Annotated in this window: 53 protein-coding genes and 1 riboswitch (2 of these 54 running past the window's edge); of the genes, 23 read left to right on the forward strand and 30 right to left on the reverse strand. The window is 72.4% G+C overall.

Annotated features, from left to right (window positions below; genetic code table 11):
* Together OG965_RS13240 and OG965_RS13245 are read left to right on the forward strand one after the other, a co-directional pair.
* Positions 1-975: the 3' portion of a DUF58 domain-containing protein gene (locus tag OG965_RS13240; RefSeq protein WP_371652244.1), read on the forward strand. The gene continues 432 nt to the left of window position 1, outside the view; only the last 975 of its 1,407 coding nucleotides appear in the window; its start codon lies off the left edge, out of view; it ends in the stop codon at positions 973-975.
* Complete coding sequence (locus tag OG965_RS13245) at positions 972-3,371, forward strand: DUF3488 and DUF4129 domain-containing transglutaminase family protein (protein WP_371652245.1); 2,400 nt, start codon at positions 972-974, stop codon at positions 3,369-3,371. The genes OG965_RS13240 and OG965_RS13245 overlap by 4 nt, the downstream gene beginning before the upstream one ends.
* A gap of 452 nt (positions 3,372-3,823) precedes the next feature.
* Here the strand turns inward: OG965_RS13245 and OG965_RS13250 are convergent, their stop codons facing one another.
* The 3 genes from OG965_RS13250 to OG965_RS13260 form a co-directional block, all read right to left on the reverse strand.
* A complete protein-coding gene (locus tag OG965_RS13250; protein ID WP_371652246.1) occupies positions 3,824-4,216 on the reverse strand; it encodes a DUF3040 domain-containing protein in 393 nt (130 codons plus the stop codon).
* Positions 4,217-4,558: 342 nt separating this feature from the next.
* Positions 4,559-5,317: a class I SAM-dependent methyltransferase gene (locus OG965_RS13255; protein WP_371652247.1), complete on the reverse strand. Its 759-nt coding sequence runs from the start codon at positions 5,315-5,317 to the stop codon at positions 4,559-4,561.
* Between the two features lie 157 nt (positions 5,318-5,474).
* Complete coding sequence (locus tag OG965_RS13260; RefSeq protein WP_190088759.1) at positions 5,475-6,002, reverse strand: SAV_6107 family HEPN domain-containing protein; 528 nt, start codon at positions 6,000-6,002, stop codon at positions 5,475-5,477.
* Positions 6,003-6,178: 176 nt separating this feature from the next.
* Between OG965_RS13260 and OG965_RS13265 the strand changes: the two genes are divergently transcribed.
* The 5 genes from OG965_RS13265 to OG965_RS13285 all read left to right on the forward strand — a co-directional run bounded on the left by OG965_RS13265 (position 6,179) and on the right by OG965_RS13285 (position 12,165).
* On the forward strand, positions 6,179-6,937 hold the full coding sequence (locus OG965_RS13265; protein ID WP_371652248.1) for an ATP-binding cassette domain-containing protein: 759 nt from the start codon (positions 6,179-6,181) through the stop codon (positions 6,935-6,937).
* The gene (locus tag OG965_RS13270; RefSeq protein ID WP_371652249.1) at positions 6,909-8,993 is read left to right on the forward strand and encodes a YhgE/Pip family protein; all 2,085 of its coding nucleotides are present in this window, start codon (positions 6,909-6,911) and stop codon (positions 8,991-8,993) included. The genes OG965_RS13265 and OG965_RS13270 overlap by 29 nt, the downstream gene beginning before the upstream one ends.
* Before the next feature lie 28 nt (positions 8,994-9,021).
* The gene (locus OG965_RS13275) at positions 9,022-9,627 is read left to right on the forward strand and encodes a TetR/AcrR family transcriptional regulator (protein WP_371652250.1); all 606 of its coding nucleotides are present in this window, start codon (positions 9,022-9,024) and stop codon (positions 9,625-9,627) included.
* Positions 9,628-9,978: 351 nt separating this feature from the next.
* Positions 9,979-10,596, forward strand: a complete 618-nt coding sequence (locus OG965_RS13280; RefSeq protein ID WP_371652251.1) for a DUF4126 domain-containing protein — start codon at positions 9,979-9,981, stop codon at positions 10,594-10,596.
* 54 nt (positions 10,597-10,650) lie between these two features.
* Entirely contained in the window at positions 10,651-12,165 is a 1,515-nt protein-coding gene (locus OG965_RS13285) for a phytoene desaturase family protein (protein WP_371652252.1), read from the forward strand.
* A 48-nt stretch (positions 12,166-12,213) separates the two neighbouring features.
* On the opposite strand, the gene OG965_RS13290 is transcribed toward OG965_RS13285, so the two are convergent.
* The 5 genes from OG965_RS13290 to OG965_RS13310 form a co-directional block, all read right to left on the reverse strand.
* A complete protein-coding gene (locus tag OG965_RS13290; RefSeq protein WP_371652253.1) occupies positions 12,214-13,089 on the reverse strand; it encodes a hypothetical protein in 876 nt (291 codons plus the stop codon).
* Positions 13,090-13,158: 69 nt separating this feature from the next.
* Positions 13,159-14,076 carry a methylenetetrahydrofolate reductase [NAD(P)H] gene (gene metF / locus OG965_RS13295; RefSeq protein WP_371652254.1) on the reverse strand — a complete coding sequence of 306 codons (918 nt, stop codon included), beginning with the start codon at positions 14,074-14,076 and terminating at the stop codon, positions 13,159-13,161.
* A 96-nt stretch (positions 14,077-14,172) separates the two neighbouring features.
* A complete protein-coding gene (gene thiE, locus OG965_RS13300) occupies positions 14,173-14,829 on the reverse strand; it encodes a thiamine phosphate synthase (RefSeq protein WP_371652255.1) in 657 nt (218 codons plus the stop codon).
* A 72-nt stretch (positions 14,830-14,901) separates the two neighbouring features.
* Positions 14,902-15,267, reverse strand: coding sequence for an Rv2175c family DNA-binding protein (locus OG965_RS13305; protein ID WP_371652256.1), 366 nt, complete (start codon positions 15,265-15,267; stop codon positions 14,902-14,904).
* Between the two features lie 43 nt (positions 15,268-15,310).
* Positions 15,311-16,474, reverse strand: a complete 1,164-nt coding sequence (locus OG965_RS13310) for an NAD(P)/FAD-dependent oxidoreductase (protein WP_371656932.1) — start codon at positions 16,472-16,474, stop codon at positions 15,311-15,313.
* Positions 16,475-16,594: 120 nt separating this feature from the next.
* Positions 16,595-16,708, forward strand: a riboswitch (TPP riboswitch).
* On the opposite strand from OG965_RS13310, the gene thiO reads away from it, so the two are divergent.
* From thiO to OG965_RS13340, 6 genes are all read left to right on the forward strand, one after another.
* Entirely contained in the window at positions 16,706-17,902 is a 1,197-nt protein-coding gene (gene thiO / locus OG965_RS13315; RefSeq protein ID WP_371652257.1) for a glycine oxidase ThiO, read from the forward strand. (Overlaps the previous riboswitch by 3 nt.)
* Positions 17,899-18,114: a sulfur carrier protein ThiS gene (gene thiS / locus OG965_RS13320; protein ID WP_371652258.1), complete on the forward strand. Its 216-nt coding sequence runs from the start codon at positions 17,899-17,901 to the stop codon at positions 18,112-18,114. The genes thiO and thiS overlap by 4 nt, the downstream gene beginning before the upstream one ends.
* Before the next feature lie 3 nt (positions 18,115-18,117).
* Positions 18,118-18,912 (forward strand): thiazole synthase, encoded by a 795-nt coding sequence (locus tag OG965_RS13325; RefSeq protein WP_371652259.1) that lies wholly within the window; start codon positions 18,118-18,120, stop codon positions 18,910-18,912.
* Positions 18,913-19,112: 200 nt separating this feature from the next.
* Positions 19,113-21,089 (forward strand): Stk1 family PASTA domain-containing Ser/Thr kinase, encoded by a 1,977-nt coding sequence (gene pknB, locus OG965_RS13330; protein WP_371652260.1) that lies wholly within the window; start codon positions 19,113-19,115, stop codon positions 21,087-21,089.
* Between the two features lie 8 nt (positions 21,090-21,097).
* On the forward strand, positions 21,098-21,949 hold the full coding sequence (locus OG965_RS13335) for a deoxyribonuclease IV (RefSeq protein ID WP_371652261.1): 852 nt from the start codon (positions 21,098-21,100) through the stop codon (positions 21,947-21,949).
* A gap of 83 nt (positions 21,950-22,032) precedes the next feature.
* Positions 22,033-22,527, forward strand: a complete 495-nt coding sequence (locus OG965_RS13340; RefSeq protein ID WP_371652262.1) for a DUF4396 domain-containing protein — start codon at positions 22,033-22,035, stop codon at positions 22,525-22,527.
* 21 nt (positions 22,528-22,548) lie between these two features.
* On the opposite strand, the gene OG965_RS13345 is transcribed toward OG965_RS13340, so the two are convergent.
* Positions 22,549-23,181, reverse strand: coding sequence for a sulfite oxidase-like oxidoreductase (locus OG965_RS13345; RefSeq protein ID WP_371652263.1), 633 nt, complete (start codon positions 23,179-23,181; stop codon positions 22,549-22,551).
* A 154-nt stretch (positions 23,182-23,335) separates the two neighbouring features.
* Here OG965_RS13345 and bfr point away from each other — a divergent pair, with 154 nt between their 5' ends.
* Positions 23,336-23,815 carry a bacterioferritin gene (bfr, locus tag OG965_RS13350; RefSeq protein ID WP_190088743.1) on the forward strand — a complete coding sequence of 160 codons (480 nt, stop codon included), beginning with the start codon at positions 23,336-23,338 and terminating at the stop codon, positions 23,813-23,815.
* 32 nt (positions 23,816-23,847) lie between these two features.
* Here bfr and OG965_RS13355 read toward each other — a convergent pair whose 3' ends face one another.
* Both OG965_RS13355 and OG965_RS13360 read right to left on the reverse strand, forming a co-directional pair.
* Positions 23,848-24,096 (reverse strand): bacterioferritin-associated ferredoxin, encoded by a 249-nt coding sequence (locus tag OG965_RS13355; protein ID WP_067158222.1) that lies wholly within the window; start codon positions 24,094-24,096, stop codon positions 23,848-23,850.
* 146 nt (positions 24,097-24,242) lie between these two features.
* The gene (locus OG965_RS13360; protein WP_371652264.1) at positions 24,243-25,580 is read right to left on the reverse strand and encodes a class II 3-deoxy-7-phosphoheptulonate synthase; all 1,338 of its coding nucleotides are present in this window, start codon (positions 25,578-25,580) and stop codon (positions 24,243-24,245) included.
* A gap of 153 nt (positions 25,581-25,733) precedes the next feature.
* Here OG965_RS13360 and OG965_RS13365 point away from each other — a divergent pair, with 153 nt between their 5' ends.
* The 3 genes from OG965_RS13365 (at position 25,734) to OG965_RS13375 (ending at position 30,723) form a co-directional block, all read left to right on the forward strand.
* Positions 25,734-28,559 (forward strand): N-acetylmuramoyl-L-alanine amidase, encoded by a 2,826-nt coding sequence (locus tag OG965_RS13365; RefSeq protein WP_371652265.1) that lies wholly within the window; start codon positions 25,734-25,736, stop codon positions 28,557-28,559.
* Positions 28,560-28,681: 122 nt separating this feature from the next.
* A complete protein-coding gene (locus tag OG965_RS13370) occupies positions 28,682-28,738 on the forward strand; it encodes a trp operon leader peptide (protein WP_101392327.1) in 57 nt (18 codons plus the stop codon).
* 98 nt (positions 28,739-28,836) lie between these two features.
* Positions 28,837-30,723: an anthranilate synthase family protein gene (locus tag OG965_RS13375; protein ID WP_371652266.1), complete on the forward strand. Its 1,887-nt coding sequence runs from the start codon at positions 28,837-28,839 to the stop codon at positions 30,721-30,723.
* 273 nt (positions 30,724-30,996) lie between these two features.
* Here OG965_RS13375 and OG965_RS13380 read toward each other — a convergent pair whose 3' ends face one another.
* The 5 genes from OG965_RS13380 to OG965_RS13400 all read right to left on the reverse strand — a co-directional run bounded on the left by OG965_RS13380 (position 30,997) and on the right by OG965_RS13400 (position 35,974).
* Complete coding sequence (locus OG965_RS13380) at positions 30,997-31,998, reverse strand: 2-hydroxyacid dehydrogenase (protein ID WP_371652267.1); 1,002 nt, start codon at positions 31,996-31,998, stop codon at positions 30,997-30,999.
* 91 nt (positions 31,999-32,089) lie between these two features.
* Positions 32,090-33,118 (reverse strand): 6-phosphofructokinase, encoded by a 1,029-nt coding sequence (locus tag OG965_RS13385; protein ID WP_371652268.1) that lies wholly within the window; start codon positions 33,116-33,118, stop codon positions 32,090-32,092.
* 177 nt (positions 33,119-33,295) lie between these two features.
* Entirely contained in the window at positions 33,296-33,967 is a 672-nt protein-coding gene (locus OG965_RS13390) for a response regulator (protein ID WP_371652269.1), read from the reverse strand.
* Between the two features lie 2 nt (positions 33,968-33,969).
* A complete protein-coding gene (gene macS, locus OG965_RS13395; protein WP_371652270.1) occupies positions 33,970-35,169 on the reverse strand; it encodes a MacS family sensor histidine kinase in 1,200 nt (399 codons plus the stop codon).
* Positions 35,170-35,194: 25 nt separating this feature from the next.
* A complete protein-coding gene (locus tag OG965_RS13400; protein ID WP_371652271.1) occupies positions 35,195-35,974 on the reverse strand; it encodes a 1-acyl-sn-glycerol-3-phosphate acyltransferase in 780 nt (259 codons plus the stop codon).
* Positions 35,975-36,128: 154 nt separating this feature from the next.
* On the opposite strand from OG965_RS13400, the gene OG965_RS13405 reads away from it, so the two are divergent.
* Both OG965_RS13405 and OG965_RS13410 read left to right on the forward strand, forming a co-directional pair.
* Positions 36,129-36,908, forward strand: coding sequence for an alpha/beta hydrolase (locus OG965_RS13405; RefSeq protein ID WP_371652272.1), 780 nt, complete (start codon positions 36,129-36,131; stop codon positions 36,906-36,908).
* Positions 36,901-37,455, forward strand: coding sequence for a hypothetical protein (locus tag OG965_RS13410; protein ID WP_371652273.1), 555 nt, complete (start codon positions 36,901-36,903; stop codon positions 37,453-37,455). Before OG965_RS13405 ends, OG965_RS13410 begins: the two co-directional genes overlap by 8 nt.
* 266 nt (positions 37,456-37,721) lie before the next feature.
* On the opposite strand, the gene OG965_RS13415 is transcribed toward OG965_RS13410, so the two are convergent.
* From OG965_RS13415 to OG965_RS13440, 6 genes are all read right to left on the reverse strand, one after another.
* Positions 37,722-38,477 (reverse strand): endonuclease/exonuclease/phosphatase family protein, encoded by a 756-nt coding sequence (locus OG965_RS13415; RefSeq protein ID WP_371656933.1) that lies wholly within the window; start codon positions 38,475-38,477, stop codon positions 37,722-37,724.
* 98 nt (positions 38,478-38,575) lie between these two features.
* Positions 38,576-39,517, reverse strand: coding sequence for an ROK family glucokinase (locus OG965_RS13420; protein WP_371652274.1), 942 nt, complete (start codon positions 39,515-39,517; stop codon positions 38,576-38,578).
* Positions 39,518-39,583: 66 nt separating this feature from the next.
* The gene (locus OG965_RS13425) at positions 39,584-40,072 is read right to left on the reverse strand and encodes a DUF5304 domain-containing protein (RefSeq protein ID WP_371652275.1); all 489 of its coding nucleotides are present in this window, start codon (positions 40,070-40,072) and stop codon (positions 39,584-39,586) included.
* A gap of 66 nt (positions 40,073-40,138) precedes the next feature.
* The gene (locus OG965_RS13430) at positions 40,139-41,326 is read right to left on the reverse strand and encodes an ArsA family ATPase (RefSeq protein ID WP_371652276.1); all 1,188 of its coding nucleotides are present in this window, start codon (positions 41,324-41,326) and stop codon (positions 40,139-40,141) included.
* A 1-nt stretch (position 41,327) separates the two neighbouring features.
* On the reverse strand, positions 41,328-41,798 hold the full coding sequence (locus OG965_RS13435; protein WP_371652277.1) for an SRPBCC family protein: 471 nt from the start codon (positions 41,796-41,798) through the stop codon (positions 41,328-41,330).
* A gap of 93 nt (positions 41,799-41,891) precedes the next feature.
* The gene (locus OG965_RS13440; protein ID WP_371652278.1) at positions 41,892-42,653 is read right to left on the reverse strand and encodes a metallophosphoesterase; all 762 of its coding nucleotides are present in this window, start codon (positions 42,651-42,653) and stop codon (positions 41,892-41,894) included.
* A 270-nt stretch (positions 42,654-42,923) separates the two neighbouring features.
* Between OG965_RS13440 and OG965_RS13445 the strand changes: the two genes are divergently transcribed.
* On the forward strand, positions 42,924-44,720 hold the full coding sequence (locus OG965_RS13445) for a long-chain fatty acid--CoA ligase (protein ID WP_371652279.1): 1,797 nt from the start codon (positions 42,924-42,926) through the stop codon (positions 44,718-44,720).
* A 13-nt stretch (positions 44,721-44,733) separates the two neighbouring features.
* On the opposite strand, the gene OG965_RS13450 is transcribed toward OG965_RS13445, so the two are convergent.
* Both OG965_RS13450 and OG965_RS13455 read right to left on the reverse strand, forming a co-directional pair.
* The gene (locus tag OG965_RS13450; protein WP_371652280.1) at positions 44,734-46,353 is read right to left on the reverse strand and encodes a GMC oxidoreductase; all 1,620 of its coding nucleotides are present in this window, start codon (positions 46,351-46,353) and stop codon (positions 44,734-44,736) included.
* Between the two features lie 269 nt (positions 46,354-46,622).
* Positions 46,623-47,765 (reverse strand): glycosyltransferase family 4 protein, encoded by a 1,143-nt coding sequence (locus OG965_RS13455; protein ID WP_371652281.1) that lies wholly within the window; start codon positions 47,763-47,765, stop codon positions 46,623-46,625.
* Positions 47,766-47,872: 107 nt separating this feature from the next.
* Here OG965_RS13455 and OG965_RS13460 point away from each other — a divergent pair, with 107 nt between their 5' ends.
* Complete coding sequence (locus OG965_RS13460; protein WP_371652282.1) at positions 47,873-49,108, forward strand: glycosyltransferase 87 family protein; 1,236 nt, start codon at positions 47,873-47,875, stop codon at positions 49,106-49,108.
* Here the strand turns inward: OG965_RS13460 and OG965_RS13465 are convergent.
* Positions 49,066-50,409 (reverse strand): MATE family efflux transporter, encoded by a 1,344-nt coding sequence (locus tag OG965_RS13465; protein WP_371652283.1) that lies wholly within the window; start codon positions 50,407-50,409, stop codon positions 49,066-49,068. The two genes, OG965_RS13460 and OG965_RS13465, sit on opposite strands and share 43 nt — an antisense overlap.
* A 75-nt stretch (positions 50,410-50,484) precedes the next feature.
* On the opposite strand from OG965_RS13465, the gene OG965_RS13470 reads away from it, so the two are divergent.
* A complete protein-coding gene (locus tag OG965_RS13470; RefSeq protein WP_371652284.1) occupies positions 50,485-51,009 on the forward strand; it encodes a PadR family transcriptional regulator in 525 nt (174 codons plus the stop codon).
* Between the two features lie 15 nt (positions 51,010-51,024).
* On the opposite strand, the gene OG965_RS13475 is transcribed toward OG965_RS13470, so the two are convergent.
* The 5 genes from OG965_RS13475 to OG965_RS13495 form a co-directional block, all read right to left on the reverse strand.
* Positions 51,025-52,254 carry a hypothetical protein gene (locus OG965_RS13475; protein WP_371652285.1) on the reverse strand — a complete coding sequence of 410 codons (1,230 nt, stop codon included), beginning with the start codon at positions 52,252-52,254 and terminating at the stop codon, positions 51,025-51,027.
* Positions 52,255-52,270: 16 nt separating this feature from the next.
* Complete coding sequence (locus tag OG965_RS13480; protein ID WP_371652286.1) at positions 52,271-53,287, reverse strand: NlpC/P60 family protein; 1,017 nt, start codon at positions 53,285-53,287, stop codon at positions 52,271-52,273.
* Positions 53,288-53,551: 264 nt separating this feature from the next.
* Entirely contained in the window at positions 53,552-54,577 is a 1,026-nt protein-coding gene (locus OG965_RS13485) for an NlpC/P60 family protein (protein WP_371652287.1), read from the reverse strand.
* A gap of 257 nt (positions 54,578-54,834) precedes the next feature.
* On the reverse strand, positions 54,835-56,196 hold the full coding sequence (locus OG965_RS13490) for an NYN domain-containing protein (protein ID WP_371652288.1): 1,362 nt from the start codon (positions 56,194-56,196) through the stop codon (positions 54,835-54,837).
* Between the two features lie 42 nt (positions 56,197-56,238).
* Positions 56,239-56,484 (reverse strand): hypothetical protein, encoded by a 246-nt coding sequence (locus OG965_RS13495; protein WP_067158271.1) that lies wholly within the window; start codon positions 56,482-56,484, stop codon positions 56,239-56,241.
* 199 nt (positions 56,485-56,683) lie between these two features.
* Here OG965_RS13495 and OG965_RS13500 point away from each other — a divergent pair, with 199 nt between their 5' ends.
* Positions 56,684-56,762: the start of a rhomboid family intramembrane serine protease gene (locus tag OG965_RS13500; RefSeq protein ID WP_371652289.1), read on the forward strand. The gene runs 656 nt beyond the window's last position; only the first 79 of its 735 coding nucleotides appear in the window; its start codon is at positions 56,684-56,686; its stop codon lies off the right edge, out of view.

A 56,762-nucleotide genomic window follows, 5' to 3' on the forward strand; every position in this document is an offset into this window, starting at 1 on the left:
GTCCGGTCCGACCTGCGCGGACGCTATCCGCTCGGCCCGCTCCAGCTGCGCCTGACCGACCCGTTCGGGATGTGCGAGCTGACGCGCGCGTTCAGCGCCTACGACACCCTCACGGTCATACCGCGCACCGAGCCACTGCCTCCCGTACGGCTCTCCGGCGAGGCCGCCGGATACGGCGACGGCCGCCAGCGCTCGCTGGCGCTCGCCGGTGAGGACGACGTGATCCCGCGCCTGTACCGGCACGGCGACGACCTGCGCCGGGTGCACTGGCGCTCCACCGCGCGCTACGGCGAGCTGATGGTGCGCCGCGAGGAGCAGCCGCAGCGGGCCCGGTGCACGGTGCTCCTCGACACCCGGGACATCGCGTACGCGGGCGCGGGCCCCGACTCGGCCTTCGAGTGGGCCGTCTCGGGCGCGGCCTCGGCGCTGGTGCACATGCTGGAGCGCGGCTATTCGGTGCGGCTGCTGACCGACACCGGCAGCTCGGTGCCGGGCGAGGGAGCGGGCGGGTTCGCCGGATCCACCCAGGACTCCTCGGACTCGGCGGGGCTGATGATGGACACCCTCGCGGTCGTGGACCACTCCGACGGCGGCGGGCTCTCGCGCGCGTACGACGTGCTGCGCGGCGGGAACGAAGGGCTGCTCGTCGGGTTCTTCGGGGACCTCGACGAGGAGCAGGCCGCGGTCGCGGCGAAGATGCGGCGGCGCAGCGGCGCGGCGGTCGCCTTCGTCCTGGACAGCGACCTGTGGACGCACGGCTCGCCACCGCCCGGGGGCCACGGCCCGGCCGAGCGGTCGCTGCGGCTGCTGCGCGAGGCCGGGTGGACGGCGCTCGCCGTGCCGCCGGGCGCACCTCTCGCGGACCTGTGGCGGCAGGCGGGTCAGGAACGGATGGGCACGGGGGCCGCTTCGGGCGGCGCCTCGTGGACGACGGGAACATCGGGGATACCGGGAATGTCAGGGGCGTGGTCATGAGCGGGCGCGGACGGCTGGCGCTGTGCGCCTTCGCCGCCACGGTGATGGCGTCGTGCTCCCTGCTGCCGCTCGTCAACCGGGCGACCTGGATCGTGCAGGCCGCGTTCCTGCTCGCCCTCCAGGCCGGGGTGGGCGCGCTCGCCCGCCGGGTTCCGCTGGCGCGGCCGCTGACGGTGCTGGTGCAGGCCGTGGTGACGCTGGTCCTGCTGACCCTGGTGTTCGCCCGGGAACAGGCCCTTGCCGGGCTGCTGCCGGGCCCTGAGGCCTTCGAGCAGCTCTCCCAGCTGCTCACACAGGGGGCCGACGACGTCGGGCGGTACACGATCCCGGCGCCCGCCACCGACGGCATCCGGCTGATGGTCGTCGGCGGCACGCTGGTGATCGGGCTCGCGGTGGACGCACTGGCCGTGACCTTCCGCAGCGCCGCCCCGGCCGGGCTGCCGCTGCTCGCGCTGTACTCGGTGGCCGCGGGGCTCTCGAACGGCGGGGCGAGCTGGCTGTGGTTCCTCCTGGCGGCCGCCGGCTATCTGCTGCTCCTGCTCGCCGAGGGCCGTGACCGGCTCTCCCAGTGGGGGCGGATGTTCGGCGGGGCGGCCCGGTCCGATCGGCCGCAGACCCCGTTCGAGTCGGATGGCGGCCCGCTCGCGCCGGTCCGCACCGGCCGCCGGATCGGGGCGCTCGCCCTCGGCATCGCCCTGGTGATCCCGGCCGCGCTGCCCGCCATGGGCACCGGGCTGCTCGGCGGCTCCGGCGGCGGCAGCGGCGAGGGCGGCGGAGGCGGCACGATCTCAGCGGTCAACCCGCTGGTCTCGCTCCAGAACAGCCTCAACCAGCCCGAGGACCGCGAGGTCCTTCGCTACCGCACCAACGCACAGGACACCCAGGACCTGTATCTGCGGATCGTGGCCCTCGACCAGTTCGACGGGGCGTCCTGGAAGTCGTCCGAGCGCAAGATCAAGGACGTGCCGGACGTACTGCCGCAGCCCGACGGGCTGAGCCCGGCTGTCGGCACCGCCGAGATCAGGACCAGCGTCTCGGCCGCCGGCTGGTACACCCAGAACTGGCTGCCGATGCCCTACCCGGCGACCAAGGTCGACATCGGCGGGCACTGGCGCTTCGAGCCGGTCGGCCGGACCCTCGTCGGCGACCGGGGGCAGACCACCCAGGGCGCGCAGTACCAGGTCAGCAGCCTCCAGGTGCGGCCGACCGCGGCCCAGCTGGCCGCCGCGCAGTCCTCTCCCCCGGCGCTCGTGCAGGAGTACACGAAGGTCCCGCAGTCCCTGCCGCGCATCGTGAACACGACGGCCCGCCGCGTCACCAAGGGCGCGACCACCGACTACCAGCGGGCCGTCATGCTCCAGGACTGGTTCGCGGTGCGGGGCGGGTTCACGTACGACACCCAGGTGGAGTCCGGCAGCGGTACGGAGGCGATCGCCCGCTTCCTCAAGGACAAGCAGGGCTTCTGCGTCCACTTCTCCTTCACGATGGCCGCGATGGCCCGGACCCTGGGCATACCGGCCCGGGTGGCGGTGGGCTTCACTCCCGGCGAGCCGCGCCCGGACGGGACGATGTCGGTGGGACTGCGGGACGCGCACGCGTGGCCCGAGCTGTACTTCGAGGGTGTGGGCTGGACCCGGTTCGAGCCGACCCCCTCGCGCGGTTCCGCCCCGGAGTACACCCGGCCGGACACCCCGTCGGGCTCCCCCACCAACCCGGTGAAGCCCTCCGAGGGCCCCTCGACGCGGCCCTCGGCGGCGCCGACCCCGTCGTCCTCCTGCCCGGCGCAATTGCGCAAGCAGAACGAGTGCGGCGCGGTGGCCCCGGCGACCCCCACGGGCGGCGACGACGGCGGGACCCCGCTGGCCACGGTGGCCGCGGTGTCCCTGGGCGTGCTCGCGGCGCTGGCGCTGCCGCTGCTGCCCTGGCTGTGGCGGGTCCGGGTACGGTCGCGGCGGCTCGCCCGGGCCGGGCACCCGGACGCCGATCCGGTCACCGCCACGCTGGCCGTGTGGCGGGAGGTCATCGACACGGCCTGGGACCACGGCATCGTCCCGGACGACTCACTGACCCCGCGCAAGGCGGCGGCCCGCATGGTGCGGCTCGGCCGTCTGGACGGCGCGGCGGCGGAGTCGGTGCACCGGGCGGCGAGCGCGGTGGAGCAGGTGCTGTACGCCCCGAGCCCACAGCGGCCCACGGGCCTCACGGAGGCGGCCCACGAGATCCGCACGGGCCTGCGCGCGGCACTCCCCACCTGGCCCCGCCTCCGCGCCGACCTGGCCCCCCGCTCGGCCGTAAGGGTGGCGTGGACGGCGACGGCGAAGTGGGACGCCCTGACGTCGCGTACGGCGAACCGCCTGAAGACGCTGGTACGGAGGCCGACGCGGGGGTCTGCGTGAGGTCCTGACAGGACGGGAGCGGGGCCCCGACGGGCCGAGCGAAATCCGGCTCCGCAGGCCCGGTCCGGCCAGGCGTCGGGCCGGTTTCCCTCCAGGCGTCGGGCCGGTCTCCCTTCAAGCGCCGGGCGGGCACATATCCAGCCCGTCCGGCGTTTGAGGACGAGCGAAGGCCGCAGGCCGAGGCGACGGGCCGCACGGCGGGACAACCGCGATCGGTGGCCAACGGGGGCGATCAATCAGCCTGTCCGGCGTTTGAGGACAAGTGATGGCCGCAGGCCGAGGCGACGGGCCGCACGGGAAGGCGGCCTCAATCGGGGCCGGGCCTGGGCCGGTCGATCAGCCCGTCCGGCGCGTGAGGACGAGCAAGGCCGCAGGCCGAGCGGTACGACTGAGGGGCGACCACCGTCGATGGTCACCCCTCGGCCACGTCCAAACGTGCAGGCCCGCCGGGCCTAGCGACCGCCTTCGTCGCGGCGCCGCTGCCAGCGCTGCTCGATGCGGTCCATCATCGACCGCTTCGGTGCGCGCGCGGCAGGCCGCGCCGCCGCACCACCGCCCGCCGGCTGCTCACCGCGCCGTGGCGCCTTGCGCCAGCCGGTGACCGCGAGCACGGCACAGCCGAGCATGATGAGGAACCCGACCACGCTGATCCAGATCCCCTGCCCGATACCAATCATGAGGAGCGCGATACCCACCAGGAAGCCAGCGACCGCCTGGTAGACCCGTCGTCGGGTATACGTACGCAGCCCGCTTCCCTCAAGCGCTGTCGCGAACTTGGGATCTTCGGCGTACAGCGCTCGCTCCATCTGCTCGAGCATGCGCTGCTCGTGCTCCGAGAGCGGCACGGAGTCCTCCTACTCGTCGGTCGCGGGGGGCGACCGGATGCGGCCCCTTCAGGATAGGCAGGGAATCGCCCCCGTGAAACCCGCCCTCTACGCCAATTCGCCAATCCGAGCCGCCACGGCGGCTCGCCCGGTGGGGAGTGGATTCCCCATCGAGCGACCCGCCATGCCGGACCTTGTACCCCGATCATACGGGGCGAAGCCGCCGATCGGGGGGCCTGTGGCGTACTCCATGCCGCTACGCCGTCCGGGACAGCGTCGCTGATCAGCGCGGGGACGGCCGGGCGTGGGACCGGGGGCGGTCCCACCGGGCGCACCGGGGCCGCCCGAGCGGCCGGACGGGAGTCAGGCGCGCTTCTCGCCCAGGACGTGCAGCTGCGTCGCCACGGAGTGGAACGCGGGCAGTTCGGCGGCCGCCGCCTCCAGCTTGAGCAGGGCGTCCAGGGCGCCCGGCTCGGTGTCCACGAGGACCCCGGGGACCAGGTCCGCGAAGACCCGTACGCCGTGCACCGCACCCACCTCCGCGCCGGTCGCGGCGACCAGCGCGGTGAGCTGCTCGGCCGTGAACCGCCGGGGCACCGGGTCGCCGTCGCCCCAGCGCCCGGCCGGGTCGCCCAGGGCCCGGCGGGCCTCGGTGAAGTGCCCGGCGAGCGCGCGGGCGAGCACGGCTCCGCCGAGCCCGGCGGCCAGCAGGCTCAGCGCGCCCTCGGAGCGCAGCGCGTCGACCGCGTTGCGCACGCCCTCGGCCGGGTCCTCGACGTACTCCAGGACGCCGTGGCAGAGGACCGCGTCGTAGCCGCCGCGCTCGACCACGTCGAACAGGCCGAGCACGTCGCCCTGGACGCCGTGGACCCGGTCGGCCACCTCGGCCTCGGCGGCCCGGCGCTCCAGGGCGAACAGCGCGTTCGGGCTGGGGTCGACCACGGTGACCCGGTGGCCGAGGCGGGCGAGGGGCACCGCGAAGTTGCCCGAGCCGCCGCCGGTGTCCAGGACGTCCAGCGCCTCGCGCCCGGTCGCCTTGACCCGGCGGTCGAGGGCGTCCTTGAGGACCTCCCAGACCACGGCGGTACGGAGAGAGGCGCGGGGGCGCATGGGGTCCGGCACGGCAGTTGACTCCTCGGCGCGGCGCCGCCGCGGGACGGCGGGGCAAAGAACGGTGAAGGCCCGTCCACCCTATTGCCTCGCGGGCCCGCCCCGGCTCATCCCCGCACCTCACCGCACCTCCGTCACCGCACCCCCGTCCCCGCGCGGGCCCCGCGCCTCACCCCGCGTCCGGCTCCCGGGTCCTCGGCTGGGGCAGTACGGGCTGGAGGACGAGGAGGCGCTCGACCAGGCGCAGGAACATCGCGGCGTCGCGGATCAGGTCGTCGGCGTCGCGGCCGGTGGCCGCGCCCTGGATGCCCGCCTCGGCGCGGGCCCGGCGGGTGGCGCCGGAGGCGAACAGCGCGCTCCACTCGGTCAGTTCGGGTGCTATCTCGGGGAGCACCTCCCAAGCGCTCCGGATCCGCTGCCGCCTGCGCGGGGCGGTCTCGGGGCGGCCCCGGGCGGCGAGCACGGCGGCCGCGGTGCGCAGGGCGGCGAGGTGCGCCGTCGCGTACCGCTCGTTGGGGGTGTCGAGCACGGCGGCCTCGTCCAGACCGCTGCGGGCCTGGGCGAGCAGGTCGAGGGCGGCGGGTGGCGCACCGTCCCGGCGCAGCACCGGGTGGATGTCGCTCGCGGCACCGTTCAGTGAGGGGGCAGGGCCGGTGGGGCGGCGCCGGTGAGCGGCTGCCGCGCGATGGCTGGCCATGACGAACCTCCTGTCGTCGTGTGACGGCGCTGTGGCCGTATGTGTCCATCGTGAGGGGCCCCACTGACAATCGGCCGTCGCCCGCCCCTCGGCCGCCCTTGACCTGCTCCTTTGTCCCGTACGCAGGTTCGGGCTATCTTTTGTACTGACCAGTCAGTTCAAAGAATGGGGGGAACGTGGACAGCCCGCACGGGGCAGGCGTCACCGCCGAGGGCTTCGGGCTCAAGGGGCCACGGGGCTGGGTCTTCCGGGACGTGCGGCTCGACGCCGCGCCCGGCTCGCTCGTCGCCGTCGAGGGCCCGTCCGGCTCCGGGCGCACCTGTCTGCTGCTCGCGCTCACCGGCCGGATGAAGCCCACCGAGGGCCGTGCCGAGGTCGGCGGCGAGCGGCTGCCGCGCCGGATGGCCGCCGTCCGCCGGTTCAGCGCGCTCGGCCCGGTCCCGGGGGTCAGCGACCTCGACCCCGCCCTGACCGTCGCCGAGCACCTGCGCGAACGGGCGCTGCTCCAGCGCCGCTTCGACGGGTCCGTACGCGCCCTGCTGCGCACGCCCGCCGAGCGCCGCACCACCGCCAGGGCGGCGATCGACCACGCGCTGAAGGCCGCGGGCCTCGACCTCGACACGCTGCCGAAGGGCGAGCGCACCTCCGTACGCGATCTGGAGCGGCTTGAGGCGCTGCGCCTTTCCGTGGCGCTGGGCCTGATGGGCCGGCCCCGGCTGCTCGGCGTCGACGACACCGACCTGAAGCTCTCCGACGCCGAACGCGTCGAGGCCTGGGCGCTGCTGCGGTCGATCGCGGACGCCGGTACGACGGTGATCGCGGTCTGCAGCCAGGCACCCGGGGAAGCCGACATCACCGTACGGAGTACGGAAAGCAAGCACGCTGAGCACGAGGAGGGGGCGGGGGATGCGTTCGCCACGACTGGCCGCGCTTGAGCTGAAGCGGTTCGGCAGGGGGAAGCTGCCGCGCGCCGCGCTGGTGGCGCTCCTGCTGCTGCCGCTGCTGTACGGCGCGCTCTACCTGTGGTCGTTCTGGGACCCGTACGGGCGGCTCGACCGGGTGCCGGTCGCGCTGGTCAACGAGGACAAGGGCGCCACCGCCGGCGGCCAGCGGATCGCGGCCGGTGACGGCATCGCCGAGCGGCTGCGCCAGAGCAAGACGTTCGACTGGCGCGAGGTGAGCGACGAAGAGGCGCGCAAGGGCGTCGAGGACGGCACGTACTACCTCTCCCTGACGATGCCCGCGGACTTCAGCCGGCGGATCGCGTCGAGCTCCGGGGACTCCCCCGAGACGGGCGCCCTCCAGGTGCGCACCAACGACGCCAACAACTACATCGTGGGGTCCATCTCCCGCACGGTCTTCTCCGAGGTGCGCTCGGCGGCCTCCGCCAAGGCCTCCCGCTCCTTCCTGGACAAGATCTTCATCTCGTTCTCCGACCTCCACGACGCCACCGAGAAGGCGGCCAAGGGCGCCGCCGACCTCAAGGGCGGGCTCGGCAAGGCGAAGAAGGGCTCCAAGGACCTCGCCGACGGGCTGACCGACGCCAAGACGGGCAGCGGCAAGCTGGCGGGCGGCATCAAGAAGCTCAACACCGGCTCCGCCGACCTGGAGGACGGCGCCCGCCAGGTCGCCGCGGGCACCCAGACCCTGGCCAACAAGGTCAACACGGCGGCGGACGAGGCGCGTCCGTTCCTCAAGGAGAACGCCAAAGCCATCGGGGACACGGCCAAGCTGGTCGACGACTCGGTGGGACCGGTGCGCGACCACCTGGCCGACGTGATCAAGGCGGCGCCCGCCGCCGCGACCGGCGCCCGCAAGGCGTCCAACGACCTCAACACGGTCTACGCCTCGCTGTGCCCGTCCTCCGCGACGCCCGGCCCGGCCTGCCCGGAGCTGAAGCGCGCCAAGAAGGCGGCGGCCACCGCGGCCACCCTCGCCGAGGACCTCAACACGGTGGTCCAGGACCAGAACAGCGACTTCAAGACGCTCGACAAGAACCTCGCCGAGCTCCAGAAGCAGGCGCGCCGGCTCGCCAAGAACGCGCCGACGCTCGCCAAGGACCTCGACAAGGCCGTCGGTGACGTCAACGCCCTCAACAAGGGCGCCAAGGAGGTCGCCAAGGGCGCGGGCGCCCTGCACACCGGCCTGGCCTCGGCCAAGACGGGCGCGGGCGACCTCGACACGGGTGTCGGCAAGCTCAAGAAGGGCGCGGGCACGCTCGACGGCGGTCTGCTCAAGCTCTCCGGCGGCTCCGCCGAACTGGCGGGCGGTCTGCACGACGGCGTCGGCAAGATCCCCGACTACGACAAGCAGGAGCGCGACAAGCGCACCGACGTGATGGCCGACCCGGTCAAGCTCGCCTCGCAGGCGCTGCACAAGGCGCCCAACTACGGCACCGGCTTCGCCCCGTACTTCATCCCGCTCTCCCTCTGGGTGGGCGCGATGGTCGCGTACATGCTGATCCAGCCGCTCAACCGGCGGGCGCTCGCGGCGGGCGCCTCGGCCTGGCGGATCGCGCTGGCGGGCTGGCTGCCGGTGGCGGCGGTCGGGGTGCTCCAGGTGGGCGCGCTGATGTCCGTGCTGCACTTCGCGCTCGGCCTGGAGATGGAGCGCTCCGCCGGGACCATCGGCTTCCTCGCGCTCGTCACGTGCTGCTTCGCGGCGATCGTGCAGTGGCTCAACGCCCGTTTCGGGGCGGCCGGGCGGATCCTGGTGCTCGCGTTCCTGATGCTCCAGCTGACCTCGGCGGGCGGCACCTACCCGGTGCAGACGAGCCCGGCGTTCTTCAACACGATCCATCCGTACCTGCCGATGAGTTACGTGGTCGACGGGCTGCGGCGGCTGATCACGGGCGGCGGGCTCGGGCCGGTGTGGCAGGGGTGCGCGGTGCTGGTGGCCTTCACGGTGGGCGCACTGGCGCTGACCGCCCTGTCGGCCAGAAAGAAGCAGGTCTGGACTTTGGACCGCCTCCACCCCGAGCTGAGTCTCTAGGAGCGCCGGACCTGTGAGAATCGACCGTATGGAGAGCAGCACCAGACGGCAGGCGACCCGGCAGAAGCTCTATGAGGCGGCGGTGACCCTCATCGCCGAGCAAGGTTTCTCGGCGACCACCGTCGACGAGATCGCGGAGCGGGCCGGTGTCGCCAAGGGCACCGTCTACTACAACTTCAAGAGCAAGACCGAGCTGTTCGAGGAGCTACTGCGGCACGGCGTGGGGCTGCTCACGGCCTCGCTCCAGGAAGCCGCCGACGTCACCCACGCGCGCGGTGGCAGCAGGGTCGAGGCGCTGGACGCGATGGTCCGGGCGGGCCTGGAGTTCATCCACCGGTATCCGGCCTTCACCCAGCTGTACGTGGCGGAGCTGTGGCGGACCAACCGGGCCTGGCAGTCCACCCTGATGGTGGTGCGCCAGGAGGCGGTCGCCGTCGTCGAGACGGTGCTGCGCGAGGCCGTCGCGGAGGGCGAGCTGAGCGAAGAGATCGACATCCCGCTCACGGCGGCCGCGCTGGTCGGGATGGTCCTGGTGGCCGCGCTCGACTGGCAGGCCTTCCAGAGCGAGCGCTCCCTCGACGAGGTGCACGCGGCCCTCTCGCGGCTGCTGCACGGGAGGGTCAGCGGACGCTGACGCCGTCCACGCGCGCGTGAAAGCAGCGGAAACACCGGTGCGGCGAGGCCCGAATCCCCCCTGGGCCTCGCCGCACCGGCGTATTTCCTCGGAACACGTCCCCCGTACGTCGCTCTGGGCACTTCAGTACCCCCGTACCCCCCGTGCCCCGTTCGTCAGGGGAGCCGCGCCGTTCCGCCGCCCCGTGTCGGCGGTACGGACGCGCCTGCCCCCTCCGTGCCCTCCACTCTTCCGTCCACGCAGGTGGGACCCCATCCGCGCAATTACTCATCTCATGTTCTAAGTACGGATACTCAGGCGTCCGTGCTCAACCCCAGTGCCAGGAAGTCGGAACTGGTTACGATCACGTCCGTGTCCGTACTCCCCCTGGTGTTCACCAGCGGCTGGGCCAGCGGGGTCAACGCGTACGCGGTGGTCCTGCTGCTCGGCATCTTCGGCGCGACCGGGGTCACCGACGAGGTGCCCGACGCGCTCCAGCGCCCCGACGTCCTGATCGTCGCGGGGGTGCTCTTCCTCTGCGAGGCCGTGGCCGACAAGATCCCGTACGTCGACTCGGTCTGGGACACCGTGCACACGGTGATCCGGCCGGTCGCGGGCGCCGTGGTGGGCGCGCTGCTGGCCGGGCAGAGCGGGTCGCTGCCGGATCTGGCGGCGGGCGCGATCGGCGGCTCGACGGCGCTGACGAGCCATCTGGTGAAGGCCGGGACGCGGATGGCGGTGAACACCTCGCCCGAGCCGTTCAGCAACATCGCGCTCAGCACGGCCGAGGACCTGGGCGTCGCCGGGATCATGAGTTTCGCGATCTTCCACCCGGTCGCCGCGGCCGTGATCGCGGGCACGCTGCTGGTGCTCGGCGTGGTGATACTGGTCTTCCTCTGGAGCCGGATCCGCCGCTTCCGGCGCCGCCGCGCCCAGCGCCGCGAGGAGAAGCGGCTGGCCGCGGCCCGGGAGCCGGGCCCGCCGGAGTGAGCCCCCGCGGCCCGGGCACCGGCGTTGTCAGTGGCGGCCGATAAAGTCGCAGGCATGGCACGGATTGCGGTGATCGGCGCCGGGATGGGCGCCATGGCGGCTGCCGCCCGGCTGGCCGTGGCAGGCCACCGGGTGACGGTGTACGAGCGCGCGTCGACGTACGGCGGGGCGCTGGGGCGGTTCGAGCGGGACGGGTTCGCGTTCGACACCGGCCCGGCTCTGCTGCGCCTGCCCGCCGTCTACCGGGACCTGTTCCTCAAGACCGGCAAGGAGCCCCTGGAGGACCGGGTCGAGCTCACGCCGACCGACCCCGCCGCCCGCCATCTCTTCGCCGACGGCACGGACGTCTCGCTGCCCAACGCCTCGCGCGCGGGCGTCGTGTCGGCGCTCGACGGGGCGCTCGGCGCGGGCGAGGGCGAGAAGTGGGGCGACTTCCTGGGCCGCGCGCGGGACGCCTGGGACCGCTCGCGGCGCCCGCTCCTGGAGGAGCCGCTCTGGCCCGACTGGCAGGTCCTGGCCCGCGACCCGTATCCGGCGCCCAAGCAGCGCCGTCTGCTGCGCTCCCCCCGGCAGGCGTCCACGCTCGCGGAGGTCGGCGCCTGGGAGCTGGGCGACCCCCGGCTCGCCGCGCTCCTGACGAGCTACGCACTGGCGGAGGGCCTGGACCCGCGCACGGCCCCCGCGAGCGCAAGCCTGCTGCCGTACCTGGAACAGAGCTTCGGGAGTTGGTACGTGCGCGGCGGCATGCGGGAGCTGGCGCGCGCGGTGTACGAGCGGTGTCTGGCGCGACGGGTCGCCTTCGTCTTCGACGCCGAGGTCACCGGGATCGTGGAGAAGGACGGCCGCGCGGCGGGCGTGGAGCTCGCCGGAGGCGAGGTGGCGGAGGCGGACCATGTGGTCCTCGCCGCCCAGCCCCGCCCCGGGTCGGGCCCGCTGCGCGGGCGCGAGCCGTGGCAGGACGGCGATGTGCGGCCGGGCGCGGCCCAGGCCCCCGGGCGGTTCACGGTGCTGCTCGCCCTGCGCGGCGAGCGCCCGGCCGACGCGGTGCACCGCACGGTGGTCCACTCCCCCGACCCGGCGGCGGAGGCGGAGGCGGTCTTCACCACCCGCCACCCGGCGATACGGCCGACGGTCACGGTGCTGCGCCCCGACGACCCGGCGACCCGGCCGGACGACGCCCACGAGGCCGTCACGCTGACCGCGACGGCGCCCCCGCAGGGCCCGTTCGACTGGACCGACGAGCAGGCCCGCGAGCGGTACGCGGACACGCTGGTGGAGGTGGCCGGGGCGGCGGTGCCGGGGCTGCGGGAGCGAATCCTGTGGCGCGTGGTGCGCACGCCCGCGGACACGGAGGCCGAGACCGGCGCGGAGGGCGGCTCGGTCCCGGCGCCCTCGCTGGCCGGGGCCGGTGCCACTCGGCTGCACCCGGGCAACCGGACGCGCCTGCCGGGCCTGTATCTGGCGGGTGGCTGGGCCCACCCCGGCGGTGGGCTCGCGCACGCCGGGATGTCCGGATCGCTGGTCAGCGGTCTGATCGTGGAGGGCGACGGCTTCCGCGGCTCGCAGTGAGCCGATGGTCGGCGGGCCGGCGGGGTCGCCGACCGGGCCGACGATCACTCAATAGCGGTACGGCTGCTGCTCGTTGAGGTAACCGTTTCCGGTGCCGCCGCCCGTCCCGTTGCCGTACTCGCCGCTCTGCGGGTACGGCGCGGGCTGCTCCTCGCCGTACGGCTGGGGCTCGCCGTCGCGCTGCTGCGGCACCCAGACCCCGCCGGGCGGGGTGTCCATGCCGTACTGCTGGGCGTAGGGGTCGGCGTAGCCCTGCTGGGGGGCGGTGTAACTGTCGTGGGTGCCGTAGCCCTGGGTGGTGCCGCTGCCGATGTACGGGTCGGAGTAGGCGGCGTACTGCTGCTGCCCGGTGTCCGTGCCGTAGCCGTACTGGCCCGCGTACGGGTCGGGGTACTGCTGCTGTCCGGCGTCGTATCCGCCGTACTGCTGCTGGGCTCCGGCGTAGGCGTTCTCGCTGTAGACGCCGTACTGGCCGGTGTCGTCGGGCAGCGGCTGCGGCTCGTAGACGGACTCCCGTACGGCGCTCGCCGCGTCGGCGGCTTCGTCCATCGGGGCGCCCTGCGGGGCGTCGGCCTCGCCGTCGGCCTCGTACTGGAAACCGGAGACCTGGAGCACCGGGTCCTGGAGCGGGGCCGCGCCGCCCGAGCGGCGACGGCGGCTGGCGCCCGGCCTGCCGCCGACGGCCCAGCCGGTGGAGAAGCCCCGGCGGAAGGAGAGCGTGACGTACGTCTGGCCGAGCGCGAAGGCCAGCGCGCCCAGGATGATCACGAACACCGACGGCAGGAGGACGCCCAGGACCACGCCCATGAAGCCGGTGAAGGCCAGCAGCCGCCAGCGCAGCCGCGCCTTGTACTGCAGGAGCACTTCGCCGAGCAGCCAGAGCGCGACGACGCCGAACGCGATGTAGAGGACCGCCCAGCCCATGTACGCCCCTCTCCCAACGGCCGCCGCCCCCTTGGCGGGACGGCCGGCCGGTACACCAGATGCGACTGATCAGGGCTGCTGGTGCAGCCCCAGATTCTCGTAGATTTCGAGCGTCGCCGTGGAGTTGTTGAGGGTAATGAAGTGCAACCCGGGTACGCCATCGGCGAGCAGCCGCGCGCAGAACTCCGTGGCGAACTCGATGCCAATGGAGCGTACAGCGGCCGGGTCGTCCTTGACGGCGAGGATCCGCTCTTTCAGCTCGGGCGGGAACTCGGCGTTGCTGAGCTGGGGCAGCCGTTCCAGCTGCTTCACGCTGGTCACCGGCATGACCTCGGGGATGATCGGGGTCTCGCAGCCGGCCTCGGCGACCTTGTCGCGCAGCCGCAGATAGCTCTCCGGCTGAAAGAACATCTGGGTGATCGCGTAATCCGCGCCGGCCCGGCACTTGTCGACGAAGTGCCGTACGTCGGCGTCCCATTCGGTGGAGCGCGGGTGCATCTCCGGGAAGGCGGCGACGCCGACGCAGAAGTCGCCGGACTCCTTGATGAGCCGCACCAGGTCGGCCGCGTAGGTGACGCCCTCGGGGTGCCTGACCCAGTCGCCCATCGGGTCGCCCGGCGGGTCCCCGCGCACCGCGAGGATGTTGCGGATGTCGGCGTCCGCGTACTGCCCGACCATGTTGCGCAGCTCCGCCACCGAGTGGCCGACCGCCGTGAGGTGGGCCACCGGGGTCAGGGTGGAGTCGGCCGCGATCTGCTCGGTGGCCTTGACCGTGCCCGAGCGGGTGGAGCCGCCCGCGCCGTAGGTGACGGAGACGAAGCTCGGAGCCACCGCCTCCACCCGGCGCAGCGCGTTCCAGAGGTTCCGCTCGCCCTTCTCCGTCTTGGGCGCCCAGAACTCGAACGAGTATGTCGTCTCACCGGACGCCAGCATCTCGCGCACGGTACGCGCGCGATGTGTCCTGGTGGAAGCAGTGCCAAGGGCCATACTGGCAGGTTAGCCAGGCCTTGGCGGTCCCCCAACAAGGGAGGGGTAAATTGTCCACATTGCCGGACTCTTGTCCACCCCTCGGACAAAAGACCTCTAGCGGGCCACCGCGCGTTCACGCACCCGCTTCGCCAGGTTCGCCGTCGCCTCGGCGGGGTCGTCCGCCTCGGTGATCGCACGGACCACCACGATCCGCTCGGCGCCCGCGTCCAGAACCTCGTCGAGGTTGGCCGCGTCGATGCCGCCGATGGCGAACCAGGGGCGCTCGGTGGCGAGCGAGGCCGTGTAACGCACCAGGTCGAGGCCCGGGGCGTGGCGGGCCGGCTTGGTCGGGGTGGGCCAGCAGGGGCCCGTGCAGAAGTAGTCCACGCCCGGCTCGAAGGCGGCCGCGAAGGCCTCCGCGTCGGCGTGCGTGGAGCGGCCGGTCAGGACCTCGTCGCCGAGGATCGCGCGGGCGGCCGGGACCGGCAGGTCGCCCTGGCCCAGGTGCAGCACGTCGGCGCCCGCCGCGTGGGCCACGTCGGCCCGGTCGTTGACCGCGAGCAGCTTGCCGTGCCGGCGGCAGGCGTCGGCGAAGACGGCCAGGTGCTCCAGCTCCTCGGCGGCCTCCATGCCCTTGTCCCGCAGCTGGACGATGTCCACGCCCGAGGACAGCACGGCGTCCAGGAACGCGGGCAGGTCGCCCTGGCGCCTGCGCGCGTCCGTGCAGAGGTAGAGCCGGGCGTCGGCGAGCTGCTCACGGGCCGTGGGCATGAAGTCCCCCGTTGTGTGCGGTGCTGGCGCGGACCGGTCCCCCGGCCCGCGCCCCACCTGTTGGCGATCGGGTCAGACGGCGAGCGCCTGGGCGCGACGCTTCACCTCCGTCCCGCGATTCTCGCTCAGGGCCTGCGCGGGGGTGCCGGGCAGGGTCGGGTCGGAGGTGAAGAGCCACTCCAGCATCTCTTCGTCGGAGTAGCCGTCGTCCCGCAGGAGCGTGAGGGTGCCGGCGAGGCCCTTCACGACCTTGTCGCCGTCGATGAAGGAGGCGGGCACCTGCAGCGTCCGGTTCTCACCGCGGCGTACGGCGATGAGCTGGCCCTCCTTGACCAGCTGCCGCACCCGCGTCACCTCGACATCGAGCATCTCCGCGATGTCGGGAAGGTGGAGCCAGGCGGGGACGAGTGCATCGGTTTTTGCGTCAATCTCGGTCACGGGACAAGCGTGCCATCCCGGACTGACACTCGGTAGCCGGAGGTCAGCCGACTGCGGCCTTGAGGGGGACGGACGGGTCGGCCGCACGGACCGGATCCAGCGTCGCACCTGCCTCGATGAGCTTGCGGCCCTGCGCCAGATCGCGCGGTCGGCCGACGGCCAGGAGGGCGACGAGCCGCCCCTCGCGCAGCCAGCAGACCGTCCACGCGGCGCCTTCCGGGTCGCCGCGCCACAGCAGCCGGTCGGCGCCGCCGTGGTGGCCGACGTACTGCACGAACCTGCCGAACTGCTCGGACCAGAAGTACGGCACCGGGTCGTACGGCCGGACCGCCTCGCCGACGATGTCCGCCGCCACCGTGCGCGGCCCCTGCAGCGCGTTGTCCCAGTGGTGGATGAGCAGCCGCTCTCCGTACCTTCCCGAAGGGAAGGAGGCGCAGTCCCCGACCGCGTAGACGTCGGGCAGCGAGGTGCGCAGCCGGTCGTCGGCCGTGACCGCGCCCTCCGCACCCCGCTCGATGCCGGTTCCCGCCAGCCAGTCGGTGGTGGGCCGGGCGCCGATGCCGACGACGACCGCGTCGGCCGGGAGCCGGCGGCCGTCCGCCAGGACGACGGCTCCGGGTTCGACGGCCGCCACGCGCGCGTGGGTGAGCAGTTCGGCGCCGCTCTCCGCGTACCAGCCGGCCATCGGCTCGGTGACCTCGGCGGGCAGCGCGCCCGCCAGCGGGCGGTCGGCGGCCTCCACGACGGTGACCGCGCACCCCGCCTCGCGCGCGGCCGTGGCGAACTCGGCCCCGATCCAGCCCGCCCCGACGACCACGACGCGGCGCTGGGCGCTCAGTACCGCGCGCAGCCGCCCGGCGTCGTCGAGGGTGCGCAGCAGATGGACGTCGGGAAGGCCCTCGATGCCGGGCAGCGTGATCGGCTCCGCGCCGGAGGCGATCACCAGCGCGTCGTACGGGACGGGCCCGGACGCGGTGTCGATCTCGTGCTCACGCGCGCGTACGTCCGTGACGGTCTCGCCCAGGCGCAGCTCGACTCCGAGGCCCTCGAAGTCCACCTCGAAGGCTGAACCCTCGGCCTTGCCGAGCAGCACCGCCTTGGAGAGCGGTGGCCGGTCGTACGGCTGGTGGGGCTCGGCGCCGATGAGGGTGATCCGGCCGGGAAAGCCCTGTTCGCGCAGGGCCACGGCGGTCTGGACCCCGGCCATGCCCGCGCCGACGACCACCACGTGGCGCTGTTCGGAATGCGTCTGCTTTTCGCTCACCCGATCACCATAAACATCTGACAGTTCGTCAGGAAACCGGTCAGGCGTTAGCCTGACGCACGTACAAGCACTCGCGGGAGCCCGGACGCACCGGGCTGAGAGGGAGGCTGCAGCGGCCTCCGACCGTACGAACCTGATCCGGGTCATGCCGGCGAAGGGAGGGGCTGGACGCCCATGCAGTCATCCCAAAACGGGGCAATTCCCCACGGGTCGGACGTACTGGTGGTGGGGGGCGGCATCATCGGCCTCGTCACGGCCTGGCGGGCGGCGCAGCGCGGTATGCGCACCGCGCTCGCCGACCCCGCGCCCGGCGGCGGCGCCGCCCAGGTCGCGGCGGGCATGCTCGCCGCCGTCACCGAGCTCCACTACGGCGAGGAGACCCTGCTCGGCCTCAACCTGGCCTCCGCCAGGCGCTACCCGGACTTCGTGGCCGAGCTGGAGCAGGCGAGCGGCCTCGGCACCGGCTACCGCGCCTGCGGCACCCTCGCGGTGGCCCTGGACGCCGACGACCGTGCCCATCTGCGCGAGCTGCACGCGCTCCAGCAGCGCTCGGGGCTCGACTCCCAGTGGCTGACCGGGCGCGAGTGCCGCCGCCTCGAACCGATGCTGGCGCCCGGGGTGCGCGGCGGACTGCGGGTCGACGGCGACCACCAGATCGACCCGCGCCGCCTCACCAGGGCCCTGCTCACGGCGTGCGAGCGGGCCGGGGTGGTGTTCCACCGCGCCTGGGCCGAACGGCTCTCGGTGGTCCGCGAGCGGGCCGCGGGGGCCGTCCTGGCCGACGGCACCGAGCTCGCCGCCGACCAGGTCGTCCTCGCGGGCGGCAGCCTCAGCGGACGGCTCGCCGGGGTCCCGGAGGAGCTGCGGCCGCCGGTGCGCCCGGTCAAGGGCCAGGTGCTGCGGCTGACCGTGCCGCCCGCGTACGCGCCGTTCCTGTCCCGCACGGTCCGCGCGGTGGTCCGCGGCAGCCACGTCTACCTGGTGCCGCGCGCCGACGGCGAGCTCGTCGTCGGCGCCACCAGCGAGGAGCTGGGCTGGGACACCACGGTCACCGCGGGCGGCGTCTACGAGCTGCTGCGCGACGCGCACGAGCTGGTGCCCGGCATCACCGAACTGCCGCTGACCGAGACCCGCGCGGGGCTGCGCCCCGGCTCCCCCGACAACGCGCCGCTGCTCGGCCCGACCGCCCTGCCCGGCCTGCACCTGGCCACCGGCCACTACCGCAACGGGGTGCTGCTCACCCCCGTCACCGGCGACGCGCTGGCGCACGCGCTGGCCACCGGCGAACTGCCCGACGAGGCGCGCCCCTTCACCCCCCGCCGTTTCACCTCCGCCCCGGTGGAGTCCGTACCGCAGGAGCTGACCGCATGACCGTCTCCCCGACGACCGTCTCCGTCAACGGCGAGGCGCGCGACCTCGCCGCCGGCACCACACTGGACGTACTCGTCGCCACCCTGACCCCGGCACCCGCGGGCGTCGCCGCCGCCGTCAACGAGGCGGTCGTACCGCGCAGCGAATGGCCGCGCACCACGCTCGGCGACGGCGACCGCGTCGAGGTCCTGACCGCCGTCCAGGGAGGCTGAGCCATGGCCGACGACCTGTTCACCCTCGGCGGTACGACCTTCACCTCGCGGCTGATCATGGGCACCGGCGGGGCGCCGAGCCTCGACATCCTGGAGCGCTCGCTCGCCGCCTCCGGCACCGAGCTGACGACCGTCGCGATGCGCCGCCTCGACCCGACGGTGCAGGGCTCGGTCCTGTCCGTCCTGGAGAAGCTGAACATCAGCGTGCTGCCGAACACGGCGGGCTGCTTCACCGCCGGGGAGGCCGTACTGACCGCCCGCCTCGCGCGCGAGGCGCTCGGCACGGACTGGGTCAAGCTGGAGGTGGTCGCCGACGAGCGCACCCTGCTGCCCGATCCGATCGAGCTCCTGGACGCGGCGGAAGTGCTGGTCGACGACGGTTTCACGGTGCTGCCGTACACCAACGACGACCCGGTGCTCGCCCGGAAGCTGGAGGACGTGGGATGCGCGGCGATCATGCCGCTCGGCTCCCCCATCGGCTCCGGGCTCGGCATCCGCAACCCGCACAACTTCGAGCTGATCGTGGACCGCGCCACCGTCCCGGTCGTCCTCGACGCGGGTGCGGGCACCGCCTCCGACGCGGCGCTCGCGATGGAGCTGGGGTGCTCGGCGGTGATGCTCGCCTCGGCCGTCACGCGCGCGCAGGAGCCGGTCCTGATGGCGGAGGCGATGCGGCACGCGGTGGAGGCGGGCCGCCTGGCGTACCGGGCGGGCCGCATCCCCCGCCGCCACTTCGCGGAGGCGTCGTCGCCGGTGGAGGGCCGCGCCGCGCTGGACCCGGAACGCCCGGCGTTCTAGACGCAGGTGGGTCGGCTGCGAGCCCCGCGCCCCTCAGGGGCCCGCAGGGCCCTTCCAGGGGCCCGGGGAACTGCGCGACCAGCCACAGACGGCCCGCACCCGACCGACAAGGCACCCGCACGTCACAGCTCGGCTTCAGTCCCGCCCCGGGATCACCCGGGGCGGGAAGGGTGTCCGTGACCGCTCGTAGACTCTGCTGCGTGGATACGACCCTTCAGGACCCCCTCGTCGGGCAGGTGCTCGACGGCCGCTACCGCGTCGAGGCGCGCATCGCCGTCGGCGGTATGGCCACGGTCTACCGGGCCGTCGACACCCGGCTCGACCGGGTGCTCGCCCTCAAGGTGATGCATCCGGCGCTCGCCGCCGACGCCTCGTTCGTGGAGCGGTTCATCCGCGAGGCCAAGTCCGTCGCCCGGCTCGCCCACCCCAATGTGGTCGGCATGTTCGACCAGGGCACCGACGGCCAGTACGTCTACCTGGCGATGGAGTACGTGGCGGGCTGCACCCTGCGCGACGTGCTGCGCGAGCGCGGCGCCCTGCAGCCCCGGGCCGCCCTCGACATCCTGGAGCCGGTGCTCGCCGCCCTCGGCGCCGCGCACCGCGCCGGTTTCGTCCACCGGGACATGAAGCCGGAGAACGTGCTGATAGGGGACGACGGCCGGGTCAAGGTCGCCGACTTCGGCCTGGTCCGGGCGGTGGACGCGGTCACCAGCACCACCGGCAGCGTCCTCGGCACCGTCTCGTACCTCGCCCCCGAGCAGATCGAGCAGGGCACCGCCGACACCCGCGCGGACGTCTACGCGTGCGGTGTCGTGCTGTACGAGATGCTGACCGGCGCCAAGCCGCACTCCGGTGAGAACGCCGCCCAGATCCTCTACGCCCACCTCCACGAGGGCGTGCCCGCGCCGTCCGCCGCCGTGCCCGGCCTCGCCGTCGAGCTGGACGAGCTGGTGGCGTCGGCCACCGCCCGCGACCCGCAAGCGCGGCCGTACGACGCGGTGGGCCTGCTGGCGCAGACCCGCGAGGCCCGTGCCGCGCTCGGCGACGAGCAGCTGGACGCGGTGCCCCCGCAGGCCACGCCCGCGGCCGGGGCCTCCGGCTCCGAGGACCGTACGAGCGTCATACCGCGCGCGGTGGCGACCCCGGCCCGGGGCAGCGCGCCCACGGCGGGCGCCACCCCGCTCCCGGCCGAGCAGGACGCGGTCGACCGCACCAGTCGGCTGACCATGCCGCCGCCCGGGCCCGCCCCGGCACGCGCGCGTGGCGGGCGACCCCGCTTCGTCCTGAACGGGCGGCGCGGCCTGATCGCGGTGGTCGCCGCCGTCCTGCTGGCCCTGGGGGTCGGCGCCGGGGTCTGGTACATCAACTCCGGCCAGTTCACGCACGTCCCCGCCGTCATCGGGCAGAGCGAGAGCGCCGCCAAGAAGCGGCTCACCGACGCGGGCCTCGCGGTGAAGAAGGTCGACCGCCGCTACAGCGACACCGTCAAGCGCGGCACCGTGATCGAGACGGACCCGGAGACGGGCGCGCGCGTGCGCGGCAACGCCTCGGTGACCGTCGTGGTCTCGCGCGGCCCGGAGATGGTCAAGGTCCCGGACGTCAGCGGCAAGCCGCTGGCCGACGCCAAGAAGGCGCTGGCCGGCGCCGGGCTGACGCCGGGCGCGGTCACCGAGGAGTTCAACGAGGACACCGACCAGGGCTCGGTCGTCAGCACCGACCCGGCCGCGGGCGCCCCGCGCCGCGCGGACACCGCCGTCGCCCTCGTCGTCAGCAAGGGCGCCCCGATCGAGACCCCCGGGGTCGTCGGGGACTCGGTGGAGGACGCCACCTCGGCCCTGAAGGACGCGGGTCTTGAGGTGCGGATCGCGCCCGAGCAGGTCAACTCGCCGCAGGAGGCGGGCAGCATCGCCGCCCAGTCCGCGGCCGAGGGCTCCCGCCTCGCCAAGGGCGACACGGTCACGCTCACCGTCTCCAAGGGCCCGCGGATGATCACCGTGCCCAAGGTGACCGGCAAGAAGGCCGACGACGCCAAGAAGGAGCTGGAGAAGGCGGGCTTCAAGGTCGACGTCGACCGCGGCTTCCCGTTCCTCAGCGACGAGATCGCCGGCCAGTCCGTCAAGGCCGGCGACCAGGCGCCGGAAGGCTCCACCATCACCATCAAGACCAAGGGACTCTGATCCACCCCATGCGCAACCCCATCGGCGGTCACATTCCCGTGGCCGGCGGCCTCGCCACGACCGGCCTCGCCTACGCGCGCGAACTCGGCGCCGAGACCGTCCAGGTCTTCGTCGCCAACCCGCGCGGCTGGGCCACCCCCACCGGCAACCCGGCCCAGGACGAGAAGTTCCGGGCCGAGTGCGCGGCCGAGGGCATCTCCGCGTACGTCCACGCCCCGTATCTGATCAACTTCGGCTCGCACACCGAGGCGACCGCCGAGAAGTCGGTGGAGTCGCTGCGGCACTCGCTGCGCCGGGGCCGGGAGATCGGCGCGCTCGGCGTGGTCGTGCACACCGGCTCCGCGACCGGCGGCCGGCCGCGCGCCGAGGCGCTGGCGCAGGTACGGGAGCGGCTGCTGCCGCTGCTCGACGAGCTGACGCACGACGACGACCCGTTCCTGCTCCTGGAGTCGACGGCCGGGCAGGGCGCCTCGCTGTGCTCGCGGACCTGGGACTTCGGCCCGTACTTCGAGGCGCTGGACGCCCACCCCAAGCTCGGCGTCTGCCTGGACACCTGCCACATACACGCGGCCGGGCACGATCTGGCCGGGCCCGGCGGGGCGGCGCAGACCCTGGACCTGCTGGTGGAGACCGTCGGCGAGGGGCGACTGAAGCTGATCCACGCCAACGACTCCAAGGAGGGAGTGGGCTCGCACCTGGACCGGCACATGAACATCGGCGCCGGTCACATAGGCGCGGAGCCGTTCCGCGAACTGCTCGCGCACCCGGCGACCGACGGCGTACCGCTGATCATCGAGACGCCCGGCGGGAAGGAGGGGCAGGCGGCGGACATCGCGCTGCTGAAGTCCCTGCGGCCCTGATCCTCCCCTTGAGGGAATACCCCCTGGGGGTATACCGTTCTTGTCATCGACAGGAACGGTCATCCGGCGTTGGGGGCACAGCCATGCAGCACGAGGCGCACACGCACACCGAGCACGAGCACCACGAGCACGGCGGCGGCAAGGTCAGCTGGTCCATGGCCGCCCAGGCCACCCTGCACTGCCTCACCGGGTGCGCCATCGGCGAGATCCTCGGGATGGTCGTGGGCACCGCGCTCGGCTGGGGCAACATGCCGACGATGGTCCTGGCCATCGTCCTGGCCTTCTTCTTCGGCTACTCGCTCACCCTGCGCGGCATCCTGCGGGCCGGGGTGGACTTCCGTACCGCCTTCAAGGTCGCGCTCGCCGCGGACACCCTCTCCATCGCCGTCATGGAGCTGATCGACAACGGGGTGATCGCGCTCTGGCCGGCCGCCATGGACGCGACGCTCGCGCAGGCCCTGTTCTGGGGTTCGCTCGCGGCCTCGCTCGCACTCGCCTTCGTGATCACCACACCGGTCAACAAGTGGATGATCGGCCGCGGCAAGGGCCACGCGGTGGTGCACCAGTACCACCACTGACGCCACCGAAGGCGCCAGGACTCAGAGCTCGGGGCCTTCCCCGGGCTCTTCCTGGTACGAGTAGCGCTGCTCCCGCCAGGGGTCACCGATGTTGTGGTAGCCCCGCTCCTCCCAGAAGCCCCGCCGGTCCGCCGTCATGTACTCGATGCCGCGGACCCACTTCGGGCCCTTCCAGGCGTACAGATGGGGTACGACGAGCCGTACCGGGAAGCCGTGTTCGGCGGTGAGGAGCTCACCGCCCTTGTGGGTGGCGAAGACCGTGCGGTCGGAGAGGAAGTCGTCCAGGCGCAGGTTGGAGCTGAAGCCGTATTCGGCCCAGACCATCACGTGCGTGGCGTCCGGGGCGGGCGGCGCGAGCTCGGCGACCGTACGCGCGAGGACTCCGCCCCATTCGGCCCCCAGCATCGAGAACTTCGTGACACAGTGAAGATCCGCGACGACAGTGGCGAAGGGCAGGGCCGTGAACTCCTCGTGGTTCCAGCAGTGCTTGTCGCCGTCGGCGGTCGCCCCGAACACGCGGAACTCCCACCGCTCGGGCTTGAACCTGGGGACCGGGCCGTAGTGGGTGACCGGCCAGCCGCGCTGGAGCCGCTGCCCCGGGGGAAGCTCTGACTGCACTGCTTCCCGTTGCTCCGGGCGTTCCGGCTGACCCATGACTCCATGGTGACAGACGGCGAGGGGTGGTCATGACCAGCAGCGCTCCGATTCGGGCAACTCCTACTAAGCGTGCACTTACTGGACGCTCCCCGCACGCGGTGCGAGGATGCGCGCGAATCTGCCCCTCACCCGTGTGGAAGGAGCCTCTGCGATGCAGGGCGACCCCGAGGTCATCGAGTTCCTGAACGAGCAGCTGACCGCCGAGCTGACCGCGATCAACCAGTACTTCCTGCACGCGAAGATGCAGGAGAACTTCGGCTGGACGAAGCTCGCCAAGTACACGCGTCACGAGTCGTTCGACGAGATGAAGCACGCGGAGGTGCTGACCGACCGGATCCTGTTCCTGGACGGGCTGCCGAACTACCAGCGGCTCTTCCACGTCCGGGTCGGGCAGACGGTCACCGAGATGTTCCAGGCGGACCGGCAGGTGGAGGTCGAGGCGATCGACCGCCTCAAGCGCGGCATCGAGGTCATGCGGGCCAAGGGCGACATCACCTCGGCGAACATCTTCGAGTCGATCCTGGCCGACGAGGAGCACCACATCGACTACCTCGACACCCAGCTGGAACTGGTCGAGAAGCTCGGTGAGGCGCTGTACATCGCGCAGCTCATCGAACAGCCGGAGGGCTAGGCGGCCACAGGGCGGAGCCGTCCGGCAGGGACCTAGGCGGCTTCCGCCAGCTCCTGGTCGGTCGCGAGCACGGCGCTGACCTCGCCCTTTTCGAGCAGTTCCCGGCGGGGGCAGGCGCCGCGTCCGAGCAGGCCCTGGATGGTGCGCACACAGGAGCCGCAGTCCGTGCCCGCCTTGGTGGCGGAGGCGATCTGACGCGGGGTGCAGGCGCCGGCGGCCGCGTGCTGCTCGACCTGCTTGTCGGTGATGCCGAAGCAAGAGCAGACGTACACGCGGTTCACCTCCCTGACAGGAACGGTCTGGCCAGCCATCCCCTATTCGGTGAGGCTTACCTAACCGTACCCAATGTCGGGGTGGACGAAAAGCCCCGGATACGCCCGTGGGGCGCGGATCACAGATCCACGCCCCACGTCTCGTACGAAGCTACTCACTGGTCCCGGTACATCTCCGCGACCAGGAAGGCCAGGTCCAGGGACTGGCTGCGGTTGAGGCGGGGGTCGCAGGCCGTCTCGTAGCGCTGGTGCAGGTCGTCGACGAAGATCTCGTCGCCGCCGCCCACGCACTCGGTGACGTCGTCACCGGTGAGCTCGACGTGGATGCCGCCCGGGTGGGTGCCCAGGCCCTTGTGGACCTCGAAGAAGCCCTTGACCTCGTCGAGCACGTCGTCGAAGCGGCGGGTCTTGTGGCCCGAGGCCGCCTCGAAGGTGTTGCCGTGCATCGGGTCGGTGACCCAGGCGACGACCGCGCCGGAGGCGGTGACCTTCTCGACCAGCTCGGGCAGCTTGTCGCGGACCTTGTCGGCGCCCATGCGGACGATGAACGTCAGCCGGCCCGGCTCGCGGTCCGGGTCGAGCCGGTCCACGTAGGTGAGCGCGTCGTCGACCGTGGTCGTGGGGCCGAGCTTGATCCCGATCGGGTTGCTGATCCGGGAGGCGAACTCGATGTGCGCGTGGTCGAGCTGCCGGGTGCGCTCGCCGACCCAGACCATGTGGCCGGAGGTGTCGTAGAGCTTGCCGGTGCGCGAGTCGACCCGGGTCAGCGCCGACTCGTAGTCGAGCAGCAGCGCCTCGTGCGAGGCGTAGAACTCGACGGCCTTGAACTCGGCCGGGTCGGTGCCGCACGCCTTCATGAAGTTCAGCGCGTTGTCGATCTCGCGGGCCAGCTGCTCGTAGCGCTGGCCGGACGGGGACGTCTTGACGAAGTCCTGGTTCCAGGCGTGCACCTGGCGCAGATCGGCGTAGCCGCCGGTGGTGAAGGCGCGGACCAGGTTGAGCGTGGACGCGGAGGCGTTGTACATCCGCTTCAGGCGCTCGGGGTCCGGGATGCGGGCGGCCTCGGTGAAGTCGAATCCGTTGACCGAGTCGCCGCGGTAGGTGGGCAGGGTCACGCCGTCGCGGGTCTCGGTGCCCTTGGAGCGCGGCTTCGAGTACTGCCCGGCGATCCGGCCGACCTTGACGACCGGCACGGAGGCCGCGTACGTCAGCACGGCGCTCATCTGGAGCAGGGTCTTGAGCTTGGCCCGGATGTGATCTGCCGACACGGCGTCGAACGCCTCGGCGCAGTCGCCGCCCTGGAGCAGGAACGCCTCGCCCTTGGCGACGGCCGCCATCCGGGCGCGCAGCTGGTCGCACTCGCCCGCGAAGACGAGCGGCGGATACGACTCAAGGTCCGCGATCACATCGCGCAGAGCCTCGGCATCGGGGTACTCGGGCTGCTGCGCCGCGGGAAGGTCACGCCAGGTGTTTACGTTCACGGTCACCCCCACAACCTTACGGGGTCCACCCAGCCGTCCACCCGCGTGCCCACCTTATGAGACACGCGGACGACCGCCCGCTGACCGATCTTGATCGGTCGCCTGCTAGCCTCTGCCCGTTTCGCAAGTGCTTCAGAAATCAACAGAGCGATGCAGGGGTGGGCGTTGAAGCGGATACACCGCAGAGACCGCAAGAAGAAGCTGATCGCTTACGGAGTGGGCACGGCGGTCGTCGCCGGTGCGGCGATCACCAGCCTGGCGGTGGCCGCACCCGGCCCCGCCACGGCGAACACCAAGCCGACCGGTCCGGGTACCGCGCTGCAGGCCCGGTTCGCCGATGCCGCGCGCGAGTTCCACGTCCCGCAGAGCGTGCTGATGGCGGTCTCGTACCGGCAGACGCTGTGGGAGAGCCACGACGGGCAGCCGTCGACGACCGGCGCGTACAACGTCATGGGCCTGACCCGGGTGACGGCGGACGACGTCGAGCAGCCGACGGACGCGGAGCGCCTGTCGCACCTCAACATGAGCGGCGACCCCACGGTCATGAAGCACTTCGACGCCAAGCGCGCCCTGAAGCGGGCGCCGAAGGCCGTCGACACGAGCGACCCCCGGCTGCACACGCTGGACGAGGCCGCCAAGCTGATCGACAAGCCGGTGGACGCGGTCCGCGAGGACGAGAACCAGTCCGTCCGCGCGGGTGCGGCGCTGCTCGCGAAGTACCAGAAGGACGCGACGGGCTCGCTGCCCGAGGACGCGGGCAAGTGGTACGCGGCCGTCGCCCGCTACAGCCAGGCGCCGGACACCAAGGGCGCGTCGCTGTTCGCGAAGCGGGTGTACGAGTCGATCAGGACCGGTGAGAGCCGCCTCACGGCCGACGGCCAGCAGCTCGCCCTGCCGGCCGATCCGTCGGTGAAGCCGGTCAGGCCGGAGACGATGTCGCTGGCGGCGTTCAACGCGGCGGCGGCCCAGACTCCGGAGTGCCCGACGGGGCTGAACTGCGACTTCCGCGCGGCGGCGTACAAGCAGAACAGCACGACGCCGGACGACTTCGGCAACTACAACGAGTCGAACCGCCCCTCGAACGGCGAGGACATCCGCTACCTCGTCATCCACGACACCGAGGGCGGCTACGACGGGTCGCTGAAGACCTTCCAGGACTCCACGTCCTACGCCAGCGCGCACTACATGGTCCGCGCCTCCGACGGCCTGGTCACCCAGCTGGTGGCGACCAAGGACGAGGCCTGGCACGCGGCCAACAAGACGATGAACATGCACTCGATCGGCATCGAGCACGAGGGCTATGCCATCAAGGACAACGCCACGTGGTACACCGAGCCTCAGTACGAGTCCTCGGCCGCGCTGGTGAAGTACCTGGCGAACCGTTTCTCGATCCCGCTCGACCGTGAGCACATCGTCGGCCACGACGAGGTGCCGGGTGTGCTGGACGGCAATGTGCGGACCCAGCACTGGGACCCGGGCCCGTACTGGGACTGGAACCACTACATGAACCTGGTCGGCGCGCCCAACGGCGACCAGGGCGCGGGCGGCCCGCTCAAGGCCGGCCAGCTGGTCCGCGTGGTCCCGCCGTTCACCACGGCCAACCAGCCCACCGTCACGTACGGCGGCAACACGTACGGCCGTCCGGCGAACTTCGGTTACCTGTACGAGACGCCCTCGACGTCGGGCAAGCCGCTCACGGACCCGTACCTCGGCGCCCAGACCGCGACCGAGGGCCCGAACTGGGGCAACAAGGTCGTCGCCGGCGGCGAGTACGTCGTCGCCGAGGCGCAGACCGACTGGACCGCCATCTGGTACGGCGGCCAGAAGGCCTGGTTCTACAACCCCGGCGGCACCTTCACCGCGCCCGTCGGCAAGACCGGCCAGCCGGTCCTGAAGGCCAAGGCGGGCGCCGCCTCCATCCCGGTGTACGGGCGCGCCTACCCGGAGGACTCGGCGTACGCGGGGACCAACGTCCCGGTGCAGGCCAACAACTCGGCGTCGCTGACCAAGTACACGATCCCGGCCGGTCAGGCCTACACCCAGGCGGGCCCGGCGCAGCTGGGCGACTACTGGTTCGCCGGTACGTTCGCGGGCACCGGCACCGGTGACCGCACCCTGGTCCAGGGCAAGACCAACTCCTTCTACCCGATCCGGTACAACCACCGCCTCGCCTGGGTGAAGGCGACCGACGTCGAGCAGGCCACCAGCGCCGTGCCCGACTCCGGCACCACCCGCTACAACATGCTCGGCCGGGACTCCTCGGGCGTGCTGTGGCAGTACCAGGGCACCGGCAGCGCCTCGGCGCCGTTCTACGGGCGGTACAAGGTCGGCGGCGGGTGGCAGGGCTACAACGCCGTCTCCGCGATGACCGCGCTGCGCGCGGACGGCACCGGCGACATGGTGGCCCGCGACGGCACCGGCACGCTCTGGTACTACCAGGGCAGCGGCAACCCGAACTCGCCGTTCAAGGGGCGCCTCAAGGTCGGCGGCGGCTGGCAGACGTACAACTTCATGACCGGCGCCCGTGATCTGAACGGTGACGGCAAGGCCGATCTGATCGGCCGCGACGGCACCGGCGTGCTCTGGTACTACCAGGGCACCGGCACCCCGGCGGCGCCGTTCGCCGCGCGGGTGAAGATAGGCGGCGGCTGGCAGGGCTACAACGCCATGGTCTCCACCGGCGACCTCAACCGGGACGGCAAGGCCGACCTGGTCGCCCGGGACGGCTCCGGCGTGCTGTGGTTCTACAAGGGCACCGGCACGCCGACCGCCCCGTACGCGCCCCGGATCCAGATCGGCGGCGGCTGGCAGGGCTACAACACCCTGCTCGGCCCGAGCGACCTGAACGGCGACGGGATCCCGGACCTGGTGGCCCGGGACGGGTCGGGCGTGCTCTGGTACTACAAGGGCACGGGCAGCACGACCGGCGCGCCGTTCGCGGCGCGCGTCCAAGTGGGCGGCGGCTGGCAGATGTTCAACCTGCTGGTCTGAGGTCTGCTGGTCTGAAGCCTGCCGGTCTGAGCAGAATCGATTCCGCAGTGCGGGCCCGCTCCATCCGTCGGATGGAGCGGGCCCTTCGCGCATCCGGCGCTTCTTCGGCTAGGGTGCGGGGCATGTTCGCGCACTCGAACCAGAACTGGTGGTGGACCGCTCATCCGGCGGCCCACTGATCGCGCGTACTCCAGACCACGCGAAGGCCGCCCGAGGGGCGGCCTTTTCTGTTTCCCGCGGCCGTTCCTCTCCCCGTACCTCCCGGAAGGAACACTCCATGCTGCTGGAAAGACTCCTCGACGACGACTGCCCGCCGTTCGCCCTGATCCGCCGCCGCACCCCCGGCCGCGACCACGACGTGGTCGAGCTGCTGATCGGTGGCGTACGGGAGGTGGAGCGGCTCGCCGACATCCCGTGCGGGGACCGGCCCTCACTCGCCCTGGTGCCGTTCCGGCAGATCCGCGAGCGCGGTTTCGACGTACGGGACGACGGCACTCCGCTGGCCGTCCTGGAGGCCGACGAGACGTACGAACTGCCGCTGGAGGAGGTCCTGGAGGCGCTGCCCCGGCACGAAGTGCGGGTCGAGGGCGGGGGCTTCGACGTCGGGGACGAGGAGTACGCCGGGATCGTACGGCGGGTGATCGAGGACGAGATCGGGCAGGGCGAGGGCGCCAACTTCGTGATCCGGCGCACCTACACGGGCGAGATCCCGGGGTTCGGCCGGGCGGACGCGCTGGCGCTGTTCCGCCGGCTGCTCGCGGGCGAGCGGGGGGCGTACTGGACGTTCGTCGTCCACACCGGCGAGCGGACGCTGGTGGGGGCGAGCCCCGAGGTGCATGTGCGGATGTCGGGCGGGACGGTGGTGATGAACCCGATCAGCGGGACGTACCGCTACCCGGCGACCGGCCCGACCGCGGAGGACCTGCTCTCCTTCCTCTCCGACGAGAAGGAGATCGACGAGCTCTCCATGGTCGTCGACGAGGAGCTGAAGATGATGTGCACGGTGGGCGACCGGGGCGGGGTGGTGGTCGGCCCCCGGCTGAAGGAGATGGCCCATCTGGCGCACACCGAGTACGAGTTGCGCGGCCGGAGCTCGCTGGACGCGCGCGAGGTGCTGCGGGAGACGATGTTCGCGGCGACGGTGACGGGGTCGCCGGTGCAGAACGCGTGCCGGGTGATCGAACGGTACGAGGTGGGCGGGCGCGGCTACTACGCGGGCGCGCTCGCCCTGCTGGGCCGCGACGCCAACGGCGTCCAGACGCTCGACTCGCCCATCCTGATCCGTACGGCCGACATCGCGCCGGACGGGCGGGTACGGGTGCCGGTCGGGGCGACGCTGGTGCGCCACTCCGACCCGGCGGGCGAGGTGGCGGAGACACACGCCAAGGCGGCGGGGGTGCTGGCGGCGCTGGGCGCGCGCCCGGGGCGCCCGGCCGCCTCGCGACCCGCCCCTGTCCTGGGTGACGACCCTCGGGTGCGGGCGGCCCTGGACGCGCGGCGGGCCGACCTCGCGCCGTTCTGGCTGCGGATGCAGGAGCGGGCGGTGGCGCCGTCGGGCGAGGCGCTGGTGGTGGACGCCGAGGACACCTTCACGGCGATGCTGGCGCATCTGCTGCGGTCGTCGGGGCTTGCGGTGTCGGTGGTGCGGTACGACACGGCGGGGCTGCGGGAACGGGCCCTCGGCCACCGCGGCCCGGTGATCCTGGGCCCCGGCCCCGGCGACCCCTCGGACGCGTCCGATGTGAAGATGCGTGCGCTGCGCCCCTTGGCGGCGGAGCTGCTGCGCTCCCACCGGTACGGGCTGCTCGGTGTGTGCCTGGGGCATGAGCTGATCGCGGCGGAGCTGGGCCTGCCGATCGTACGCAAGCGGGTGCCGCACCAGGGGGCGCAGCTGCGGATCGACCTCTTCGGGCGGGAGGAGCGGGTCGGGTTCTACAACAGCTTCACGGCGCGGTGCGGGGATGTGGCGGCGGGGGTGTTGGCGGGGCGGGGTGTGGAGGTCAGCCGTGATCCCTCGACCGGGGAGGTGCACGCGGTGCGGGGGCCCGGGTTCGCGGGGGTCCAGTTCCATCCGGAGTCGGTGCTGACGCTGCGGGGGCCGGAGGTGGTGGGCGACCTGCTGTCGGGCTTGCGCGCGATGACCCCCACCCCGCCCCTTCCCTAAACCCTCCGGGGGTGGGTGGGGGTGAGGTGGGTTTCCCGGGGGCTGCGCCCCCGGACCCCCGTTCGTCTGCGTTCGTCTGCGGGCCGTCTGTGGCTGGTCGCGCAGTTCCCCGCGCCCCTAAAAGGGGCCCGCACCTCGCACGCCGGAGGGGCCGGAGATACCTAAGGGGCGCGGGGCTGTGACATTTGCGGCTCCGCCGCGTGGGCGCGACCAGCCCCCACCCGCCCGCAGACGAACAGGGGGTCCGGGGGCATGGCCCCCGGGAAAGCCGCCTCACCCCGTTGGCCGCGGCACCAGCACGTTCCCCGTCCGCCGCCCCGCCGCATACGCCTCCACGTTCTCCACCGTCGCCGCGATGATCTGCCCCACCGCGTCCTCCGTGTAGTACGCCTGATGCGACGTCACCACCACGTTGGGGAACGTCACCAGCCGCGCCAGGATGTCGTCCGACACCACCTCCAGGGACTTGTCCAGGAAGAAGAGGCCGGCCTCCGCCTCGTAGACGTCGAGGCCCACCCCCGTCAGCCGCCCCGCCCGCAACTCGCTCACGAGCGCCTCCGTGTCCACCAGCCCCCCGCGACTGGAGTTCACCAGGATCGCGTCGTCCTTCATCCGCTTCAGCGCCTCGCGGTCGATCACGTGGTGCGTGGACGGCAGCAGCGGCACGTGCAGGCTCACCACGTCCGCGTGCGCGAACAGCTCGTCCTTCTCGACGTACTTCATCCCGAGTTCCACGCACGCGGGGTTCTCCGCGATGTCCCAGCCGAGGAGGTTCATGCCGAAGCCATGGGCGATCCGGGTGAACGCCTCGCCGATCTTGCCGGTGCCGAGCACCCCGGCCGTACGCCCGCGCAGATCCCGCCCCATCAGCCCGTCGAGGCGGAAGTCGAAGTCGCGGGTGCGGTTGGAGGCGCGGACGATCCGGCGGTTGACCGCCATCGCCAGGGTCCAGGCGAACTCGGCCACCGAGTACGGCGAGTAGTACGACACCCTCGCCACCGTGAGGCCGAGCCGCTCCGCCACGTCCAGGTCGATGTTGTTGAAGCCCGTCGAGCGCTGTGCGATCAGCTGGGTGCCGCCCACCGCCAGCGTCTGGAGCACCGATCGGTTCAGGTCCGCGTTCACGCTGGTCGAGATGGCCTCGTACCCCGCCGCGATGGGAGCGGTGTCCTCGTTGAGGAACACGTCCAGGCACCGGACGTTGTGCTTGCCCTCGAAGGCCTTCTCGATCAGAGGTCTCTCATCGGCCTGCACGCCGAACGCCAGGATGTCCATAGGGCTCACCTAATGGGTGGATAGAGGGTGGAAAGGGGCCGAATACGGGTGAATATACGGCCCCTGTCTGCGCCCCGCCCTGTGTACCCCCTCAGCCGAAGAACACCCCCACCTCCGCGTACAGCTCCGGATCCACCGTCTTCAGCCGCGCCGTCGCCTCCGCGATCGGCACCCGGACGATGTCCGTGCCCCGCAGCGCCACCATCTTGCCGAAGTCGCCGTCCCGTACCGCCTCGATCGCGTGCAGCCCGAACCGCGTCGCCAGCCAGCGGTCGAAGGCGCTGGGGGTGCCGCCGCGCTGGACGTGACCCAGGACCGTCGTCCTGGCCTCCTTGCCCGTGCGCTTCTCGATCTCCTTGGCCAGCCACTCCCCGACGCCCGAGAGCCGTACATGGCCGAAGGAGTCGAGCGTCTGATCCTTGAGGACCATCTCGCCGTCCTTCGGCATCGCCCCCTCGGCGACCACCACGATCGGCGCGTACGACGCCTTGAAGCGGGAGGTGATCCAGCCGCAGACCTGGTCGACGTCGAAGCGCTGCTCGGGGATGAGGATGACGTTGGCGCCGCCCGCCAGGCCCGAGTGGAGCGCGATCCAGCCCGCGTGGCGACCCATCACCTCGACGACCAGGACCCGCATGTGCGACTCGGCCGTGGTGTGCAGCCGGTCGATCGCCTCGGTGGCGATGCCGACCGCGGTGTCGAAGCCGAAGGTGTAGTCGGTCGCGGAGAGGTCGTTGTCGATGGTCTTCGGGACGCCGACGCACTTCACGCCGTACTCGTCACTGAGCCGGGCCGCCACGCCCAGGGTGTCCTCGCCGCCGATCGCGATCATCGCGTCGACCTCGTGCTTGGCGAGGTTCTCCTTGATGCGGCGCACCCCGTCCTCGGCCTTGAGCGGGTTGGTGCGCGAGGAGCCGAGGATGGTGCCGCCGCGGGGCAGGATGCCGCGCACGGCGGAGATGTCCAGCTTGACGGTGTCGCCCTCAAGCGGGCCGCGCCAGCCGTCCTTGAACCCGGTGAAGTCAAAGCCGTACTCCTGGACGCCCTTGCGGACGACGGCCCGGATGACGGCGTTGAGCCCGGGGCAGTCACCGCCTCCGGTCAGTACTCCGACCCGCATGGAATTGTCCCTTCGCCGTGACGGACACATGGAAGCCTCAAAGGCCTCTACGGGTCACGCTAAGGGTGACGCACGTCACCCCGGGATGGGGTGAAAGGTCAATTCCTTGAATTCAAGGGGCTGTTGACGGGTGGTCATTCACCCGTACGAGCGGAGCACGTATCTGCGCGGGCGGGCTCACACGTCGTCGAGGCCCTGCTCTATCGCGTACCTCACCAGCTCCACGCGGTTGTGGAGCTGGAGCTTGCCCAGGGTGTTCTGGACGTGGTTCTGGACCGTGCGGTGGGAGATGACCAGGCGTTCGGCGATCTGCTTGTAGCTCAGGCCCTTGGCGACCAGGCGCAGCACCTCCGTCTCGCGGTCGGTCAGCTGCGGGGCCTTCGGCTCGTCGGCGGCGGCGGGCGCCGGGTCCGAGGCCAGTCGGCGGTACTCACCGAGGACGAGGCCGGCCAGGCCCGGGGTGAACACCGGGTCACCGGCCGCCGTGCGGCGCACCGCGTCGGTGAGCTCCTCGGTGCTCGCCGACTTCAGCAGATAGCCGGTCGCGCCGGACTTCACCGCCTCCAGGACGTCCGCGTGCTCGCCGGACGCGGACAGCACCAGGACCCTGAGCGCCGGGTTGGCGCCGACCAGCTCCTTGCAGACCTGGACGCCCGGCATACCGGGCAGATTGAGGTCCAGGACCAGCACGTCGGGCGTGACCGCCTGGGCGCGGCGGACCGCCTGCGGGCCGTCCCCGGCGGTGGCCACCACGTCGAACCCGGCGGCCGCCAGGTCGCGCGCCACCGCGTCGCGCCACATCGGGTGGTCGTCGACCACCATGACCTTCACCGTCTGCCGCTCACTCATGCCTACGCCTTCCCCCGTGGAACCTTCAGCTCTACTTCCGTCCCCTGGCCCGGCACCGAGATCAGCTCGGCGCTGCCGCCCAGGTCCCGCAGCCGGCCGCGGATCGAGAGGGCGACGCCCAGGCGGCCCTCCCCCTCGGCCTGCGCGAGCCGGCCCTCCGGGATGCCGGGACCGTCGTCCCGTACCGTCACGATCACTTCGTCCCCCCAGTCCTCGACCAGGATCCAGGCCTGGGCACTCTCCCCCGCGTGTCTGCGGACATTGTCCAACGCGGCACTGACAGCGGCCGCGAGCTCGCGGGCCGCGGGGGGCGCGAGCAGTACCGGAGCGCCCGGTTCCGCCAGCGAGACCCGCGATCCGGCGTGCGGGGCGAGCAGGGTGCGCAGATCCACCTCGGCCCCGCCGGTGTCGTCCTCGTAGTCGACCGTACGGACCAGTGCGCCCAGCGCCGGGTCCTCGGACGCGCGCGTGGTGGGCACCAGGCCGCTGGAGACCAGGGTCCGCAGGGCGACCTCCTGCTCGCCGGCCATCCGGCCGAGCTCGGCCGCCTCGCCGCCGAGCGCGGTGCCGCGCCGCTGCACCATGGCGAGGACCTGGAGGACGCTGTCGTGGATGTCCCGGGCCAGCCGCTCCCGCTCGCGGGTCGCCGCCTCGATCTCCAGGGCGCGGGCGAGGGTCGCCTCGCTCGCGCGGGCGACCTCCACCACGTAACCGATGGCGATGGAGGCGACCCAGACGAGCAGCACGTTGTGGAGGGTGTCCCGGGTGGGGCTGCCACGCTCGACCAGGTTGGCGACGGCGACCAGCGAGGAGGCGAAGGCGGCCCAGCGCCAGCCGCCCTTGATCGCGAACGCGAGCACCGAGCCCGCCGCCCATATGGTCGGCAGGGTCGGGCTGTTCACCGACTGCGCGTCGGCGTCCGCCAGCGGGGTGAGCAGGATGCCGGTGAGCGCGATCGTCAGGTCGACGCCGAGGAACCGCTTGGTGCAGCTCGCCGCGTTCGCCACCCGGGGCAGCGTCGCCAGCGTCCACACCGCGAGCACCGACAGGAAGACGACACCCACCCAGGGGCGCTCGAACTCGCGGTACTCCGACACGAAGACCAGCACCGCGTACACCATCGTGAGTACGCGGTACGCGGTGAGCGCGCGCCACAGCGGCAGCTCGACCGACATTCTGATGACGCGCTCGCGCTTCGCCATGTTCCCCACCCCCGGCCGGACGCGGCTAGTCGCCGGGCTGTTCCGCCCGCTTGGCCTGCTCGGCCTCGCGGGCCTTCTCGGACCTCTCGGCCGCCTTCTCCTCGTCGGCCTTGCGCTTGGCCTCGTCCGCGATCTGGCGCTTGGCCGCGGTCGCGTAGACGTCCACGTACTCCTGGCCGGAGAGCTTCATGATCTCGTACATGACCTCGTCGGTCACCGAGCGCAGGATGAACCGGTCGCCCTCCATGCCGTGGTACCGGCTGAAGTCGAGCGGCTTGCCGATGCGGATGCCCGGGCGCATCAGCTTGGGCATGACCTTCCCCGGCGGCTGGATCTTCTCGGTGTCGATCATCGCGACCGGGATCACCGGCGCGCCGGTGGCGAGCGCCACGCGCGCGAGGCCGCCCGGCTTGCCCCGGTAGAGGCGACCGTCGGGCGAGCGGGTGCCCTCCGGGTAGATCCCGAACAGCTCGCCGCGCTCCAGGACCTCGATGCCGCTCTTGATGGCCGCCTCGCCCGCGCCGCGCGCGCCCGAGCGGTCCACCGGGAGCTGGCCGACGCCCTTGAAGAAGGCGGCGGTGAGCCTGCCCTTCACACCGGGCGAGGTGAAGTACTCCGCCTTGGCGATGAACGTCACCTTGCGGTCCAGGACCGCCGGCAGGAAGAACGAGTCCGAGAAGGAGAGGTGGTTGCTGGCGAGGATCGCCGGCCCCTCGGCGGGAATGTTTTCGAGGCCCTCCACCCAGGGCCTGAAGGCAAGCTTCAGCGACCCGCCGATGGAGAACTTCATAGCGCCGTAGATCAACTCGGATGCCTTCCCTATGTCTGTCGAACAGACCTTAACCCGTATGGGACCCGCCCTCCCGCGCGCGGGCCGGTGACGGCTCTGGTCGGTGTCAGTCCGGTCGCGTACCGTGAAGTACGACTCCCCCGCCCCTGCTCATGAACAGGAGATCCCGGTGCCCGTCCTCCCTGGAGCCGAGCCGTTCCGCCACGAGGGCGGAGAGGTCGGCGTCCTCCTCTGTCACGGCTTCACCGGTTCCCCGCAGTCGCTGCGCCCCTGGGCCGACTTCCTGGCCGAGCGCGGCCTGACGGTCGAGCTGCCACTGCTGCCCGGACACGGCACGCGCTGGCAGGACATGCAGCTCACCGGCTGGCAGGACTGGTACGCGGAAGTGGACCGGGCGCTGGGCGAGCTGCTTCAGCTCTGCACCCAGGTCTTCGTCTTCGGGCTCTCCATGGGCGGCGCGCTGGCGCTGCGGCTCGCGGCCAGGCACGGGGACGCGATCAGCGGAGTCGTGGTCGTCAACCCGGGCAACAAGGTGCACGGCCTGGCGGCGCAGGCGCTGCCGGTCGTACGGCACTTCGTGCGCTCCACCAAGGGGATCGCCAGCGACATCGCCAAGGAGGGCTCGGCGGAGGTGGGGTACGACAGGGTGCCGCTGCACTCGGCGCACTCGCTGCGCCGGTTCTTCCAGCAGGTCGACCGCGAGCTCCCGCAGGTCACCCAGCCGATGCTGCTGCTGCACAGCCCGCAGGACCACGTGGTGCCGCCGGCCGACTCGGCGCGGATCCTCAGCCGGGTCTCGTCCACCGACGTCACCGAGATCCTCCTGGAACAGAGCTACCACGTGGCGACGTTGGACCACGATGCGGAGCGGATCTTCGAGGAGAGTTACGCGTTCATCGGCCGCCTCGCTCCGAGTGTCGGGAAGAAGGGGAGCACGACCGGTGGCTGAGCACGACGCGGACCGCGAGCCGCAGCCGATCGACGAGGAGGCTGCGTGGGCGGCGATCGTGGCGGGGTACGGCGACGAGCCGACCGACCCGCCCGGAACGAAGCCGTTCAAGTCGATAGAGGACCTGGCACTGCTCGAAGGCGACCGCAACGACACGCCCGAGGCGCCGCCGGCGAGCCCTGAGCCGCCGCCCGAGCCGAAGCCGCTGGGCAGCTCGGTGGTCTTCGCCCCCGGCGTGGGCGGCCCGCGCGACTTCAAGGTGGCGGAGCCGTCCGACGACGACCTGGACGACACGGACGAGGGCCACTTCGTCCCGCCGGAGCCGCCACCGCTCCCGGAAACCGACGTCACGGCGAAGTTCGCCTGGCTGGGGGTGATCGGCGGGCCCCTGCTGTTGCTGCTGGCGGCGGTGCTCCAGTGGGAGTTCACGTGGTGGCTCACGACGCTGGGGGTCGGGGGGTTCATCGGGGGGTTCGGGACGTTGGTGGCGCGGATGCAGCAGGACGACGAGGACGGGGACGACCCCGGGCGGGGTGCGGTGGTCTGATTTTTCAGCCCGGAGTTCGTCTGCGGGTGAGTGGTGGGTTGCTCGCGCAGTTCCCCGCGCCCCTAAAGACGCCCCTGCGGGGCGATCCCTGCCGGGCACCCCGGAGATTGCCGCGCAGGGGCATCTAAGGGGCGCGGGGAACTGCGCGACCAGCCACATACGGCTCGCAGACGAACGCAACGGAGTCCGGGGGCGTAGCCCCCGGGAACGAGCCGCCACCCCCCACCCACCCCCGGAGGGTTTAGGGAAGGGGTGGGGAGGGGCCCCTACGCCGGGACCCGCAGCGCCGCCAGCACCGGCAAATGATCCGTAGCCGCCCGAAGGTCCCCCTCCGGCACCCCCGGCAACCCCACCGGCACCCCACACCCCAACACCTCCACCCCCGCCGTCGCGAACACCGCATCGATCCGCTGATGAGGATCAACGGGCGTCGACGTGTACTCCGCCCCCCAGGGGCGTACCGCCCAGCAGTCCTGGAGGGCGTTCGCCAGGCGGCGGAAGGCGCGGCCGTCGGGGCGGTCGTTGAGATCGCCGCCCGCGACCGCGTGGGGCACGTCCAGCGCCGCCAGATGGTCGAGCAGCATCCCCGCCTGGGCATCGCGCTCGTTCGCCTGGAGGCTGAGATGGCAGCTCAGGACGCCGAGCCGGGCGCCCCCGACCCGTACCACCGCCGACGCGAAGCCGCGCCGGTGCAGACCGGGCGTGAGCGGGAGCAGGACGTCCTCGGTGCGCTCCACCGTGGCCCGCAGCGAGCACAGCAGCAGCGGCCCCGCGGCGGTGGCGCCGCCGCTCAGGACCACCAGGTCGCACGCCGCCGCAAGCCGGGCCGCGGCCTTGCGCCAGCGGAAGAAGCGCGGCGCCTCCTGGATCAGCACCAGGTCCGGGTCGCAGGCGCGGATCACCCGGGCCAGCGCCGCGTTGTCGTCGCGCATCGAGCGGATGTTGTAGCTGAGGACACGGATCACGGCCGAGCCGTTCTCCGTACGGGACGCGGGAAGATCGGTGAGCGGCGTGGAGGGCATCGGGGGCATGGGCCACAACATAGAGCAGCGCCCGCCGCGTCCGTGAGGGACGCGGCGGGCGCTCAACCAGCCTCAAAACACCGTGTGGAAGGCGGCGTTCAGCCCTGACGGGCCAGGTCCGCCGCGCCGACCAGACCGGCCTTGTTGCCGAGCTGCGCGGCGAGCACCTGCGCGTGCGGGCGCCACTCGCCGCCGATCAGCCAGCGCCGGAACGACTTGCGGATCGGGTCCAGGACCAGCTCGCCCTCGTCCGAGACGCCGCCGCCGACGATGAACGCCGAGGGGTCGAAGAGCGAGGCCAGGTCGGCCAGACCCGCGCCCGCCCAGCGGGCCAGCTCGCGGAAGGAGTCCACCGCGACCGGGTCGCCCTGGCGGGCGGCCGCGCTGATGTGCTTGCCCTCGATGCCCTCGACCGTGCCGTCGCCGAGGGCGAGCAGGATCTCGGCGTTCTCGGGGGTCGCGTTGGCGCGCTGGCGGGCGTACCGGACGAGCGCGCGCCCCGAGGCGTACTGCTCCCAGCAGCCCTGGCTGCCGCAGCCGCACAGCAGCCCGTCGGGCACCACGCGGATGTGGCCGAACTCGGCGGCCACGCCGAAGCGGCCGCGGCGCAGCTTGTTGCCGATGATGATGCCGCCGCCCAGGCCCGTGCCGAGGGTGATGCAGATGACGTCCTCGTGGCCCTGGCCGGCGCCGAAGCGGTACTCGCCCCAGGCCGCCGCGTTGGCGTCGTTCTCGACGACCACGGGCAGCCCGACCCGCTGCTCGACCTTGTCCTTCAGCGGCTCGTGGCGCCAGTGGATGTTGGGCGCGAAGAGCACGGTGGCGCGCTTGTCGTCGACGTATCCGGCGGCGCCGATGCCGACGGCCTCGATCTCGTGCCCCTTGCCGGCCCCTTCGACCGCGGCGCAGATCGCGTCCACGATGGCGTCAGCGGTCGGCGGCGTGGGCACGGTGTGCGTCTCAAGGATGTGGCCCTCCTCGTCGACCACTCCCGCCGCGATCTTGGTGCCGCCGATGTCGACGCCGATGGTGAGTCCCATTAAGTCCCTCAGTTTTCGGTCGAGCCCCGCTAAGGCCAACCGTACCCGAGGGCGGGCACCCGTCAGTCAGTCCAGGTCGATGTGCTCGGTCGGCCCCGCGCCCGCCCCGCCGTCGTCCTTCTTCGGCCCGCCCGAGGAGCCGTCCGAAGACCCGTCCGAGGACCGGCCCGGCCCCGCGGCGGAGGACCCGTCGGAGGCCCAGCGGCGCTCATGGCCCTCGACCGCCGAGCGGTAGGCGGCGAGCAGCTCGCCACCGGCCGCGGCGAGGTGGTCGAAGACCTGCGGGTTGCGCTCGATGACCGGCTCGACCACGGCCTTCGCCTGGCCGATCAGCTGCTGTACGGCGCTCTGCGCGGCCATGCCGGGCAGCGAGGACTGGAGGGACGCGACCTTGTCGGCGACGGCGTCGACCAGCTTGCGCAGTTCCTCGGCGGCCGAGCCGGGCGGCGGGCCGTAGGTGGCGCGGCGGCGCGCCTTCTCCTCGGCGAGGTCCTCGGCGCACGCGTCGGCCCAGGCATCCGCGTCGGGGGCGGGACGCTCGGTGGCTTCGCTCATGGCGGACTCCAGCTGCTGAGGAGAAGGGTCTGTTCTCTCGACGTTACCCGAATGGGGGTACGGCGTTCAGCGCGTGCGGGGCCACAGATCCGGGTCCGGGGTGAACCGGATCCGCAGGACGCCGCCGGTGAGCCCGGCGCCGGAGACCGTGCAGCGGCGCAGCGCGGAGGGCAGGGTGGTGATCCTGCGGAACGGGCCGACGGTGAGCAGGAGTTCGTCGCCGCGCCGCACCAGGCCGAGCCGGTCGCGGGCGGCGCCGGGCAGCGGCAGGTGCCACACCAGGACGCCGTCGTCGGCCAGCCGGTCCTCGACGTGCCAGGGCTCGGGGCGTACGAAACCGGGGCCGCCGTCCTCGGACCACAGCCCGACCTCGCCGGTCGGCCCGTCGATCAGCTCGTCCATCTCGTCGATGCCCCGCGGGTCGCGGCCCAGGTGCGGGACCTCGTGCAGCGGTACGGCGGCGAACTCCTCGGCCAGCTCCTTGAGCACGCACTGCTGCTGCCCGGAGAGGGCGGCGAGGAAGGGGTCCGCCGAGCCGGTGGGAAGCACCCGGTTGGCGATCACCGCGTCGAGCGCCGCCCCGTGCAGGGCGAGGCCGAGGCGGGCGGTGCGCAGGGCGGCCGCGGCGGTCGGCGTGGGCTCGGCGACCAGCCGTACGGTCGTCGCCGGGTCCTCCACCACGGCCTCGACGGCGGCCAGCTCCGCGTCCCAGCGGGCGGCCGTCTCGTACAGCCACTGCGCGGGCATCGGGACCCCGGCCAGCTGGGCGAGGACCGGGCGCAGCGAGCGGGCGGCCTGGCGCTCGGGCGGCAGCAGCCGACGCAGATAGCGGCGCAGCTGCCCGGGCAGGGCGAGGGCGGCGACGCTCTGGTGGACCGGCGGCATGTCGACGACGACCATGTCGTGGTCGCCCGCCGCCGCCTCGCGCAGGGCCTTGAGCAGGGCCAGCTGCTCGGCGCCGGGCAGCTCGGTCAGCTCCTCGCCGTCGAGGCGGCCGGCGCCCAGGAGTTCCAGTACGGTCCCGGCCCGGTCCTGGAGGGCGAGCAGTTCGGTGCGGAAGTGGTCGCCGGAGTCGATGCGTACGACGTCGAGGCGCGCCACCTCCTCGCCGCCGAGCAGCCGGGCGAGCGGGTCGTCGCGGTCGCCGCTGAGGAGCAGGGCGCGCTCACCGCGCCGGGCGGCCGCCAGCGCGGTCGCGGCGGCGACGGTGCTGCGGCCCGCGCCGCCGGGACCGGTGACGAGGACCGTACGCACCTCAGGCCTTCTCGGCCCCGTCGGCGGAACCGGCCGCGCCGGACTCGACGCGCTTCTTCAGCCCCGCGAGCGCGCGGTCGATGATGACCTTCTCGGCCTTGCGCTTGATCATGCCGAGCATGGGGATCTTGACGTCGACGGTCAGCTGGTAGGTGACCTCGGTGTGGCCGCCGGGGGCGTCGGCGAGGCTGTAGGAGCCGTCGAGGGCGCGCAGCATCTGGGACTTGACCAGGCTCCAGCTCACCTTGTGGGGGCCGTCCCAGGTGTACTTGAGGATGTGGTCGTCCTTGATGGCGCCCGCGTCGAGCACCAGCCGGACCTGCTCGGCCCGGCCCTCGGTGTCCTTGGACAGCACCTCGGCCTGCTTCACCTCTCCGGTCCACTCCGAGTAGCGGGCGAAGTCGGCGATCACCCCCATCACCTCGGCCGGTGCCGCCTCGATGGTGATAGACGAGCTGGTGTGTTCCGCCATCGTCGTGGCTCCTCCAGTGCGCGGGCCGGTGTGTGGGGGTCGGTAGACGTGCAGGCTATCGCGTGCGGCCGGGGCCTCTGCCCGGAGCCCGGGTCACCACTCCAGGGCGAAGGGCCGGGAGGTGGCGGCGAAGTGGCCGACGTTCACGCACTCGGTGCGGCCGACCCGGACCCGGCGGGCGAGCGGCTGGTGGACGTGGCCGAACAGGGCGTACCGGGGCTTCGTCCTGCGGATGGCTTCGAGCAGGGCGCGCGAGCCGCGTTCGAAGCGGCGGGGAACCGTGTCGTAGCAGAGCTCGGGGACGTCCGGCGGGATGTGCGAGCACAGCACGTCGACCTCGCCGAGCGCCTCGACCTTGGCCGCGTACTCCTCGTCGGAGATCTCGAAGGGCGTTCGCATCGGGGTGCGCAGCCCGCCGCCCACGAAGCCGAAGACGCGCCCGCCGATCTCGACCCGCTCGCCGTCCAGGACGGTGGTGCCCGGTCCCGCGTACTGCGGCCAGAGGGCCGGTATGTCGACATTGCCGTAGGTGGCGTACGTCGGGGTGGGGAAGGCCGCGAACATCTCGGCGTACTGACGGCGGACCGCCGACTCGATGGCGGCCTCCCGGTCGAGTCCGGCCCAGAGCGAGCGGCCCAGCTCACGGGCCTCCTCGAAGCGGCGGGCGGTGCGCAGGGCGACGATCCGGTGCGCGTTCTCGACACCGAAGAGGTCGGGGAAGATCCCGCGCGAGTGATCGGCGTAGTCGAGGAAAAGGACGAGGTCACCCAGGCAGACGAGGGCGTCCGCGCCGTCGCCCGCCTTCGCCAGGCCCTCGGTGTTCCCGTGCACATCGCTGATCACATGTACTCGCATGGAGCCACCCTAGGGCGCCGGACCTGCGGTTACTTCCGAGTCGCGAAACGAGTGGACTACTGTGCGCGAAGCGGCGCGAAATCCGTGTGACGCAGCGAACATCTGACCAGGACCCCCTATCGGGAACCCACTACCGGTGGGTAACGTCCGGGCAGTCCAGTCGTGCTCGGAGCACCGCCCCACGCGTTCTCCGAGCACCTGCCCGATCTTGGACCAAGCCGGTGCGTCACACAGAGCCGTGGCACCGGCGCCCGATGAGGAGCAGCAGTCTTGCGCGAGTTCAGCCTTCCGGCCCTGTACGAGGTCCCCACGGACGGCAACCTGACGGATCTGATCCGCCGCAATGCCGCTCAGCATCCCGATGTCGCGGTCATGGGCCGCAAGGTCGCGGGACGCTGGACCGACGTTTCCGCCACCCAGTTCCTCGCCGAGGTCCGCGGGGTGGCCAAGGGCCTCATCGCCGCCGGCGTCGAGCCGGGCGACCGGGTCGCCCTGCTCTCCCGCACCCGCTACGAGTGGGTGCTGCTCGACTTCGCCATCTGGAGCGCGGGCGCGGTCACCGTCCCCGTGTACGAGACGAGCTCGCCCGAGCAGATCCAGTGGATCCTCGGCGACTCCGGCGCGACCCTGTGCGTCGTCGAGTCCGAGGCGCACCAGGCCTCCGTCACCTCCGTGCAGTCCGGGCTGCCCGCCCTCAAGGGCATCTGGCAGCTGGACGCGGACGCGGTGGCCCAGCTCACCGCGACCGGCGCGGACGTCTCCGACGAGCTGCTCGACCAGCGGATGTCCTCGGCGCACGCGGACGACCCGGCGACCATCGTCTACACCTCCGGCACCACCGGCCGCCCCAAGGGCTGTGTGCTCACCCACCGCGCCTTCTTCGCGGAGTGCGGCAACGTGGTGGAGCGCCTCAAGCCGCTCTTCCGCACCGGCGAGTGCTCGGTCCTGCTCTTCCTGCCCGCCGCCCACGTCTTCGGCCGCCTTGTCGAGGTGGCGTCCGTGATGGCGCCGATCAAGCTCGGCTGCGTGCCGGACATCAAGAACCTCACCGACGAGCTGGCCTCGTTCCGGCCGACGCTGATCCTCGGTGTGCCGCGGGTCTTCGAGAAGGTCTACAACGCGGCGCGGGCCAAGGCGCAGGCGGACGGCAAGGGCGCGATCTTCGACAAGGCCGCGCACACCGCGATCGCCTACAGCCGCGCGCTCGGCACACCGCAGGGCCCGTCCCTCGGCCTCAGGATCAAGCACAGGGTCTTCGACAAGCTCGTCTTCAGCAAGCTGCGCGCGGTGCTCGGCGGCAAGGGCGAGTACGCGATCTCCGGCGGCGCCCCGCTGGGCGAGCGGCTCGGCCACTTCTACCGGGGCATCGGCTTCACGGTCCTGGAGGGGTACGGCCTCACCGAGTCCTGCGCGGCGACCGCGTTCAACCCGTGGGACCGGCAGAAGATCGGCACGGTCGGCCAGCCGCTGCCGGGTTCCGTGGTGCGCATCGCGGACGACGGCGAGGTGCTGCTGCACGGCGAGCACCTGTTCACGGGGTACTGGAACAACGAGGCGGCGAGCGCCGAGGCGCTGGCCGACGGCTGGTTCCACACCGGTGACATCGGCACCCTCGACGAGGACGGCTACCTCGCGATCACCGGCCGCAAGAAGGAGATCATCGTCACGGCGGGCGGCAAGAACGTCGCCCCGGCGGTGATCGAGGACCGTATCCGCGCGCACGCGCTGGTCGCGGAGTGCATGGTGGTCGGCGACGGGCGGCCGTTCGTGGGCGCGCTGGTCACGCTCGACGAGGAGTTCCTGGCCCACTGGGCCTCGGACCACGGCAAGCCGGCCGGTTCGACGGCGGCCTCGCTGCGCCAGGACGCGGAGCTGCTCGCGGAGGTGCAGCGGGCGGTGGACGACGGCAACGCCGCGGTCTCCAAGGCGGAATCGGTGCGGAAATTCCGCATTCTCACCTCCCAGTTCACGGAGGAGGCGGGGTACATCACCCCGTCGCTGAAGCTGAAGCGCAATGTCGTGGCGAAGGACTTCGCCGACGAGATCGAGGCGATCTACACCCACTGAGGCGTACGCGGGCCTACGCGGCGAAGTCCTCCGCGAGGACGCGTTCGAGGTTGCGCTCGGCGAGCGCCGTGATCGTGACGAACGGGTTGACGCCGATGGAGCCGGGCACGAGGGCTCCATCGGTGACGTACAGGCCCGGATACCCCTTCACCCGCCCGTAGCCGTCGGTCGCCCGCCCCAACGGGCAGCCGCCGAGCGGGTGGTAGCAGAAGTCGTCCGCGAACGGCGTGTCGTTGCCGAACAGGTCGTACCGGTAGATCGTCGCGTTCTTGAAGTTGATCCGGTCGAAGAGCTTGCGGGTCGCGTCGACCGAGGGCTGGTTCTGCGCCTTCGTCCAGTTCAGCTTGGCCGAGTCGGTCGCCGGGTCGTACGTGAACGTGCCGCGCTGCGGGTTCTTGGTGATCGCCAGGTACAGGCTCACCCAGTGCTCGAAGCCCATCGGCAGCGGGGCGATCTCGGCGAAGACCGGGTTGGCGGCGTTGGCCCAGTCGTCGATGCCCAGGGCGGGCATGGTGGCCTCGTTGGCGCCGACCGTGTCCCACATGTGGTTGGCGCGGGCGGTCATGATGTTGCCGTTGGTGCCCCAGCCGGTGCCGACGGCCGGGTCGAGGGCGGGCAGGGCGCCGGTCTCGCGGGCGCGCAGCAGCAGTTCGGTGGTGCCGAGGCTGCCCGCGCCGAGGAAGAGCTTCCCGCAGCCGATCTCCCGGGTCTCGACGACTTTGCCGGCCGGGTCGGTCCGGTCGGCGGTGACCACGTACCCGCCGTCGGGCTGTCCGCGGATCGCGCGGACGTGGTGCAGGGTCTCGACGGTGACCTTGCCGGTGCCGAGGGCCGCGGCGAGGTAGGTCTTGTCGACGGACCGCTTGCCGTGGTTGTTGCCGTAGATGACCTCGCCCGCGAGCGCGGACTTGGTGGCGGTGCCGGCCGCCTCGCGCCGCATGTACCCGAAGTCGTAGACGTTGGGTACGAAGACGGTCTTCAGACCGGCGTTCTGGGCCGCCTTGCGTGAGGTGCGGGCGAACTTGTACCACTCGGTGGACTCGAACCAGGCCGGGTCGATGGAGTTCACGCCGAGCATGGCGTTGGCGCGCGGGAAGTACGTGGCGTACATCTCGGCGGCGTCGACCTGCGGCAGGACCTCCGCGAAGTAGTCGCGGCGCGGGGTGACGGCCATGCCGCCGTTGACGAGCGAGCCGCCGCCGACGCCGCGCCCCACGTACACGGACATGTCGCCGTAGTTCACCCGGTCGAGGACGCCGGGGTACGGGCTGATGTTCCTGTTGACGACATCGAGCCAGAGGAACGTGGCGAGAGGTGCCTCGGTCCGGGTGCGGAACCACATGGAGCGCTGGTCCGGTGCGGAGGTCGAACAGAAGACCTTGCCGTCGGAGGCGGGGGTGTCCCAGAGCCTGCCCATCTCCAGGACGAGGGTCTGGACGCCGGCCTGCCCGAGCCGGAGCGCGGCCACGGCGGCGCCGTAGCCGGAGCCGATGACCAGGGCGGGGGTGTACGCGGCCGGAGCCGCCCCGGCGGCGCGGGCGGGGTCGAGGGTGATTCGGGGCAGGCCCAGGAGTGCGGCCGTCTGGAGGGCGCCGAGCCCCAGGAGGTGACGGCGCGTCAGATTTGGTGTCATGCGCGCAGCATGGGCGGAATTTGGCCTTCCGCCCAGGGTTCACGTTGTCTCAAATCTGAGTGACCGTCAGAGGTGGGAGTGTGGTGGGCCCGGTGTTTGTCTGCGGGCCGGTGGCGGGTTGCTCGCGCAGTTCCCCGCGCCCCTAAGATGCGCCCCTTCGGGGCGCCCAGGGGATTGCCGCGCAGCGGCATTTCTAGGGGCGCGGGGAACTGCGCGGCCAGCCCGCCACCGGCCCGCAGACGAACCCCGGGCCCACCCCCACCCACCCGTCACAGCAACTGCCGCAGCTTCTCCGCCAGCAGGTCCCAGCGCCACTTCTCCTCCACCCACGCCCGGCCCCGCTCCCCCATCCTGCGGCGCAGGTCCGGGTCCTGGAGGAGGGTGACGATGCGGTCCGCCGACTCCTCGGCAGAGCCGCCCCGGACCACCCAGCCCGTCTCGCCGTCCAGGACCGCGTCGGGCGCGCCGCCCGAGTCGCCCGCGATCACGGGCAGGCCGGTCGCCGACGCCTCCAGGTAGACGATGCCCAGGCCCTCCACGTCGAGCCCGCCCCGGCGCGTACGGCAGGGCATGGCGAAGACGTCGCCGGCGCCGTAGTGCGCGGGCAGTTCGGCCCAGGGGACGGAGCCGGTGAAGCGGACCGAGTCCGCGACCCCGGTGTCCTGGGCGAGCTTGTGGAGCTCCGTCTCGTACGGGCCGCCGCCCACGATCAGCAGCACCGCGTCCGGCACGCGCGCGAGGATCGCGGGCATCGCGAGGATCAGGGTGTCCTGGCCCTTGCGCGGGACGAGTCGCGAGACGCAGACGACCACCGGGCGGTCGGTCAGGCCCAGGCGCTCGCGCACCGCGGCGCCGCCCGAGCCCGGGTGGAAGGTCTTCTCGTCGACGCCCGGCGGCAGTTGGACCATCCGGTCGGCCGCCCGCTCGGTCAGCGCGGCCGCGATCCGGGAGCGGGTGTACTCGCCCAGATAGGTGATCGTGTCCGTGCCCTCGCCGATGCGCCGCAGCAGCTGCCGCGAGCCGGGCAGCTGGGCCCAGCCCGCCTCGTGGCCGTGCGTGGTGGCGACGAGGCGTTCGGCGCCCGCCCGACGCAGCGCGGGCGCCATCAGGCCGAGCGGCGCCGCGGCCCCGAACCACACCGAGGAGCAGCCGTGCTCCTTGAGCAGCCCGACCGCGCGCCGGGTCACCCGGGGTGTGGGCAGCAGCATGGTGGTGCGGTCGCGCACCACGGTGAAGGGCTGCTCGGCGTCGAAGGCGGCGGTCGCCTCGACGCCCTCCCGGCTCCGCTTCCAGGTGGAGGCGTAGACGACCAGCTGCTCCGGGTCCAGGCGCAGCGCCATGTTGTGCAGGAACGCCTGGATCCCGCCGGGGCGCGGCGGGAAGTCATTGGTCACGATCAAGGTCTTGTGCATCGCCGCCGACAGTACCGAACGGCCCCGCCTCGTCGCTCACGCACGGCCCCGCCGGGCATCATGACTGCTCGAACTTCCAGAAATCCGGCCTTACGGATGAGGTGGGCATGTCGGTGGGAAATGGTGCGGGGACCACGACGGGCATCCGGGCCATGGCGGCGGTGTTCGCCGTCACCCGGTGTCTGCTGCTGCTCTGCGTCTTCCGGGTCCTTCTCGTCCCGGGCCCGGACGTCACCAGTGACGTCTCGGTGATCTACCAGGGCTGGTACGAGGTCCTGAAGACCGGCACCTATCCGCTGGACGACGTCACCTGGCAGTACCCGCCGGCCGCCGCGCTCGCGATCCTCTCCCCCGCCGCCGTCCCCTTCCTCGACTACGCCTCGGGCTTCTTCGTCCTCGCGCTGCTCGCCGACGCGCTGGTCCTCGGGCTGCTCCTGTACGCGTCCGGGCGCCCCGGCAAGTCCCGCGCGGGCGCCCGGATCTGGGTCTGGGGCGTACCGCTGCTCGGGCCCACCGCGTACGCGCGCTACGACCTGATGGTGACGGCGGTCGCGGTGGCCGCGCTGCTGGCCGGGGTCCGCCACCCGCGGGTCCTCGGCTCGCTCGCCGCGCTCGGCGCCCTGCTCAAGGTCTGGCCCGTGCTGCTGCTCGCCCGGGCGCCCCGCCGGGCGTGGGCCGCGGCGGCCGTCACCGCGGGCGCGTTCCTGCTCGGCTGCCACGCGGTCGCGCCCGGCGCCTTCGCCTTCCTCACCTTCCAGCGCGACCGCGGCACCGAGGTCGAGTCGCTCGGCGCCCTGGTCTTCCATGTGGCCCGCCACCTCGGCTGGCGGGGCCGGGTGCAGCTCAACTACGGGTCGGTGGAGTTCCTCGGCCCGTACGTGCCGCTGGTCTCGACCCTGGCGATGGGACTGACGGCGGTGGCGTTCGGCTGGCTGCTCGTGTGGCGGCTGCGGGCGCACCGCACCGGCCCGAGCACGCTCGCGGACGCCGCGTTCACCGCCGTGCTGCTCTTCACCACCACCAGCCGCGTGATCAGCCCGCAGTATCTGCTCTGGCTGGTCGGGCTCGCGGCGGTGTGCCTGGTCTTCCGCGGCGCCCCGATGGCCCGGCCCGCGTATCTGGTGCTGGCCGCCGCGGGCGTGACGCTGCTGGAGTTCCCGATCTGGTTCTCGCACGTGGTGGCGAGCGACTGGCTCGGGGTGCTGCTCCTGTTCGTACGCAACGGGCTCCTCGCCGTGGCGTCGGTGAGCGCGTGCCGGCGGCTGTGGCGGAGCACGGTCCCGGGCCGTCCGCTGCCCGTTCAGCGGGTCCGCACCAGGGTGTTCTCGGTCCTGGTCCGCTGACCGGCCGTCCGCAGCCGCCGGTGCATGCGCGCGACGGCGGCGCACTGGAGCCCCATGGACAGCGCCATCGCGAGGCAGATCCCCGGCAGGCCGAGCCCGGACAGGCCGAGGGCGAGCGGCAGTTGGAGGGCGACGCCGCACGCGGTGACCCCGGCGAGCGCCGGGCTGCCGCCGCTGCCCTCGAAGACCCCGCCGAGCGCGATGAAGGCGGAGAGCAGTACGAGGTACGGGCCGAGGCAGCGCAGATAGAGCGTGCCGGCCGCCGCCACCTCGCCGGTGGCACCGAAGGCCGCCATGATCCAGGGCGCGGACACGAGCAGCAGCAGCGCGGCCGCCGTCCCCAGCGCCCCCGAGAGGAGCGCGGCCTGCCGCCCCACCGCGACCCGCTCGTCCCGCCCGGTGCCGAGCAGATGCGCGGTGTGGATGGACGCGGCCTGGCGTACGGCGTAGAAGGCCATGGTGGCCGCGTACATCGCCTTCGTCGCGATGCCGTACGCCGCGACCTCGCCGACGCCGATCCTGGCGACCACCGCGACCAGGGCGAGCGCCCCGGCCATCCGGACGACGAAGTCGAGCGACATGGGCAGTCCGGTGGTGAAGGTCCGGCGCAGGGCGGCCGTCCCGGACTCGCGCGGTGCGGCCCGCCGGGCCGCGCGCAGCGCCGGGTCGCGTCTCAGCGCCCCCAGGCCGACGGCGAGGGCCACGGCCCGCCCGGTGACGGTGGCGAGGGCGGCGCCGCGCACGCCCAGACCGCAGCCGAGGATCAGCAGCGGGTCGAGGACGAGGATCAGCCCGTTGGCGAGGAAGGCGAGCCGCATCGGGGTGCGGGTGTCGCCCGCGCCCTTGAGGATGCCGTCGACGACGTTGGTGGCGAAGAAGACCGCCGTGCCGGGCAGCGCGATCGCGAAGTAGCTGGCGGCCAGGGCGAGTACGGCGTCGTCCGTGCCACCGAGCACCAGCCGGGCGAGCGGCTCGCGGCAGAGGTGGCCGCCGACCGCGACCACCGGCGTGATCAGCGCCCACAGCGCCCAGCCGCCGCGCACCGCCGCCCGTATCCCGCCCGGGTCGTCGGCGCCCCTGGCCCGGGCGACCAGGACGGTGGTCCCCGTGCCCGCCATGAGGATCAGGCCGAGCAGCAGGTTCTCCACGTTCGTGGCGACGGCGACGGCGGCGACCGAACTCCCGCCGAGCCGGGCCACCCAGACCATGTTGATCACCCCGGCCGCGACCCCCGCCAGGAGCTCGAAGTAGACCGGGTACGCGAGCGAGATCAGCCGACGGCGGTGTGACACGAGATCCATCCCCCTCTTTTCGCTGTACCTCGAATCGAGGTACAGCGAAAAGAGATACCATGGCCGGGCCGAAAGGAGAAGTAGGTGCTGGAGCTGACGATCCTGGGGTTCCTCGACGAGGAACCGCTGCACGGCTATGAACTCAAGGAGCGCATCAGAGGGCTGAGCGGCCACGTCCGGCCGGTGAGCGACGGCGCCCTCTACCCGGCGATCACCCGGCTGGCGAAGGCGGGAAAGCTGGAGCAGCGCACCGAGCCGGGCACCGGCGCCGCGCCCCGCCGGATCCTCATCCTGACCGAGGCGGGCCGCGCCGAGCTGTACGAGCGGCTGCGGCACCCCAAGGACACCGACATCACCGACGGGCAGCGGTTCTTCACCGTGCTCGCCTTCCTCGGGCGGCTGCCCGACCGGGCCGAGCAGGCCGCCGTGCTCCGCCGCCGCCAGGAGTTCCTCAACACCCCGGCGAGCTTCTTCTACCGCGACGGCGAGCCCGTACGGGCCGAGGAGAGCCCCGACCTCTTCCGCCGGGGGATGCTCAGGATCGCCCGCGCGACCGGCACGGCCGAGAAGAAGTGGCTGGCCGAGGCGGTCGAGGAGCTGGAGGGCTGACCCCGGCGGAGCCGGTCAGCCCAGCTGGTCGCGGACGTAGGCGCGCCACAGGGCCGTGAACTCCTTCGGCGTGGTGGCCAGTTCCTCGTTCATCGCCTTCTCCAGCGCGCCCTCGCGGTGCTTCTGCCCGCCCACCAACGCGTAGAGGGCGGCGAGCTTCCCCTCGCCCCAGCGCTGGGCGATCATGCGGCACGCCAGCCAGCCGCCCTCGTACGCGCGCGCCAGCCGGTCCGCGCCGCCCTCGAAGCCGAAGTCCGGGTCGGCGGGCAGCTCGTCGGGCACCGCGCCGCGCCGCACCGCCTGCTGGAGCTCCGGCGCGGCCTCGGCGGGGGTGCGCCCGGTGCCCCGGTAGCCGACCCAGTCCGCGTACCCCTCCGAGAGCCACATCGGGGTCGCGGAGGAGGTCCGGGTGCGGGTGGCGACATGGGTGGTCTCGTGGGTGAGGACGACCCGCTGGCCGAGGTCCCCGAGGACGCCGTACGCCTCGGGGTTGACGATCACCCGGTCCGCGGGCGCCGTCCCGGCCCCGCCCGCCTCGCCGGTGGTCACCGCCGCGATCCCCCGGTACGAGGCCGGGGGCGCGCCGAGCAGCGCTGCCATCGCGTCGAGCGAGGCGGGCACCAGGACCACCACCCGGCCCGCCCAGCGGCCCGGCCAGGCGGCCGAGACGGCGGGCACCGCGCGGTCGGCGGTGTGCGCGATCTGCTGGAGCACCTGACGGTCCTGGCCGACGCCGAGGACCAGGCTGTGCGCGCCGCGCACCACGGACACCGGGCCCTGCTGCCACAGCGGCTCGGCGGCGCCCTCGCCCGGCCGGTCGCCCGTCACGTACCAGCGCCCGGCCCGCTCGTCGAGCTCGACGACCCTGGCCGAGGTCACCGGCGCACTGTCGTACCCGTCGAGCCGGTAGCGCAGCTCGACCTGGGCGGTGGCCCGGTCGCCCTTGCGGCTGACCCCGGTCACCCGGTAGGCCCAGGCGCCCAGCGGCACCTGGCGCAGATTGGCGAACTCGGCGCGCTGGGCGTCCCGCAGCGTCCCGGCGCCCGGGTCGAGCGCGGCCAGATAGCCGCGCTCGTCGTGCCCGAGGACGGCGGCCGCCCGTCCGTCCAGGGTGCGCTGCACCTGGCCGGTGACGGGGTCGGGGGCCTCGGCCGGGGCCGAGCAGGCGGAGACGGACAGCAGCGCGGCGAGACCGTATCCCGCCGTGCGCCGTCGCCACCTGCCGCTCAGCCAGCCGTACGCCATCCTCCCGATCGTACGTTCACACGCGGGTGATCGAGGAGATGGGCATCATGCCCACCGGGTCGTAGCGCACCGGCGCGCCCGGGTAGGGGGCGTGGATCACCTGGCCGTTGCCCACGTACATCCCGATGTGGCTGGCGTCGGAGCGGTAGGCGACCAGGTCCCCGGGCTGCGCCTCGGAGAGCGAGACCCGGTGCCCGGCGTACCGCTGGGCCTGCGAGGTGCGCGGCAGCCCCACGCCGGCGTGGGCGTAGGACCACTGCATCAGGCCCGAGCAGTCGAAGCCGGACGGGCCGTTGGCGCCCCAGATGTAGGGCCTGCCCACCGCCTGGCGGGCCGCCGCCACCGCGGCCGCCGCACGCCCGGAGGAGGGCACCGCCCCGCTCAGGTCGGGCAGTTCGCCGCGCCCGCCGCGCGAGGCCCGGTCGAAGGCGGCGCGCTCGGACGTCGGCAGCGCCAGCAGCACCCGGCGGGCCTGGGCGAGCTTGGACTCGACGGTCCGCTTGTGCCGGGCGACCTCGACGCGGCTGCGCTCCAGCTCGGCGAGCTTGCGGGTGGCTTCGGTGCGCTGCTGGCCGATCCGCCGCTGCTCCTGCTGGAGTTCGCGCAGGTCGGCACTCTGGCGCTCGCCGATCCGGTCGAGGGCGGCGGCCTTGTCGAGATAGGTGTCGGGATCCTCGGAGAGCAGCAGCGCTAGCGAGGGGTCCAGGCCGCCCGCGCGGTACTGGGCACCCGCGATCGCGCCGAGCACACCCCGCATGCGGTTGATGCGCTCCTGGCCGCGGGCGACGCTGTCCTGGGTCTGCTTGACCTGCTCGCGCAGCTGATCGGCGCGCTCGTCCGCCTTGTTGTACTGCTCGGTGGCCTCCTCCGCCTGCGCGAAGAGCCGGTCGACCCGGTCCTTGCCGGTGTCGCCCGGGTCGGCGCTCGCGGGCGCCGCGAAGGCCGCGGCCGCGGTGGCCGCCGCGGCGGACAGGACGGTGACCCGGGTGCTCTGGGAGAGGCCGGACTGCGTGGGACGGCGATGGGACGCCAAGGAAGCCGCACTCCTTCCGCTGGTGCGGCCCCTGCCGCCCGGGTGGGCGGACGAGTTGGAAGAGTCACGGGGGCACCGCACGCCGGACAGTAGCCGGGCGGCCACGGGGTGCCAACGACCCGGGCGCCTACGCAAAGTGACGCCCCGCCGGAGAACACAGGTCACCGGCGGGGCGTGGCGTCAGCGGGCGTCGCCGGAATTCGCCCGTTCGGAGGGCGATGGCAATCGACTCGTTACGCGGTGGAGGGCGGCGGGGCCCGGCGGTCAGCTGATGCGGACGCCGAACTGGAACGGCATGTTGCCCATGGCCTCGTAGCGGACGTTGGCGCCCGGCTTCGGGGCGTGCAGCACCTGGCCGTTGCCCGCGTACAGGCCGACGTGGTGCAGGTCGCCGTAGAACAGCACCAGGTCGCCCGGCTTGAGCTGGCTGCGGCCGATCTGGGTGCCGGCGCCGGCCTGGGCCTGCGAGGTGCGCGGGATGGAGACGTTCGCCTGGCGGTAGGCCCAGGACGTGAGCCCGGAGCAGTCGAACGAGGCGGTGCCGGTGGCGCCGTACACGTACGGCTTGCCTATCTGGGTCTGGGCGGCGGCCAGGGCCGCGGCGCCGCGGTTGGAGGCGGGGGCCTCGTTGCCGAGGTCGGCGCGCTCGTTGGTGCGGTTGGCGCGGGCGTCGTCGGCGGCCAGGGAGGCCTTCTCGGCGGCGGTCAGCGAGTTGAGGAGCTTCTGCGCGGCGGCGAGCTTGGACTGGGTCTCGGCCTTCTTGGTGCCGAGCTCCTTGCGGGTGTCCGCGAGGTCCTTGAGCTTGTCCTGGGCTTCCTTGCGCTCCTGCGCCAGGCTGCGCTGCTTCGCCTGGATCTTCTGGAGCGCCTCGCTCTGCTTGGCGCTCAGCTGGTCCAGGGAGGACGCCTTGTCCAGGAAGTCGTCCGGGTTGGCGGAGAGGAAGAGCTGGACCGAGGGGTCGATGCCGCCCGAGCGGTACTGCGCCGAGGCCATCGAACCGAGGCCGTCGCGGAGCTTGTTGAGCTCGTCCTGGCCGCGGGCCACCTTGTCCTGGATCGCACCGACCTGCTTCTCCAGCTGGCCCTGCTTCTCCTTGGCGCCGTTGTACTTCTCGGTCGCCTGCTCGGCCTCGTCGTACAGCTTGTCGACCTTGGACTTCACTTCGCTCTTCGACGGCTTCGGGTCCGCGTGCGCGGCCTGGGACGTGAGAGCGACGGCTGCGGCGGCGGTCGCGGTGAGCACGGTCACACGGGTGCGGCTCGCAGGCTTGGGTCGACGGTGGGACGCCACGAAGGCGAGCTCCTTCTTCCTCAGCCGCCGAACAGCTTCAGACTCGGCGGGACCCTCACGGCCACCCGGACGAGTGATCAGCCGCGTGAAGGTTCGAGCCCCGACCCTAGTGACGTTCTTGTGATCAGTTCAAATCCTGATGGGAAAAAAAGCGGTCGCCGGGAGGATTCTTTACAGTCATCCCACGCGTAGTAATGGGCACTTGACAGAGCGCTGGGAACTGATCACCCGAATTCGGGCATTGAACGCAGGAGTTGCTAGACGCGCGAAAGCCGCTTCAGGAGCATGACGGACGCAACGGGCCGGGCACCGGCCTTGGCCACCCCGTCCGCCACCTCGCGGTCGGTCGAGACGACCACCACCGGCCGCCCGGACGGCTCCGCCCGCACCAGCTGGCGGATCAGCTCGTCGGCGGTCACACCCGGCTTCGAGAAGAGCACCCGTACGCCACGGGGCGGCGCGAGCAGCACCGGCGCGGCCAGCTCGGCGCCGTCGAAGACGCAGGTCACCTCGGCGCCCGTCTGCGCGGCGAGCACGGAGAGACCGCCGAGCAGCCGCAGCCGCTGCTTCTCCAACGGCATCGTCGGATAGCCGGTCTTGGTGACGTTGTAGCCGTCCACCACCAGATGCACCTGCGGCAGCGCGAGCAGCTGGTCCAGGAGCGCCGGATCGGTCTCCGAGAGCGCCCGGGCCGCGATGTCCTTCGGGGTCATCTGCCCCGGTTCGACCGCTTCCACGGTGTCGGCGGGCCGCACCGAGGCCGGGGGCAGGGCGAGTTCGCGCCGCAGCCCCGACGCCGCGTCCAGAACCGTGTCGAGCAGCAGCCGCAGCCGCATGTCCTCGATCGAGCGGCCCTCGCGCACCGCGCGCCGGCTCGCCTCGACGGACGCCTCGGCCTCGGTGAGCCGGGTCCTGATCCGCCGCGACTCGCTCTCGGCGGCGGCCACCTGGGCCGCCGCCTCCGCTCTGATCCCGTCGATCTCACCGGTGACCTTGCGCAGGGCGGCCTCGCCCCGCTTGACGTCGCTGAGCGCGCTGCGCAGCTTGCGCTGGAGCGCTTCCGCTTCCTTGCGGGCCGCGGCCAGGTCGGTGCGCAGGTCCTCCTGCTCGGTACGCAGCCGCTCGTGCGCCTCGGCGAGCTCCCGGCGCAGCCGCTCCAGTTCGCGCCGGCCCTCCTCGTCGGCGCGCTCGGCGTCGGCGCGCAGGGCCTCCTCGCCGGCGGCGGCGACCAACTTGACCCAGCCGGTGGGCCGCAGCACATACGCGGCGGCCGCCACGTCGACGGGATCGGCGGCCGCGGGCGGCGCGCCGGACTCCAGGGCGCCCGCCAGCTCCGGCTGCGCCTCCTTCAGGCGCTCACCGATCCGCTGACGGAAGACCGGGTCGGACTCCAGGGCCGCGGCCATGGCGTTGCCCGCGAACTTGGCACGTCGAGTCGGGGTGAAACGGGCGTACTGTCGCAATTGCGACGGCAGTTCGGCGACGGTCAGCCCACCGAAGGCGTCCGAGACCAGGGCGACGACCCTGCGCCGCACCCCTTCGGGCAGCGGGCGGTCGAGCACCTCGGCGGGGCCGTCACCGGCCGCACCGGCCGGTTCGGCACCGCTTGCATGCTCCACGATCCGTCACCTCAACTGTCGTCCGTCACTCACCGGGGCGGCTCACTCGGAGCCGGCGCCCGGCCTGTCCACCAGCTCGATCTGGTCCACCGCGTTGCACCAGCGACAGCGCACCGACTCGATGGTCTCACTGACCACCTCGCGTTCCTCGACCTTCGGCTCTCCGGCGAGGTCCAGATGGACGTACTCGACGACCTTCGACGAGCGGGTGACGTCGAAACGGGTCAGATTGCCGCAGAGGGTGCAGCGCCACCGGGTGGTGGCGGTGGGCAGGGGAACGCTGGTCATGTGGTGCTGACCTCTTTCCACGGTTCCGCGTCGAGGCTCGGTGCCCGATGCCTCGATGCGCGGTCGGTTCATGGTCCAGGATCTCGCGGTGCGCCGTCGAACTGCGGATGTACTGCCCGTAACCCTACGGCCTACCAGGCACCCCCCGGCACGGCGAGGCGGTCTGTACCGTTCGGTCCGGTTACGCCATGCTCTGTTCATGATCAAGCCGAGCGCCGTACGGGGCGCGGTGGTGCGGGGCCCCGCGGTCACCTACACCGTGCTGGCGCTCTGCTGCC

The sequence above is a fragment of the Streptomyces sp. NBC_00224 genome, from assembly GCF_041435195.1.
Classification (GTDB): domain Bacteria; phylum Actinomycetota; class Actinomycetes; order Streptomycetales; family Streptomycetaceae; genus Streptomyces.

Excerpts from the sequence above, each read along its gene's own strand:
- OG965_RS13285 (WP_371652252.1), top strand. The coding sequence starts at position 10,651 with ATGGCACGGATTGCGGTGATCGGCGCCGGGATGGGCGCCATGGCGGCT.
- OG965_RS13425 (WP_371652275.1), bottom strand. The coding sequence starts at position 40,072 with ATGAGCGAAGCCACCGAGCGTCCCGCCCCCGACGCGGATGCCTGGGCC.
- OG965_RS13385 (WP_371652268.1), bottom strand. The coding sequence starts at position 33,118 with ATGCGGGTCGGAGTACTGACCGGAGGCGGTGACTGCCCCGGGCTCAAC.
- OG965_RS13440 (WP_371652278.1), bottom strand. The coding sequence starts at position 42,653 with ATGCGAGTACATGTGATCAGCGATGTGCACGGGAACACCGAGGGCCTG.
- macS (WP_371652270.1), bottom strand. The coding sequence starts at position 35,169 with ATGGCGAAGCGCGAGCGCGTCATCAGAATGTCGGTCGAGCTGCCGCTG.
- OG965_RS13460 (WP_371652282.1), top strand. The coding sequence starts at position 47,873 with ATGTCGGTGGGAAATGGTGCGGGGACCACGACGGGCATCCGGGCCATG.
- thiE (WP_371652255.1), bottom strand. The coding sequence starts at position 14,829 with ATGCCCACGGCCCGTGAGCAGCTCGCCGACGCCCGGCTCTACCTCTGC.
- metF (WP_371652254.1), bottom strand. The coding sequence starts at position 14,076 with ATGGCCCTTGGCACTGCTTCCACCAGGACACATCGCGCGCGTACCGTG.
- OG965_RS13310 (WP_371656932.1), bottom strand. The coding sequence starts at position 16,474 with ATGGCCGGGGTCCAGACCGCCGTGGCCCTGCGCGAACAGGGCTTTCCC.
- OG965_RS13450 (WP_371652280.1), bottom strand. The coding sequence starts at position 46,353 with ATGACACCAAATCTGACGCGCCGTCACCTCCTGGGGCTCGGCGCCCTC.
- OG965_RS13475 (WP_371652285.1), bottom strand. The coding sequence starts at position 52,254 with ATGGCGTACGGCTGGCTGAGCGGCAGGTGGCGACGGCGCACGGCGGGA.
- OG965_RS13345 (WP_371652263.1), bottom strand. The coding sequence starts at position 23,181 with ATGGGTCAGCCGGAACGCCCGGAGCAACGGGAAGCAGTGCAGTCAGAG.
- OG965_RS13340 (WP_371652262.1), top strand. The coding sequence starts at position 22,033 with ATGCAGCACGAGGCGCACACGCACACCGAGCACGAGCACCACGAGCAC.
- OG965_RS13375 (WP_371652266.1), top strand. The coding sequence starts at position 28,837 with ATGCTGCTGGAAAGACTCCTCGACGACGACTGCCCGCCGTTCGCCCTG.
- OG965_RS13270 (WP_371652249.1), top strand. The coding sequence starts at position 6,909 with ATGCGTTCGCCACGACTGGCCGCGCTTGAGCTGAAGCGGTTCGGCAGG.
- OG965_RS13335 (WP_371652261.1), top strand. The coding sequence starts at position 21,098 with ATGCGCAACCCCATCGGCGGTCACATTCCCGTGGCCGGCGGCCTCGCC.
- OG965_RS13325 (WP_371652259.1), top strand. The coding sequence starts at position 18,118 with ATGGCCGACGACCTGTTCACCCTCGGCGGTACGACCTTCACCTCGCGG.
- thiO (WP_371652257.1), top strand. The coding sequence starts at position 16,706 with ATGCAGTCATCCCAAAACGGGGCAATTCCCCACGGGTCGGACGTACTG.
- OG965_RS13380 (WP_371652267.1), bottom strand. The coding sequence starts at position 31,998 with ATGGACATCCTGGCGTTCGGCGTGCAGGCCGATGAGAGACCTCTGATC.
- OG965_RS13455 (WP_371652281.1), bottom strand. The coding sequence starts at position 47,765 with ATGCACAAGACCTTGATCGTGACCAATGACTTCCCGCCGCGCCCCGGC.
- OG965_RS13260 (WP_190088759.1), bottom strand. The coding sequence starts at position 6,002 with ATGGCCAGCCATCGCGCGGCAGCCGCTCACCGGCGCCGCCCCACCGGC.
- OG965_RS13420 (WP_371652274.1), bottom strand. The coding sequence starts at position 39,517 with ATGGGACTCACCATCGGCGTCGACATCGGCGGCACCAAGATCGCGGCG.
- OG965_RS13415 (WP_371656933.1), bottom strand. The coding sequence starts at position 38,477 with ATGCCCTCCACGCCGCTCACCGATCTTCCCGCGTCCCGTACGGAGAAC.
- OG965_RS13465 (WP_371652283.1), bottom strand. The coding sequence starts at position 50,409 with ATGGATCTCGTGTCACACCGCCGTCGGCTGATCTCGCTCGCGTACCCG.
- OG965_RS13435 (WP_371652277.1), bottom strand. The coding sequence starts at position 41,798 with ATGGCGGAACACACCAGCTCGTCTATCACCATCGAGGCGGCACCGGCC.
- OG965_RS13495 (WP_067158271.1), bottom strand. The coding sequence starts at position 56,484 with ATGACCAGCGTTCCCCTGCCCACCGCCACCACCCGGTGGCGCTGCACC.
- OG965_RS13290 (WP_371652253.1), bottom strand. The coding sequence starts at position 13,089 with ATGGGCTGGGCGGTCCTCTACATCGCGTTCGGCGTCGTCGCGCTCTGG.
- OG965_RS13275 (WP_371652250.1), top strand. The coding sequence starts at position 9,022 with ATGGAGAGCAGCACCAGACGGCAGGCGACCCGGCAGAAGCTCTATGAG.
- OG965_RS13390 (WP_371652269.1), bottom strand. The coding sequence starts at position 33,967 with ATGAGTGAGCGGCAGACGGTGAAGGTCATGGTGGTCGACGACCACCCG.
- thiS (WP_371652258.1), top strand. The coding sequence starts at position 17,899 with ATGACCGTCTCCCCGACGACCGTCTCCGTCAACGGCGAGGCGCGCGAC.
- bfr (WP_190088743.1), top strand. The coding sequence starts at position 23,336 with ATGCAGGGCGACCCCGAGGTCATCGAGTTCCTGAACGAGCAGCTGACC.
- OG965_RS13245 (WP_371652245.1), top strand. The coding sequence starts at position 972 with ATGAGCGGGCGCGGACGGCTGGCGCTGTGCGCCTTCGCCGCCACGGTG.